59 protein-coding genes and 1 riboswitch (1 of these 60 only partly in view) are annotated in these 55,567 nt (G+C 56.2%); of the genes, 30 read left to right on the forward strand and 29 right to left on the reverse strand.

Annotated features, from left to right (window positions below):
* On the reverse strand, positions 1-580 hold the 5' portion of the coding sequence (locus CBW65_RS13180) for an MFS transporter (protein ID WP_087457243.1). The gene continues 641 nt to the left of window position 1, outside the view; 580 of the gene's 1,221 nt are visible here — the first part of the coding sequence; the start codon lies at positions 578-580; the stop codon falls past the left edge of the window.
* 54 nt (positions 581-634) lie between these two features.
* Positions 635-2,431, reverse strand: a complete 1,797-nt coding sequence (locus CBW65_RS13185) for an AMP-dependent synthetase/ligase (RefSeq protein WP_087457244.1) — start codon at positions 2,429-2,431, stop codon at positions 635-637.
* 104 nt (positions 2,432-2,535) lie between these two features.
* Here CBW65_RS13185 and CBW65_RS13190 point away from each other — a divergent pair, with 104 nt between their 5' ends.
* Complete coding sequence (locus tag CBW65_RS13190) at positions 2,536-2,745, forward strand: hypothetical protein (RefSeq protein WP_087457245.1); 210 nt, start codon at positions 2,536-2,538, stop codon at positions 2,743-2,745.
* Between the two features lie 63 nt (positions 2,746-2,808).
* Here the strand turns inward: CBW65_RS13190 and CBW65_RS13195 are convergent, their stop codons facing one another.
* Both CBW65_RS13195 and CBW65_RS13200 read right to left on the reverse strand, forming a co-directional pair.
* Positions 2,809-2,991, reverse strand: a complete 183-nt coding sequence (locus CBW65_RS13195; RefSeq protein WP_087457246.1) for a hypothetical protein — start codon at positions 2,989-2,991, stop codon at positions 2,809-2,811.
* 74 nt (positions 2,992-3,065) lie between these two features.
* Entirely contained in the window at positions 3,066-3,431 is a 366-nt protein-coding gene (locus tag CBW65_RS13200; RefSeq protein ID WP_087457247.1) for a group I truncated hemoglobin, read from the reverse strand.
* A 136-nt stretch (positions 3,432-3,567) separates the two neighbouring features.
* Between CBW65_RS13200 and CBW65_RS13205 the strand changes: the two genes are divergently transcribed.
* Complete coding sequence (locus CBW65_RS13205) at positions 3,568-4,524, forward strand: MBL fold metallo-hydrolase (RefSeq protein WP_087457248.1); 957 nt, start codon at positions 3,568-3,570, stop codon at positions 4,522-4,524.
* 27 nt (positions 4,525-4,551) lie between these two features.
* Here the strand turns inward: CBW65_RS13205 and CBW65_RS13210 are convergent, their stop codons facing one another.
* Positions 4,552-5,493 (reverse strand): metallophosphoesterase family protein, encoded by a 942-nt coding sequence (locus CBW65_RS13210; RefSeq protein WP_087457249.1) that lies wholly within the window; start codon positions 5,491-5,493, stop codon positions 4,552-4,554.
* Between the two features lie 115 nt (positions 5,494-5,608).
* Between CBW65_RS13210 and CBW65_RS13215 the strand changes: the two genes are divergently transcribed.
* Positions 5,609-6,709, forward strand: coding sequence for a M24 family metallopeptidase (locus CBW65_RS13215; RefSeq protein WP_087457250.1), 1,101 nt, complete (start codon positions 5,609-5,611; stop codon positions 6,707-6,709).
* 34 nt (positions 6,710-6,743) lie between these two features.
* Here the strand turns inward: CBW65_RS13215 and CBW65_RS13220 are convergent, their stop codons facing one another.
* On the reverse strand, positions 6,744-7,538 hold the full coding sequence (locus CBW65_RS13220; protein WP_087457251.1) for an alpha/beta fold hydrolase: 795 nt from the start codon (positions 7,536-7,538) through the stop codon (positions 6,744-6,746).
* A 166-nt stretch (positions 7,539-7,704) separates the two neighbouring features.
* On the opposite strand from CBW65_RS13220, the gene CBW65_RS13225 reads away from it, so the two are divergent.
* Positions 7,705-8,541, forward strand: coding sequence for a GTP pyrophosphokinase (locus CBW65_RS13225; protein ID WP_232463320.1), 837 nt, complete (start codon positions 7,705-7,707; stop codon positions 8,539-8,541).
* 35 nt (positions 8,542-8,576) lie between these two features.
* Here CBW65_RS13225 and CBW65_RS13230 read toward each other — a convergent pair whose 3' ends face one another.
* From CBW65_RS13230 to CBW65_RS13240, 3 genes are all read right to left on the reverse strand, one after another.
* Positions 8,577-9,332: a S1 RNA-binding domain-containing protein gene (locus CBW65_RS13230; protein ID WP_087457252.1), complete on the reverse strand. Its 756-nt coding sequence runs from the start codon at positions 9,330-9,332 to the stop codon at positions 8,577-8,579.
* A gap of 202 nt (positions 9,333-9,534) precedes the next feature.
* Positions 9,535-10,113, reverse strand: coding sequence for a DsbA family oxidoreductase (locus tag CBW65_RS13235; RefSeq protein WP_157721936.1), 579 nt, complete (start codon positions 10,111-10,113; stop codon positions 9,535-9,537).
* On the reverse strand, positions 10,113-10,535 hold the full coding sequence (locus CBW65_RS13240) for a CoA-binding protein (RefSeq protein ID WP_332457817.1): 423 nt from the start codon (positions 10,533-10,535) through the stop codon (positions 10,113-10,115). Before CBW65_RS13240 ends, CBW65_RS13235 begins: the two co-directional genes overlap by 1 nt.
* Before the next feature lie 157 nt (positions 10,536-10,692).
* On the opposite strand from CBW65_RS13240, the gene CBW65_RS13245 reads away from it, so the two are divergent.
* From CBW65_RS13245 to CBW65_RS13260, 4 genes are all read left to right on the forward strand, one after another.
* Positions 10,693-11,052: an arsenate reductase family protein gene (locus tag CBW65_RS13245; RefSeq protein ID WP_087457254.1), complete on the forward strand. Its 360-nt coding sequence runs from the start codon at positions 10,693-10,695 to the stop codon at positions 11,050-11,052.
* A gap of 15 nt (positions 11,053-11,067) precedes the next feature.
* Positions 11,068-12,288, forward strand: coding sequence for a M16 family metallopeptidase (locus CBW65_RS13250; RefSeq protein ID WP_087457255.1), 1,221 nt, complete (start codon positions 11,068-11,070; stop codon positions 12,286-12,288).
* A 151-nt stretch (positions 12,289-12,439) separates the two neighbouring features.
* Positions 12,440-13,378: a DMT family transporter gene (locus tag CBW65_RS13255; RefSeq protein ID WP_087457256.1), complete on the forward strand. Its 939-nt coding sequence runs from the start codon at positions 12,440-12,442 to the stop codon at positions 13,376-13,378.
* 45 nt (positions 13,379-13,423) lie between these two features.
* The gene (locus CBW65_RS13260; protein ID WP_087457257.1) at positions 13,424-15,235 is read left to right on the forward strand and encodes an LTA synthase family protein; all 1,812 of its coding nucleotides are present in this window, start codon (positions 13,424-13,426) and stop codon (positions 15,233-15,235) included.
* Between the two features lie 39 nt (positions 15,236-15,274).
* Here CBW65_RS13260 and CBW65_RS13265 read toward each other — a convergent pair whose 3' ends face one another.
* Together CBW65_RS13265 and CBW65_RS13270 are read right to left on the reverse strand one after the other, a co-directional pair.
* Positions 15,275-15,811, reverse strand: a complete 537-nt coding sequence (locus tag CBW65_RS13265) for a hypothetical protein (protein ID WP_087457258.1) — start codon at positions 15,809-15,811, stop codon at positions 15,275-15,277.
* 1 nt (position 15,812) lies between these two features.
* The gene (locus tag CBW65_RS13270; RefSeq protein ID WP_232463321.1) at positions 15,813-16,949 is read right to left on the reverse strand and encodes a M20 family metallopeptidase; all 1,137 of its coding nucleotides are present in this window, start codon (positions 16,947-16,949) and stop codon (positions 15,813-15,815) included.
* 194 nt (positions 16,950-17,143) lie between these two features.
* Between CBW65_RS13270 and CBW65_RS13275 the strand changes: the two genes are divergently transcribed.
* Genes CBW65_RS13275 through CBW65_RS13290 form a run of 4 tightly spaced genes read left to right on the forward strand, consistent with a single transcriptional unit; the run spans position 17,144 to position 20,108 of the window.
* Positions 17,144-17,920 (forward strand): transporter substrate-binding domain-containing protein, encoded by a 777-nt coding sequence (locus tag CBW65_RS13275; RefSeq protein ID WP_087457259.1) that lies wholly within the window; start codon positions 17,144-17,146, stop codon positions 17,918-17,920.
* Between the two features lie 20 nt (positions 17,921-17,940).
* Positions 17,941-18,600, forward strand: coding sequence for an amino acid ABC transporter permease (locus CBW65_RS13280; protein ID WP_087457260.1), 660 nt, complete (start codon positions 17,941-17,943; stop codon positions 18,598-18,600).
* Complete coding sequence (locus CBW65_RS13285) at positions 18,593-19,318, forward strand: amino acid ABC transporter ATP-binding protein (RefSeq protein WP_087457261.1); 726 nt, start codon at positions 18,593-18,595, stop codon at positions 19,316-19,318. Before CBW65_RS13280 ends, CBW65_RS13285 begins: the two co-directional genes overlap by 8 nt.
* Positions 19,319-19,370: 52 nt before the next feature.
* Positions 19,371-20,108 (forward strand): cyanophycinase, encoded by a 738-nt coding sequence (locus tag CBW65_RS13290; RefSeq protein WP_157721937.1) that lies wholly within the window; start codon positions 19,371-19,373, stop codon positions 20,106-20,108.
* Positions 20,109-20,171: 63 nt separating this feature from the next.
* On the opposite strand, the gene CBW65_RS13295 is transcribed toward CBW65_RS13290, so the two are convergent.
* The 4 genes from CBW65_RS13295 to CBW65_RS13310 form a co-directional block, all read right to left on the reverse strand.
* The gene (locus CBW65_RS13295; RefSeq protein ID WP_087457263.1) at positions 20,172-20,624 is read right to left on the reverse strand and encodes a PPC domain-containing protein; all 453 of its coding nucleotides are present in this window, start codon (positions 20,622-20,624) and stop codon (positions 20,172-20,174) included.
* A 172-nt stretch (positions 20,625-20,796) separates the two neighbouring features.
* Positions 20,797-21,222 carry a hypothetical protein gene (locus tag CBW65_RS13300; RefSeq protein ID WP_087457264.1) on the reverse strand — a complete coding sequence of 142 codons (426 nt, stop codon included), beginning with the start codon at positions 21,220-21,222 and terminating at the stop codon, positions 20,797-20,799.
* 69 nt (positions 21,223-21,291) lie between these two features.
* Positions 21,292-21,813, reverse strand: a complete 522-nt coding sequence (locus CBW65_RS13305) for a hypothetical protein (protein WP_087457265.1) — start codon at positions 21,811-21,813, stop codon at positions 21,292-21,294.
* Positions 21,814-22,045: 232 nt separating this feature from the next.
* A complete protein-coding gene (locus CBW65_RS13310) occupies positions 22,046-23,221 on the reverse strand; it encodes a helix-turn-helix domain-containing protein (RefSeq protein WP_087457266.1) in 1,176 nt (391 codons plus the stop codon).
* A gap of 245 nt (positions 23,222-23,466) precedes the next feature.
* On the opposite strand from CBW65_RS13310, the gene CBW65_RS13315 reads away from it, so the two are divergent.
* The gene (locus CBW65_RS13315) at positions 23,467-24,678 is read left to right on the forward strand and encodes an MFS transporter (RefSeq protein WP_232463322.1); all 1,212 of its coding nucleotides are present in this window, start codon (positions 23,467-23,469) and stop codon (positions 24,676-24,678) included.
* 82 nt (positions 24,679-24,760) lie between these two features.
* Here CBW65_RS13315 and CBW65_RS13320 read toward each other — a convergent pair whose 3' ends face one another.
* Complete coding sequence (locus CBW65_RS13320; RefSeq protein ID WP_087457267.1) at positions 24,761-25,900, reverse strand: hypothetical protein; 1,140 nt, start codon at positions 25,898-25,900, stop codon at positions 24,761-24,763.
* 161 nt (positions 25,901-26,061) lie between these two features.
* Here CBW65_RS13320 and CBW65_RS13325 point away from each other — a divergent pair, with 161 nt between their 5' ends.
* The 7 genes from CBW65_RS13325 to CBW65_RS13355 all read left to right on the forward strand — a co-directional run bounded on the left by CBW65_RS13325 (position 26,062) and on the right by CBW65_RS13355 (position 35,430).
* A complete protein-coding gene (locus CBW65_RS13325) occupies positions 26,062-26,523 on the forward strand; it encodes a YwhD family protein (RefSeq protein WP_087457268.1) in 462 nt (153 codons plus the stop codon).
* Positions 26,524-26,701: 178 nt separating this feature from the next.
* Positions 26,702-28,156 (forward strand): aminotransferase class I/II-fold pyridoxal phosphate-dependent enzyme, encoded by a 1,455-nt coding sequence (locus tag CBW65_RS13330; protein ID WP_087457269.1) that lies wholly within the window; start codon positions 26,702-26,704, stop codon positions 28,154-28,156.
* 192 nt (positions 28,157-28,348) lie between these two features.
* Positions 28,349-28,485, forward strand: a riboswitch (cyclic di-AMP (ydaO/yuaA leader).
* 7 nt (positions 28,486-28,492) lie between these two features.
* Positions 28,493-29,389 carry a LysM peptidoglycan-binding domain-containing protein gene (locus CBW65_RS25105; RefSeq protein WP_087457270.1) on the forward strand — a complete coding sequence of 299 codons (897 nt, stop codon included), beginning with the start codon at positions 28,493-28,495 and terminating at the stop codon, positions 29,387-29,389.
* A gap of 117 nt (positions 29,390-29,506) precedes the next feature.
* Positions 29,507-30,637 carry a glycosyltransferase family 4 protein gene (locus CBW65_RS13340; protein WP_232463537.1) on the forward strand — a complete coding sequence of 377 codons (1,131 nt, stop codon included), beginning with the start codon at positions 29,507-29,509 and terminating at the stop codon, positions 30,635-30,637.
* Entirely contained in the window at positions 30,634-32,826 is a 2,193-nt protein-coding gene (locus tag CBW65_RS13345) for a hypothetical protein (RefSeq protein WP_087457272.1), read from the forward strand. The genes CBW65_RS13340 and CBW65_RS13345 overlap by 4 nt, the downstream gene beginning before the upstream one ends.
* Before the next feature lie 5 nt (positions 32,827-32,831).
* On the forward strand, positions 32,832-34,562 hold the full coding sequence (locus tag CBW65_RS13350; protein WP_087459233.1) for a 2-oxoacid:acceptor oxidoreductase subunit alpha: 1,731 nt from the start codon (positions 32,832-32,834) through the stop codon (positions 34,560-34,562).
* 7 nt (positions 34,563-34,569) lie between these two features.
* Positions 34,570-35,430 carry a 2-oxoacid:ferredoxin oxidoreductase subunit beta gene (locus CBW65_RS13355; RefSeq protein ID WP_087457273.1) on the forward strand — a complete coding sequence of 287 codons (861 nt, stop codon included), beginning with the start codon at positions 34,570-34,572 and terminating at the stop codon, positions 35,428-35,430.
* A gap of 50 nt (positions 35,431-35,480) precedes the next feature.
* Here the strand turns inward: CBW65_RS13355 and CBW65_RS13360 are convergent, their stop codons facing one another.
* The 4 genes from CBW65_RS13360 to CBW65_RS13375 form a co-directional block, all read right to left on the reverse strand.
* Positions 35,481-36,062 carry a C39 family peptidase gene (locus tag CBW65_RS13360; RefSeq protein WP_087457274.1) on the reverse strand — a complete coding sequence of 194 codons (582 nt, stop codon included), beginning with the start codon at positions 36,060-36,062 and terminating at the stop codon, positions 35,481-35,483.
* A gap of 151 nt (positions 36,063-36,213) precedes the next feature.
* Positions 36,214-36,792: a C39 family peptidase gene (locus CBW65_RS13365; protein WP_087457275.1), complete on the reverse strand. Its 579-nt coding sequence runs from the start codon at positions 36,790-36,792 to the stop codon at positions 36,214-36,216.
* A 185-nt stretch (positions 36,793-36,977) separates the two neighbouring features.
* Positions 36,978-37,556 (reverse strand): C39 family peptidase, encoded by a 579-nt coding sequence (locus CBW65_RS13370; RefSeq protein ID WP_157721938.1) that lies wholly within the window; start codon positions 37,554-37,556, stop codon positions 36,978-36,980.
* 211 nt (positions 37,557-37,767) lie between these two features.
* Positions 37,768-38,634, reverse strand: coding sequence for a LysR family transcriptional regulator (locus CBW65_RS13375; RefSeq protein ID WP_087457277.1), 867 nt, complete (start codon positions 38,632-38,634; stop codon positions 37,768-37,770).
* Positions 38,635-38,661: 27 nt separating this feature from the next.
* Between CBW65_RS13375 and CBW65_RS13380 the strand changes: the two genes are divergently transcribed.
* Entirely contained in the window at positions 38,662-39,984 is a 1,323-nt protein-coding gene (locus tag CBW65_RS13380; RefSeq protein WP_332457841.1) for an MDR family MFS transporter, read from the forward strand.
* 23 nt (positions 39,985-40,007) lie between these two features.
* Here the strand turns inward: CBW65_RS13380 and CBW65_RS13385 are convergent, their stop codons facing one another.
* From CBW65_RS13385 to ytvI (CBW65_RS13395), 3 genes are all read right to left on the reverse strand, one after another.
* Positions 40,008-40,550, reverse strand: coding sequence for a hypothetical protein (locus CBW65_RS13385; protein ID WP_087457278.1), 543 nt, complete (start codon positions 40,548-40,550; stop codon positions 40,008-40,010).
* A 79-nt stretch (positions 40,551-40,629) separates the two neighbouring features.
* Positions 40,630-41,664: a sporulation integral membrane protein YtvI gene (gene ytvI / locus CBW65_RS13390; protein WP_087457279.1), complete on the reverse strand. Its 1,035-nt coding sequence runs from the start codon at positions 41,662-41,664 to the stop codon at positions 40,630-40,632.
* Positions 41,665-41,711: 47 nt separating this feature from the next.
* Positions 41,712-42,806 (reverse strand): sporulation integral membrane protein YtvI, encoded by a 1,095-nt coding sequence (gene ytvI, locus CBW65_RS13395; protein WP_087457280.1) that lies wholly within the window; start codon positions 42,804-42,806, stop codon positions 41,712-41,714.
* A gap of 182 nt (positions 42,807-42,988) precedes the next feature.
* On the opposite strand from ytvI (CBW65_RS13395), the gene CBW65_RS24590 reads away from it, so the two are divergent.
* A complete protein-coding gene (locus CBW65_RS24590; RefSeq protein ID WP_198299619.1) occupies positions 42,989-43,102 on the forward strand; it encodes an FDLD family class I lanthipeptide in 114 nt (37 codons plus the stop codon).
* 65 nt (positions 43,103-43,167) lie between these two features.
* Here CBW65_RS24590 and CBW65_RS24260 read toward each other — a convergent pair whose 3' ends face one another.
* From CBW65_RS24260 to CBW65_RS13405, 3 genes are read right to left on the reverse strand one after another with little or no spacing between them, the layout of a single operon-like run.
* Entirely contained in the window at positions 43,168-43,308 is a 141-nt protein-coding gene (locus CBW65_RS24260) for a hypothetical protein (protein ID WP_157721939.1), read from the reverse strand.
* Positions 43,309-43,323: 15 nt separating this feature from the next.
* On the reverse strand, positions 43,324-43,794 hold the full coding sequence (gene bcp / locus CBW65_RS13400) for a thioredoxin-dependent thiol peroxidase (protein ID WP_087457281.1): 471 nt from the start codon (positions 43,792-43,794) through the stop codon (positions 43,324-43,326).
* A gap of 21 nt (positions 43,795-43,815) precedes the next feature.
* Positions 43,816-44,232, reverse strand: a complete 417-nt coding sequence (locus CBW65_RS13405; protein WP_087457282.1) for a hypothetical protein — start codon at positions 44,230-44,232, stop codon at positions 43,816-43,818.
* A 184-nt stretch (positions 44,233-44,416) separates the two neighbouring features.
* On the opposite strand from CBW65_RS13405, the gene CBW65_RS13410 reads away from it, so the two are divergent.
* The 3 genes from CBW65_RS13410 to CBW65_RS13420 all read left to right on the forward strand — a co-directional run bounded on the left by CBW65_RS13410 (position 44,417) and on the right by CBW65_RS13420 (position 48,606).
* Positions 44,417-45,685: an HD domain-containing protein gene (locus CBW65_RS13410; protein ID WP_087457283.1), complete on the forward strand. Its 1,269-nt coding sequence runs from the start codon at positions 44,417-44,419 to the stop codon at positions 45,683-45,685.
* Between the two features lie 20 nt (positions 45,686-45,705).
* Positions 45,706-46,536, forward strand: coding sequence for a Cof-type HAD-IIB family hydrolase (locus tag CBW65_RS13415; protein WP_087457284.1), 831 nt, complete (start codon positions 45,706-45,708; stop codon positions 46,534-46,536).
* Between the two features lie 87 nt (positions 46,537-46,623).
* Positions 46,624-48,606, forward strand: coding sequence for a methyl-accepting chemotaxis protein (locus tag CBW65_RS13420; RefSeq protein ID WP_087457285.1), 1,983 nt, complete (start codon positions 46,624-46,626; stop codon positions 48,604-48,606).
* Positions 48,607-48,708: 102 nt separating this feature from the next.
* Here the strand turns inward: CBW65_RS13420 and CBW65_RS13425 are convergent, their stop codons facing one another.
* The gene (locus tag CBW65_RS13425) at positions 48,709-49,551 is read right to left on the reverse strand and encodes an HAD family hydrolase (RefSeq protein ID WP_087457286.1); all 843 of its coding nucleotides are present in this window, start codon (positions 49,549-49,551) and stop codon (positions 48,709-48,711) included.
* A 228-nt stretch (positions 49,552-49,779) separates the two neighbouring features.
* Here CBW65_RS13425 and phnC point away from each other — a divergent pair, with 228 nt between their 5' ends.
* From phnC to CBW65_RS13450, 5 genes are all read left to right on the forward strand, one after another.
* Positions 49,780-50,559, forward strand: a complete 780-nt coding sequence (gene phnC, locus CBW65_RS13430; protein ID WP_087457287.1) for a phosphonate ABC transporter ATP-binding protein — start codon at positions 49,780-49,782, stop codon at positions 50,557-50,559.
* Positions 50,556-51,338: a phosphonate ABC transporter, permease protein PhnE gene (gene phnE / locus CBW65_RS13435; RefSeq protein WP_087457288.1), complete on the forward strand. Its 783-nt coding sequence runs from the start codon at positions 50,556-50,558 to the stop codon at positions 51,336-51,338. The genes phnC and phnE (CBW65_RS13435) overlap by 4 nt, the downstream gene beginning before the upstream one ends.
* Positions 51,335-52,147 (forward strand): phosphonate ABC transporter, permease protein PhnE, encoded by an 813-nt coding sequence (phnE, locus tag CBW65_RS13440; protein WP_087457289.1) that lies wholly within the window; start codon positions 51,335-51,337, stop codon positions 52,145-52,147. Before phnE (CBW65_RS13435) ends, phnE (CBW65_RS13440) begins: the two co-directional genes overlap by 4 nt.
* A gap of 120 nt (positions 52,148-52,267) precedes the next feature.
* Positions 52,268-52,546: a hypothetical protein gene (locus CBW65_RS13445; protein WP_087457290.1), complete on the forward strand. Its 279-nt coding sequence runs from the start codon at positions 52,268-52,270 to the stop codon at positions 52,544-52,546.
* Between the two features lie 68 nt (positions 52,547-52,614).
* Positions 52,615-53,745 carry an MFS transporter gene (locus tag CBW65_RS13450; RefSeq protein ID WP_087459235.1) on the forward strand — a complete coding sequence of 377 codons (1,131 nt, stop codon included), beginning with the start codon at positions 52,615-52,617 and terminating at the stop codon, positions 53,743-53,745.
* 51 nt (positions 53,746-53,796) lie between these two features.
* Here CBW65_RS13450 and CBW65_RS13455 read toward each other — a convergent pair whose 3' ends face one another.
* Together CBW65_RS13455 and CBW65_RS13460 are read right to left on the reverse strand one after the other, a co-directional pair.
* Positions 53,797-54,417, reverse strand: a complete 621-nt coding sequence (locus CBW65_RS13455) for a DedA family protein (RefSeq protein ID WP_087457291.1) — start codon at positions 54,415-54,417, stop codon at positions 53,797-53,799.
* A 36-nt stretch (positions 54,418-54,453) separates the two neighbouring features.
* Complete coding sequence (locus tag CBW65_RS13460; RefSeq protein ID WP_157721940.1) at positions 54,454-55,452, reverse strand: CotS family spore coat protein; 999 nt, start codon at positions 55,450-55,452, stop codon at positions 54,454-54,456.
* Between the last annotated feature and the right edge of the window lie 115 nt (positions 55,453-55,567).

A 55,567-nucleotide genomic window follows, 5' to 3' on the forward strand; every position in this document is an offset into this window, starting at 1 on the left:
CGGGGAGGAAGCAGCGCATGAGCAGCATGATCGCAAAAGCGACGGCGATCAAAAAGACGGTGCTCTGATACATCGTGTTGCCGGGCGGCAGCAGGGCGGGCAGTTTGGTGCCGAGGATGTTGCCGAGCGCCAGCGCCAAGGTGAAGGCGGAGACAAGCAGGCTGTAGGCGGTCGTCTCGTCTTCCTTTTTCTCGCACAGCGACATGATGTACGGGAATTCACAGGCGATGACAAACGAGAAGCCAAAGCCGGACACGATCTGTGCCAGATACAGCGTGAGCGGCGTCTCGACAAATCCGATCAGCACATAGCCAAGCACAACGAATGCCGAGCCGAACAGCATCGTGAATTTTGAACCAAACCGGTCGGTGATCATGCCGGCCGGATAGGACACGGCAGCGACGGTCAGCGTGTAGCAGGCGAGCGAGATGCCGATCGTCGCCGTGGTGAAGCCGAGTTCCAGATAGTGAAAGTTTAAGATGACCGCCATGCCGATGCCGACGCCAAACAGCATTTCGGACAGCAGATAAAACAGGACGGCAGGCGGCAGGGAAAAGAGCGAGCGCAAATAGCCAAGCATGACCTTTGTACCTCCAAACAACTTACAGGAATTTCAAATGTTCTAGGTAGTGTACTACATGGTGGCGAGGTTGTCAGCTTTTTTTTCGCTTTTTGCGTCCTCTTCGTACATCGAATCGATCTCTTCCTGGTAATTGGTCTGCAGGACGTGGGTGCGGACTTTCAAGGATGGGGTCAATTCGCCGTCTTCGAGGGTCAGGTCGCGGGTGAGCAAGCTGAATTTTTTCGGGATCTCATAGGGCGCAAAGTCTTTCAGCGTGCGTGCGATCTCGCCGTTGAACAGGTCGCTCACCGCCTGCTGCTGGAGGAGCTTGTGCAGGCCGGGCGGGAGATCCTGCTCGTCAGCCCACTGGCGCAAGGCGGGAAAATCGGGCACGATCAGCGCCGTCACGTATTTGCGGCGGTCACCGAACAGGATGGCCTGCGAGATATAGGGGCTGCGGGCCAAGGCCGACTCGATCGGGAATGGCGCGACATTTTTGCCGGTGGTGAGGACGAGGATGTTTTTCTTGCGCTCGACGATGCGCAGGTAGCCGTCGCTGAGCTCGCCGATGTCGCCGGTGCAAAACCAGCCCTCTTCGTCAAACGCTTCGGCGGTGGCTTGCGGATTCTTGTAGTAGCCGCTCATGATGCTGGGGCCTTTGACGAGAATCTCGCCGTCCGCTGCCGTTTTGATCTCCAGACCGGGAATCGGGCGCCCGACCGTGCCGACGCGGATCGCGGTGACCGGGTTGGTGGAGATGACCGGCGAAGTTTCGGTCAGTCCGTAGCCTTCGGAGACGGGCAGGCCGATCGCGTGAAAGAACTCGGCGATGTACGGGGACAGGGCAGCGCCGCCGGAGACGAGCAGGCGCAGGTTGCCGCCCATTTTCTCGCGGACTTTTGAGTAGACGAGCTTGTCGAACAGCGGGCGGAACAGGCGAGTGCCGACAGACGGCTTTTGCGAATGCTTGACGCCCGATCGGATGGCGACGTTAAACAGCCAGCGCCGCAAGCCGGAGGAGTCCTGGAGAGTTTTCATCACGCCTGCATAGACTTTTTCATAAAAGCGCGGGACGGACATGAGCAGCGTGGGTTTGACTTCGACGATGTTTTGGGCGACGAGGGTGATGTCTTCGGCGTAGGCGATGGTGGCGCCGGCGAGCGTGGCGGTAAATTGGCCGCAGGTGCGTTCGAAGATGTGGGACAGAGGCAGGTGGGAGAGCGTGATGTCGCTGGTGTCTAGGGGGATATATTTGCCGGTCTCGACGATGTTGGCGATCAGGTTGCCGTGGGTGAGCATGACGCCTTTCGGATTGCCGGTCGTGCCTGAGGTGTAGCAGATCGTGGCGGTGTCGCCTTCCGCAACGTCTTCCCAAGTCGTGAGCGGACCCTGGCCTTCCAGCATCTCGAAGCCGGTCTCCAGCACATCGCTGTAGGCGAGGATGTTGGTGTTGTTTTCGAGGACGGCCGGTTCGAAGAGGATGATATAGCGCAGTTTGTCGGGGGCGGCGGCGCGGGCTTTTTCGGCGAGCTCGGGGGTTTCGGCGAAGAGGATCTCGACATCGCCGTTGTCTAGGATGTAGCCGATCTGCGCTTCGGTCAGGGTCGGGTAGATCGGAATCGAGATGGCGCCAAGCGACAGGATGGCGTAGTCGGCGATCGTCCAGGCCGGGCGGTTGCCCGAGAGGATGGCGACTTTGCTTTGCGGTTGGATGCCGAGCTTTTGCAAGCCGTATGCTAGCGACTGAATGCGCTGCCAAAACACGCTGTACGTCATGCGGTGCCAGATGCCGTCTTCTTTCCAGAGCAAGGCGTCGCGATTGTAGTACGAGGATACCGTTTCATGGAGCATCGCAGGTAAATTTCGCATGAATTCACGTCCTCCTTTTCCGAGGGGCAGGTGTGGTGATTCATGTTTACGCCGTGAGGGTTTGTACGTATGATAAAAAGAATAGGAAAGGAGGACGGGATAAGATGCGCTTTTCACGAGCGGAATTGCTGGAGATTATCACGCCGCACGTCTTGCGGACGCTGGTGCGGCTGCACGCAGCCAAAGGCAAGGTGGTGACGGCCGACGAGCTGTCACAGGCGGGCTTGTCGGAAGCGGAGCAGCGCGCGCTGATTCAGACGCGGCGTTTAGAGGAGACGGAGCCTGGGGTGTATGGGGTGAACCTGAACGTGTAAACAAAAGATGGGGGAGGAAGACGGCGATGCGTGATCGCCGTCTTTCCTCTTTAAAGGGAAGGGTTACTGCGCGTCCTCAGTGCCGTTGCTTACGACTTGGCGTCTGATGTCGCGAAGCAGTTCGGCTTTGTTTTTGCGTACGCGCAGCCCGCCGACTTTATAGGACGGATGAATTCGCAGCCGTTTGGCGAGCGCCTGGACTTCTTTGACACCCATGCTGTTCAACTCTTCCACGTCGACACTCATTCCTTCCACCTCCCAAAAATAAAACCCAGACCCGCAGACAGGGGTCTAGGTTTTACTTTGTCCAATTTGGCTCTTTATTTCCCAAGAATATCATCTTTCAAAGTGAGCAGGTGGTTGACCACGGTGTCGATGTCCGCTTCGGAGACGTTGAAGTCGCGCAGGGCGTCAGACAGGTGGTGAGCCACCGCCATGAAGTGCGCCATTTGCAGGTTCATGCCTTCGTGCGCTTTCTCCATGCTTTTGCCGGAGTATTGGTTCGGGCCGCCGAGCGCGAAGGAGATGAATTGCGCCTGGTGGCGGCGCTGCTTGTCCATGTCGGTAGTTTTGAAGAAGTGGTTGACGGTGTCATCTTTCATCATGCGGTCGTAGAAGTTATCGACAACGGCAGAGATCGCTTCCTGGCCGCCGAGCTTTTCGTAAAGGGATTGAGTTTCTTGCATCGGAAATCATCCTCTCCAAATATTGTTTACATGAACAGGATACCCGAAAATCAGGAATTATATTGTGATAAATATCACACTGTGATACGATTTTGTCAGAAGAAACTGACTCGTGAGTGCAAAAGGGAGTGGAGAGATGAACGTACATAAGATCGCAGTCCCGACTCCTTTTGAAATTGGGGACGTCAATGTCTACTTGCTGCAGGACGAGGGCTGTTTGACGCTCGTCGATACCGGCACGAACAGCCGGGAAGGGGAGCGGGTGCTGGAGCAGGGCTTGGCGGAAGTGGGCGTGCGCGTGGAAGACTTGTCGCAGATTGTGCTGACCCATTTTCACGCTGACCATGCCGGACTTTTGGAGCGGCTGGTGCAGCGCAGCGGCGCAAAAGTGTATGCGCATCCGCTGACCCACGACCTGATCCTGCCGACTGAGCAAGGGCTGCAGAAGCGGGCGGACTTTTTTGATGAGATCTATCTGCGCATGGGTCTGGTCGATGAAGTTCGGCGCGGGAAGATCGTCGCGGAGATCAAAGGCTATCAGGACGACATGGGCCGCGCGGGCGTCGATGTGGCGCTGCACGAAGGGGACAAGCTGCCCGGGCATGACAAGTGGCGCGTGATCTATACGCCGGGACACTCGCAGGATCACCTGTCCTTGTATCGGGAAGCGGACGGCATGATGGTGCTCGGGGACCATCTGCTGCAGAACATCTCGTCGAACGCTTTTATCGAGCCGCCGGCACGGGATGGGGACGAGCGTCCGAAGACGCTGATGATCTATCGCGAGGCGTTGCGCAAAGTGTACGCGATGGAGTGGAGCGTGGGCCTGCCCGGGCATTTTGAGGAGATCCGCGAGTATCGGGAGCTGATCGACAAGCGTTTTGCCTCGCAGGAGAAGCGGGCGGCAAAAGTGGTCGAGCAGGTGAAAGCGGGCAAGCGCACCGGGTACGAGATCTGTGCGGCGCTGTTCCCAAAAGTGATGAACCACCTGCCCTTGGTGATGTCCGAGACGCTTGGGCAACTCGACTGGATGACGGCGGAAGGCAAGATCACGCGGGAACTGAACGAGCAGGGCGTGTGGGTGTTTCGGTAAAAAGTGCATGAGCAGCAGAAAGCCTCCTCAAGGTTTGAGGAGGCTTTTGTCGCTGATCGGGATCGTGTACGTTTCGCCAAAGCTGTTTTTGTGATGGAAGCGGTCGCGGATGACGATGCGGTCGCGGTAGAGTTCGACGAAGCGGGATTCGCTTTTGAAGTGGTCGGCGATCCGGTCAACGATCGGCTGATAGACGGAGCCGAGACCAACGAAGGTGATGTTGTCGCGCTGGAGAAACTCGGTTGGTGCGGTGATCGAAACATGGGAGTGTCCGGAAAACCAGATCACTTGCGGGTGTTTGCCCGCGATGGCGAGCAACTGGTTGGTCTGCACGGCGGAGACGCCGTTGTCCGTTTTGCCAACCGTCTTGTCGAGCGGCTGGTGGAGGAAGACGAAGGTGGGAGCTTTGGAGCTGAGGAGCGTTTTTTCAAACCAGGAGATCTGCTCGTCAGACAGCCAGGCCGCTTCGCCGATGACCTTTTGTTTATCCATGTATTGTTCGGGCGAGAGGTGAATGAAATGCGCCCCTTGTTCGAAATGGTCGTAGTAGAGCTTCTTGAGGCGGAAGACGTTCCGAAATACGGCTTTGGCTTTGTTGTCGTTCCATTCGGGATTCTCCCATTGGTAGTAGTATTCGTGGTTGCCCATGGTGGGATAGAGCTTGAAGTTGCCGTTGGCTTTGTTGATCGTCTGCACCAGTTCAAGATCTTTCGGGCGGCCGTTGCTGAGATCGCCGTTGATGACGAGAAACTCAGGCTTGAGCGGCGCGATGTCACGCAAGGCGTGCGTAAACTTGTACGTGCTCTTGTAGTGGTCGATGCTCCAGGCGTCCATCACATGAACGTCTGAGAAAACAGCAAACTTCAGCAGGGGCTCCTCCAACTGTTTCGGCCCGGCCAGACCCGTGCCCGGAATCAGCAGGACAGCCATCAGCAGCGTGAAGAGCGCGGCCGCAACATACCGTCTCATCCTCAAGTTCCCTCCTCCTTATCCGGCAAAAAAGTTTCAGGTAGTATGCCACGATTTGACAGGGAGTATGTTACACTCGAAAGAGAAGAGTCTATTGAACTGGGAGGGTTTCGGGATGTCGATTTATGAAGCGCGCTTGGCGCGGATTCGCGAGTGGATGCAGACGGAGAATGTTGGTGTGCTCTTGGTGACTTCGCCGCCGAACGTGTATTATTTGACCGGCTTTGACTGCCATCCGCATGAGCGCTTTATGGCGCTGTGCTTGACCGATAAAGGGGATCAGGCACTGTTTGTGCCAACGCTGGAGAAGGAAGAGGCGCAGAAGACCGGCTTTGCGAACATCGTCACCGTGTCCGATACGGATGACCCGATGCAAAAGCTGCGCGAGACTCTGGGCGACGCGCCGTACGGGACATTGGCTGTGGAGAAGCAGCACATGACGGTGGCGCGCTTCGAACAGCTGCAGACCGTGTTTGGCGAAGGCAAGGCGGTGGCGGCGGAAGATCTGCTGCTCGGCATGCGCCTGCGCAAGGACCGCGACGAAGTTGCGATTATGAAAAAAGCGGCCGAGATCGCCGACCGTGCCGTGGAAGCGGGCGTGGCGGCAATCGCGGTGGGCAAGACCGAGCAGGAGTTGGTCGCTGTCGTCGAATCGACGATGATGGCGCTGGGTGCCTCGGGCACATCGTTCTCGACGATCGTGCTGGCTGGTGAGAAAAGCGCACTGCCGCACGGGTCTCCGGGCAGCCGCACCATTGCACCGGGCGACTTCGTGCTGTTCGATCTCGGGGCGGTCTACGAAGGCTACTGCTCCGACATCACCCGCACGGTCGTCGTGGGTACGGTGAGCGACAAACAGCGTGAAATCTACGAGACGGTGCTCGCCGCCAACCTCGCCGGCATCGCCGCGACCAAAGCGGGCCGTCCGGCGAAAGAGGTCGATCAGGCAGCGCGCGACGTGATTGAACAGGCTGGCTACGGCGAATACTTCACGCACCGCGTCGGGCATGGTCTCGGCATAGAAGTGCACGAGTTCCCGTCGATGCACGGCAACAACGAACAGGAGATGGTGCCCGGCATGGCCTTCACCATCGAGCCTGGCATCTACGTCCCGGAAGTGGGCGGCGTGCGCATCGAGGACGATGTGATCGTCACCGAAGACGGCGTGGAAATCCTCACCTCCTATCCGAAAGATTTGCAGATCATCCCGGTATAACATACAAAAAAGCCATCCAGCAGGATGGCTTTTCTTACGTGCTCAACAACGCTCGTTTCTGATTCTGTTGCTGCTCGAAGCGCTCTAAGATCTCCAGATACAGCGTGTTGAACTCGGCAAAGCGCTCGATCGTCACGACGTGCGCACAGCCTTGCAACAGGTGGATCTTGGCGCCGTGGATCCACTCTTTCATCTTTTTGACCTGGCCGACAAACCAATAGTCGGCATCGCCGGAGATGAGGTGCGTCTGCACGTTCAGCTTGCGGCACAAGCTGCCACCGTCCGCCTGGGTCAGGAAGGAGATGATCTTCTCAAACTCCCGCGGGCACAAGTCCTGTGAGGCTTTGATAAACGCCTGCCGTCCGACCTGCTCGCGGCGACGCGGCATCAGCACTTTCGAACCGATGCGCACGATCATGCTCGGCGGCAGGATGCGCGTCAAGGTCCGGTTGAGCGGCGAGATCACCGCACGGAAATACCACGGCAGCCGGTAGAAGCCCCCGGCCAAAGTCAGCGTCCGCACCATCTCCGGATATTTGCCGGCAAACGCCTGCGCCACCAGCGCGCCCATCGAAAGCGAGCAGATATGCGCCGACGTGATGCCTTTTGACTTCATCATCGCGGCGAGGTCGTCCGCGTACAGCTCTGCGTCGTACGATTCCACCTTGGAACCGCCCGTCTTGCCGTGACCGCGCAAATCGTAGAGCAAGACCCGAAACTTCTTTTGAAACATCCGCACTTGCGGCAGCCACGTCCGTGAGTTGCCCGCAAATCCGTGTATAAAAATGACCGGTACACCCGTTCCGTGTTCGCTTACATAATGCTGCATGCTGGGTTATTACCTCCCTAAAAAGGTAACTAAAGCGTAGCATAGAACCCTGTCTGACAACACCAAACATTTCGTGACAAAAGCTTTCCAAACAGGGAGGAAAACGAAACAGGGGATTGAATTTCTTATAGAGTCACAAGATTTTTCAATATCGGTGGAGGAAACAATGATCAAGAATTACACGCCGAGCAAGGGCGATTTAGAAAAACTGGCGCGGATGAAAGCTCCGTACCAGCAAACGATAGATGAGCTGAAAGTCAAATTAAAAGGCATCAAATACGGCTGCCTGCAAGAAAACGGCTACTCTCCGATCGAATACGTGGTTGGCCGCGTCAAATCGACCGAGTCGATGCTGAAAAAGGCGGAGCTCAAAGGCGTGCAGATCGGCGTCGGCAACTGGATCGAAGACGTCGAGCACCAAGTGAAAGACATCGCCGGCCTGCGCCTCGTCTCCCGCTATATCGAAGATATCCGTGAAGTGCAGGAGATTCTCACCCAACGCGAAGACTTTGTCGTCGAAGAGGTGAAAGACTACATCGCCACACCGAAAGACTCCGGCTACCGTTCGATTCACATGATCGTGCGCTACCCGACCTACCACGGACCGCTGAAAAAGGACGCTTTCTGCGAGATTCAGCTGCGGACCTTGGCGATGAACTTCTGGGCGACCAATGAACACGAACTGCGCTACAAATACGACGAGAAGATTCCGAACGACATGCGGGCCGCTTTGCGCCGCGCCGCCGATACCGCCCATGAGCTCGACATGCAGATGGGCGAGTTCCGCCGTGAGATTCGCGACGCGCATGAACTGAATGTCCAGTACGCCATGTCGAACGAAGTGAAGCTCGAAGAGATCTTCTCGCTCTATGTGAAAAAAGACTACAAGCGCGCCCAAGAGCTCTACCGCCACTATTTTGGCGACGGGCACGATTTTACCCACGATCCCAAGCTGAAAATGATCGACGACCTGCTGGGCTCGCGATTGAAAATGATGAAATAAAAAGAGACCCGAGAGGGTCTCTTTTGTCTTGCCAATTATGCTTTCTCACGCAAGGAGCGCTCGATCGAGGTCATCAGCTGCACGCCAACGTCCGGTTCAAACGCATCGACTGCGGTCTGCATCGCATAGGTGAAGCGGAACGTGGAGGTGTCCTGCAGCAGATCGCGCAGCATTTTGCGGGCGGTCGGCGAAAGCTCTTGCTTCAGCACGCCTTCCAGAAACTTTTGAATGTCGGACGTCTCCTGATCCAGACGCGCGGACAGATCGGATGCGATCGACTTTTGCGGGGCAGGTTCCGGATGCACCGGCTGGTTGATCTTGAACTGGTGCGGCTGCAGTTCGCCTTCCGCTTCCTGCACTTCCGGTTGCTGCACAGCAGGTTCGGCAGCAGCAACGACGATCTCCGGATCTTCGCTTACCGCCGGCGGTTCTTCTTCCACAACGGCCGTTTCGTGTTGCAGAGCAGATTCAATATGTACGGAAGTCTTTTCTTTGTTCTCCAGCGAGAAGGCGATCTCACCGGTACGGCGGTCAAATTTATTGATGCGGACGGTGATCGGCACTTGCTTGTCGATCATCTCCTGCAGGTTGTTTTGCATCACCGACGACATTTCACTGTTATGAATCAAACCGCTCAGCCCGTCTGAAGTGGACGCAAAGCAACCGAAATCCATGATGCGAAACGGATAAACTTCAATAATGGAACCCACATGATACTTGCTCAGCAAGCTGGGTTTCAAGTTGTCTTTCTTCGAACGTCCAAACTGTTGAACATAACGCAAAGTATCCATATAGTTGTGCGATACCTTCCCCTCTAAGAAGCCTATTCAAAAGCCCTGCTCTTCAGCTGGAAAAATTTAGTTTTTCCAATGGCTTTCATAATTCAAGTTTACAACTTGCCAGAATAATGTCAAGCATTCAACAGGATTAAGGAATTACTAACGTTTTACAACAAAGAGACGCTTTTTCACGAAACGTCTCTTTGTGTTCAATTTATTCGGTTTGCGCTAACTGACGAATCTGTTCCAAAGTCGGCATGTCTTCGAAATGATGGATCAACAGGCGCATGCCGTCGTTCAAATAAGACGGGATCGTGTCGATGTTCAGTTCTTGCGCTTTTTGCAGATCTGCTTCAAAAGCCGCACGGCCGCTGCCGTCGTTCAGCGCGCTTTGAAACTTTTCCGCATCGAGGCCGATCTCTTCAGCGATCTTCACGAGCAGCGCTTCGTCGGAGATATCCTGCTTGTTGCCCCAGTGCGCGAGGAACGTAGCTTCGACAAACGCTTCCGCTTTGCCCATTTCGGAGGCAACCTTGGTAGCGATCAGCGCCGGAACCGTCTCTTTTTGGATCGGGGAGGCGAGCTTGACGTTGAGCTGTTCCCGCAATTCGCGGAGCTTGAGGCCGGCCGCTTCCATGTATCCTTCCGGCTTCGGCGGCGGGGTGGCGTCTGCGGGCATCTTCCAGACATGATAGTCGACGGCAACGCCTTCTGCAGCCAGTTCGCGCACGGTGAACGTCGCGAGGTAGCACCACGGGCAGCTATAGTCGAAGTAAAAATCGAGTTGGGCCATTAGAATTTCCCTCCTACCAATTGCGTGTGCGCGACGGCGAGGCATTGGTCCATCACGATCTCCACGCCGTTTTGTTTGGCGAGCTCGGCAGCTTTTTCATCATAGACGCCCGATTGCGCCCAGATGCGTTTGGCGCCTGCTTTGATCGCCGCTTCCACCACGCTGTACAGTTCTTCGCTGCGGCGGAAGACGTTGACGAGGTCGATCCCTTCCGGCACATCATCCAGTGTGGGATAAGACGTCTCGCCTAATACCTCTTCGACCATCGGGTTGACCGGAATGATCCGGTAGCCGCGCTGCTGCATCGTCTCCGAGATCAGATACGAGGTGCGCTCCGGCTTGTCGGACAGGCCGACGACGGCGATGATCTTCGTTTCGGTCAGCCACTTGCGCAGTTCGTCATGGGTCGGTTCTTGGTACATGATTGCATCATCCTTTGCCGTAGATTGGTGTATGCTTCCAGCATACCCTGAAATCCGTGAAAAATCTGTTGCGTGCATTACGTTCATTTAGACAAACCGGGACAAACATGATACATTGGGGGCATTGTCAGTCATATACATAAGGAGGAGACGAAAAATGGCAGAGTCCCTTTTTCTTCAATATCCGAAGTGCAGCACGTGCCGCAACGCGAAAAAATGGTTAGAAGCGCGCGGCGTCTCGTTTGAAGACCGTCACATTGCCGAGCAGCCCCCGACCAAGGAAGAGCTGCGCGATGTGCTCGCCAAGAGCGGTCTTGACATCAAGAAGCTGTTTAACACGAGCGGGCAGAAGTACCGTGAACTCGGCTTGAAGGACAAGCTGAAGGCGATGAGCGAAGAGGAGATGCTCGACCTGCTGTCAACGGATGGCATGCTGGTCAAGCGCCCGATCTTTGTGCACGGCGGGAAAGCGACGGTCGGTTTTAAGGAAGAAGAATTTACAAAAGTGCTCAGTTAGGAGCGTGATCTATCTTTGATTCGCAAGACAGTGTTACCGAACGGGCTGAAAATTGTCACCGAGCGGACTCCGTACCTGCGCGGTGCGGTGGCGCACCTGCGCTTTGGCATCGGCTCCGGCCAGGAGCCGTTGAAGATCCAAGGGGTGGCGCACGTCCTCGAACACATGGTGTTCAAAGGGACGCCTGATCTCGACCAGGTGGCATTCGGCAATGAGATCGCCCGGCTGGGCTGCTCGACCAACGCCTCGACCGGATTCGAGTCGACCACCTACGAGCTGGACGGTCCGGCAGAAACGGTGCTGCAGGGCCTTGATGTCTTTGCCGGCGTCATCGCCAAGTTCCATGTTCCGCCCGAGGAGTTTGACAAAGAAAAAGACGTGATTCAAGAAGAGTACAAAATGATTCAGGACGACCCGTCGGCGTGGGGCGAAGACCTCGCCTACCACGCGCTGCTCGGCGATTTTGCCCATCCGACGATCGGGACGCCCGATTCGATCGACGGGCTGACCAGAAGCATCGTGCTCGACTTCGCCAAGGAGCATTATACGCCCGACAACCTGATCGTTGGCGTGGTCGGCAACGTCGAGCATGAAAAAGTGGTCGAGGTAATCGCGAAGCATTTTGGCGGCGAGACCCACACCCGCACAGCGCCGGAAACTGTGCAGCTGACTCAGATCAAAGTCCGCCATGAAGAAGAGGACTGCGAGCAGGAGCAGGTGTTCCTCGGCTTCCGTGCCCCGGAAGTGACGCGCAAAGACCTGCCCGCTTTTGACGTGGCGATGACGATCCTCGGCGGCGACTCCTGGTCGCGGCTGTTCCAGCGTTTGCGCAACGAGCTGGGGCTGGTCTACCAGGTCGACGGCTCCTACTCCGGCTGGCCGCATGTCGGCAGCTACATGATCTATGCGGGCTGCCAGCCGTCTGAGACGGACCGCGTGCTGGCGGAGATCCAGTCTGAGCTGTTCAAATTAAAATCGGACATCACCGCCGACGAACTGTTCCGCTCCAAAGCGATGCTCAAATCGAGCCTGCTGATGAGCAGCGACCAGCTCGGCAACAAAGTCCACAAGCTGATCGACGATGAACTGCTGTTTGGCACCTATCGCCAGTACGAGCAGGACATCGCGGAGCTTGATGCGGTGACGGTGGAAGAAGCTTTGCGCCTCGCCCATGAAGTGCTTGACCCCGACAAGATGACGCAAGTGACGGTCGGGCCGCATCAACCAACGCTCTAATTCCACATTCGCCAGCCCCCGCTGTCTGTGCAGCGGGGGCTTTTTGAATTCCAGCAAAATGCTGTTGCGTTCGCCTGTTCGAGGTGTATAATATGGTCTATTACAAAATGTTTCGGATTTCGAAGTAACTCCGGGGGAGAGTGTACGTGCTGTGCATGAGGAAAAAAAGGCCAAGTCATTGCTCTTGTTTGTTGTGATCATCTGGGGCCTGAATGTCGTGATGGTGAAATACCTGTCCGGCTTCTTTCCGCCGCTGGAGCTGGCCACCTATCGAATTGGTGCAGCAGCAGTGCTGTTGGGTGTGGTAGTATGGAAGATGTACGGTTTTGTAAAGTTATCGTTAAGAGAATGGCTGTACATCGCGGGCATTGCGGTCAGCGGGATCTTCCTGCATCAGATCGCGCTCAGCGCGGGGATCAAGACGACCGATGCGTCCACCTCGTCGCTGATCCTCGGTCTCAATCCGCTGGCGACGTCACTGCTTGCGTATGCGATTTTTCGTGAACCGCTGACCCTGCGCAAAATCAGCGGGGTCGCGCTGGGCTTTCTCGGGGTGGCTTTGGTCATCTTTGGGGACTCGTGGGAGAAGACAGCATCGCTGGCCTTCGGAAAAGGCGAGCTGCTGGTCTTTGTGTCGATGCTGGTCTACGTGATCTCCGGCATGTTTATCAAAAAAGCGACGCAGACAACTCCCGTGCTGGTCGTGACCGGCTACAGCCACGTGCTGGCGACGGTGCTGCTGCTGCTCGTTACGGGAGGGCAAAGCCTGATCACAGGCGAGATCGCCGCACTGCCGACCGACTGGTTCGTCTGGGGCGTGTTGCTCTTCTCGGGCTGGGTGGCGACGGCGCTGGGCGCGATCTGGTGGAACTCGGGCATTCGATTGATCGGAGCCGGGCGCACGGCGATGTTTTTGAACGGGATGCCGATCATGAGTCTCCTGTTCTCCGTCCTGCTGCTTGGGGAGTCGATCACCTGGGTCCATGGCATTGGTTTTCTGATGGCATTTTTTGCGATCTACCTCGGCACATCACAAGGGAAGATAAACATGAAACGACAAGGGGAGATCGCAAAAGGGCAGCCGGCATAGGTTGCTCTTTTGCCGGTTTAGTTGAGGGGAGGCAGACGGCTGCTGATGATGAATCCTTGTGTGATATTTACCGTTGCATTTTTAGCCAAGATTGCCGTGTTTCAGAATTTGGTGTTTGGCGAAGTGGACGTGAAGATTCTTTTTCTGCGCGAACTGCCGTTTGTGCTGCTCGTTCACTTTTTGATTGAACTGATCGCAGGGAAGCGCAGGCTGCCCTTGTACTTTTTGATGAGCGCGATCTTTTCGACCGCTTTTCTCAGCATCGCGCTGTACCATGATTTCTATGGCACGCTGCTGACCTATCAGGCGCTGGGGCAGGCCGGTCAAGTGGGGGAGATCACGGAGAGCATCGTGGAGATCTTCAACATGTGGTATCTGCTGTTCTTTGCCGACCTGGCTTTCCTGTTCCTGTACAAGAAGTTCCAGCCGAAAAATAGGAAGATCCGCCGCCTGAACTACGCGGCCGTCTCTTTGCTGTCCCTGGTGGCGGTCGTCGCTTCGATCTGGCAGGTCGAGCAGAAAGAGATCGTCAACGAGATGAAAAAAGCCGAGCAGATGGGCGTCTTCAACTACCAGGTGGCGCTCGCTGTCGGCGGTGTGGTGCAGGAGGAAGAGGAGATCGGCGAGGTCACGCAGGAGCGCATCTTTGAGCTGAAGGGGATCGAAGAGGTGGAAGAGCCGCAATACTTCGGTCTCGCCAAGGATAAAGACGTGATCGTCGTGCAGCTCGAATCCTACCAGAACTTCCTGATCGGCCTCGAGATCGATGGGAAAGAAGTCACGCCGAACCTGAACAAGCTGCGCCGGGAAAGCGCCTATTTCCCGAACTTCTATCAGCAGGTCGGAAAAGGCAACACCTCGGACGCCGAGTTCATGCTGAACACGTCGATCTACCCGGTTGGCGACTATGCAATGTCGCAGCGCTTTGGCAACAAGGAAATTCCGAGCATGGCCAAACTGCTCAAGCCGTACAACTACGAAAGCGCGACGTTCCACACCAACGATCTGGAGTTCTGGAACCGCGATCAGATGTACGAAGCGCTGGGCTTTGACAAGACGTTCGACAAGCAATTTTTCGGCGAAGAGGAAAAAGTTGCGTTTGGCGCGTCCGACCGTATTTTGTATGAGAAGACGGTGCCGGAGCTCGTCAAGATCAAACAGAGCGGCAAGCACATCTATGCCAACCTGATCGCCATGTCGAGCCACCATCCGTTCAAACTGCCGCAGGAACTGAACGTGTTCACCATTCCGCAGGAACTGGAAGGCACGGCGCTGGGCGGCTATATCGAATCGGCAGCTTATGTCGATGCACAGATCGGGCACTTTATCAGCCTGCTGAAAGCGAACGGACTGTATAACGACACCGTGCTGATGATGTACGGCGACCATTTCGGGATGGGCGGGTCTGCGCTCAACGAGACGGAAGACAAGTTTATGACCGACTGGCTGAAGACCGATTACACGTCGCTGGAGTCGTTTAACATTCCCCTGTTCATCAAAGCGCCGGGCCTGAAAGCGCAGGAGGTTCCGCACACCGGCGGTCAAGTCGACATGATGCCGACGGTCGCCAACCTGCTGGGCGTGGAGATGGAGGATCAGATCCACTTTGGACAAGACTTGTTCAACTACAGCAAAAACATGCTGCCGGAACGGTTCTATCTGCCGTCCGGGTCGTTTTTGAACAACGAGATTCTGTTTGTGCCGGGCTTGAGCTACTATGACGGGAAGGCCGTCTCGCTGGCCACGCAGGAGGAGGCGGAGAAAGTCTCCGAATACGAGGAGCAGTTCACGCGGGCGCTGGAACTGCTCAAGCTGAGCGACGGCTATATGCGTTCACTGCCGGAACGAAACGAATAAGCATAACAAAAAGAGCAGCCGCTTAGGGGCTGCTCTTTTTTATTTCTCTTCCAACAGCACAGTCAGGTATTCGGTCAGCCGATAGACGCGCTTGCCGCCGCTGAAAAACAAGAGCGGAAGGCCGCGCACCGCCATCTTGCCCAAGATCAGCAGCTCTTCCCACGTCTCGACCACCGCCCCGCGCAAGTCGGGGTCGAGGCTTGGCGAGACGTGAATCACGCCCGCTTCGGCGAGCAGGTGGCGGCAGCGCTCAGCGTCGGGCAGCATCCACTCGCGCAGCATGTTTGGCTCCCACCAGTTGGACAGCTCCGGCGTGACGATCGCCGGGAGCAGCAGGTGTTCGCGGCTCTGCAGCCAGTTGAAAAAGCGCTCCTCATATTCCAGCCACTCTGCCACCGTGAGCGGCCGATCCGCATGCGGATTGTCGACCGCGTCCAAGCCCCAGCCTTTGTAAAAATCGGACTGGCCGATGTTTTGCACAAACCAAAACTGACGCGGCGCCTCCTTCTCCTCCCAGCTGTAAAAATCGTACACGGCCAAGATCGCCAACAGCTCTTGCGTGTAAAGTTTCCGCATCTTACAGCGTCGCGAACAACCGCAGCAGGAGGGCGATGCGGCGCGGGATCTCATTGACAACGATATGCTCATGCGAGGCGTGTGCGCCGTCGCCGACCGGGCCAAGCCCGTCGAGGATCGGGATGCCGGCCAGCGCCGCCACGTTGCCGTCACTGACGCCGCCCACGCCGATCTCTTTCAGCGCAAAGCCTTCCTGCTTCGCCTGCTCCACCGCGTGATGATAGAGCCGCTCTGTGCCTGCTGTGCGCTCCATCGGGAACTTGTCGACTTCGCCGCTGACATGGAGTTCCGCGCCGGGCAGGACTGGTTTTAACTCTGCAAACAGCTTTGTTACGCGCTCCGACTCCGCCGCCGTCTGCACGCGCACATCGACGACCATCTCGGCATGCTCCGGCACCACGTTAAACGTCGTGCCGCCGATGATCTTGCCGACCGACAGCGTCGTGCCCGCTTCGTAGTTGGTCCAGCCTTGGATGGTCACGATCTGATGGGCCAGCTCGGCGATGGCGTTGATGCCAATCTTGTGCTCATTGCCGGCATGTGCGGCCCGCCCTTTGGCGCGGACGGTAAACACGCCGCCGCCTTTGCGTGAAGTCTTCAGATAGCCGTCACCGTAGCAGGGCTCGATGACCAAGGCCAAGGCGCTTTTGTTCGCTTCTGCCACGATCGGCTCCGACCCGGACGGGGAGCCGATCTCTTCGTCGGTGTTCCAGAGGAAGACGAGTTTCTTCTGCGGCTGCACACCCTGCTCGATCATCGCCTTGAGCGCAAAATAGGAAAACACGATGCCCGACTTCATGTCATACGTGCCCGGCCCGTACGCTTTGCCGTCTTCGATGCGCCATGGCTCGACAGCGAGTGTCCCGACGTCTTTGACCGTGTCAAAATGGCCGAGCACCAGAATCTGCTCTTCGCCTTCCCCATATGTAACGCGCAGCTGATCCCCCTGCACCGCCTGCGGGATCTTCTCCACCGTGCAGCCCAGCGCCGCGAACCGCGCTGCGATCACTTCGCCCAGCGCGTCGATCCGCGCCTTGTCCTGCGAAGGCGTCTCCATCTCCACGTACAGTTGCAACTCCGCCAGCACATCGTCCAACTGACCTTCAAAATACTGCGTCCAATTCTGTTCCACTGTCATTTGAGTCACCGACCTTCTTTCCTCGTTCTGGATACCTTTATCATACCCTGATGCAAACTATCAGAAAAGTTTTATATAAATCGAAACTATTGCATGTTTATGCATTTTGGGTGTATGATACAAAACGTTATTCATGAAATGCGCATCCTTATCGCATATTAAAATACAGCACTGATTCCAGGAGGTAACATCTAATGAAAACTTTCAAATCTCTCTGCACGATCGCACTGACCGCAGTGCTTGCACTGGGCACCGTCGCATGCGGCACCGATGACAACGCGAACACCGGCGGTGACACCGGCAAGAAGACCATTGTGATGGGCACGTCGGCCGACTACAAACCGTACGAGTTCCACGATACCGCTAAAGGCGGCGAGGTCGCCGGATTTGACGTCGATATCGCGAAAAGCATCGCCGACCAACTCGGCTACCAGTTGGAGATCAAAGACATGGACTTCAACGGCCTGATCCCGGCTTTGCAGGCCGGCACCGTCGATTTTGTCATGGCGGGCATGACCCCGACCGCAGAGCGCAAGCAAAGCGTCGACTTCTCCGACATCTACTATGAAGCGAAAAACACCATCGTCGCGAAAAAAGGCGCCAACCTGAAAACGGCTGAGACCCTCTCCGGCAAAAAAGTAGCGGTGCAGCTCGGCTCGATCCAGGAAACGGCAGCGAAAGACATGAAAGGCCTGAACATCGTGCCGCTGAACAAGACCGGCGAGATCATCCAGGAGATCAAAGCGGGCCGCGTGGACGCAGCGATCATCGAAGACACGGTGGCAAAAGGCTTCGTGCAAGCCAACCCGGATCTGGAATTCAACACGATCCCGAACACCGAAGAAGCGGGCTCGGCGATCGCCTTCCCGAAAAACTCGAAAATCACCGCCGACTTCAACAAAGCGCTGCAAGGAATGAAAACCAGCGGACAGATCGACTCGTTTGCGAAAAAATGGTTTGATGCAGAATAACTTCGGGGCGGTGACGGGGCATGGACCTCAATTTTGAACGCATCGTGCCCTCTATCCCTTATATGCTCGAAGGGATAAAGGTCACCCTGCAATTCACCCTTCTCTCCGCGTTTTTCGGTTTTCTGTGGGGGACGGTGTTATCTTTATTCAAGATTTCGAATATCAAAGTGCTGCGCTGGTTTGGCATCGCCTACACCTCGATCTTTCGCGGCACGCCGCTGATCCTGCAACTGACCTTGGTCTACTTTGCCACACCGCAGCTGACCGGCTATCAGATCACGGCGCTGGAAGCGGGCGTGCTGGCCTTTTCGCTGAACTCGGCAGCCTACATCTCGGAGACGATCCGCGCCGGCATCCTGGCGGTGGACAAAGGGCAGCGCGAAGCTGCATTGGCGCTGGGTGTACCGTACCGGCGGATGATGTTCGACATCATTTTGCCGCAAGCGTTGAAAAACATCTTACCTGCGCTGGTCAATGAGAGCATCGCTTTGCTCAAAGAGTCGGCGCTGGTCTCGACGATCGGTGCGGCCGACGTGCTGCGCCGGGCGACGATCGTCGGGGCGGAGAAGTATATTTATTTCGAACCGCTGATCGTGGCCGGGATCATCTATTATGTGATGGTGATGGCGCTGACGTTTGGCGCAAGGCTCTTGGAGAGGAGGCTGCGGCGCAGTGATTAAGGCGGACAAGCTCTATAAATCGTTTGGCAAGCTGGACGTGTTGAAAGACATCTCCACCGAGATCAAAAAAGGGGAGGTCGTCGCGATCATCGGCCCGTCCGGGTCGGGGAAGTCGACCTTCCTGCGCTGCCTCAACCTGCTGGAGATGCCGACGTCAGGCAAGATCTACATCGACGGCAAAGACATCACCAACGCCGGCAAAAACGAGATCATGAAAGTCCGGCAAAATGTCGGCATGGTGTTCCAGCATTTTCACCTCTTTCCACACATGACGGTGCTGGGCAACATGACGTATGCGCCGATCAAAGTCAAAGGCCTGTCCAAAGATCAAGCGCGGGAAAAAGCGCGCGAGTTGCTGGGGCGCGTCGGGCTCGCCGACAAAGCGGATGTCTACCCGACCAAGCTGTCCGGCGGGCAAAAGCAGCGCGTGGCGATTGCGCGTTCGCTGGCGATGGAGCCGGAAGCGCTCCTGTTCGACGAGCCGACCTCGGCGCTCGACCCGGAGATGGTCAAAGAGGTGCTTGATGTCATGAAGTCGCTCGCCACCACCGGCATCACGATGGCGATCGTCACGCACGAGATGGGATTTGCCCGCGAAGTGGCCGACCGCATCTTGTTCCTCGATGAAGGGCGGCTGGTGGAAGACCGCACGCCGGATGAGTTTTTCACGAATCCGCAGAGTGACCGGGCGAAACAGTTTTTGCAAAAGATGCTGTAAGTTCTCACCCTCAGCACCCGTTCATAAAAGACGGGTATGGGGGTGTTTTTTTATGCGGGGAAACTTGGTGCTGGCAGGCGGCGCGCTGCGCGAGGACAATGCCGAGGTGTACGGCAAGATCATAGAGCTGGCCGGGGGCGTGGGACGGGCGAAGATCGGCATCATTACGGCTGCGTCCGAGCCGGAGGATGCGGAAGCGAACGGGGCGTACTACCGGGAGCTGTTTGCAGAACGGTACGGTGCGCTGGAGGCGGAGTGGGTTCCGCTGCATGCAGGGCAGATCGGGCGGCGGGACGATCCGGCGCTGCTGGAGTTGTTGCGCACGCGGACGGCGTTCTTTCTGGGCGGGGGCGATCAGTCGAAGATCGTGGAGTGCCTGCTGAATCCCGATCACACGGACAGCTTGGCGATGGCTGTGATCCGCTCCGCTTTTGAAAAAGGCGCTCTGGTCGCCGGCACATCGGCGGGTGCGGTGGTGCAGTCGGCCGGCCCGATGGTGACGAGCGGCGCAGGGCCGGAAGACGTGACCTGGAATCCGCGCGGCGGGCTGGGCTTGTTCCCGTATGGGCTGCTCGATTCGCATTTCAGCGAACGGGAGCGGCTGGCGCGGATGTTGCACATGGCGCAGGAAACAGGGTGGCAGCGGGTGTACGGAATCGATGAGGATACGGCGCTGATCGTCAGCGGAGAGCAAGGGACGGTGCGCGGGCGGAATCAGGTGGTGGTCGCTGAAGCAGGAGATGGAGGAGGCGTGAAGCGATATTCAAGCGGAGACGTCATCGAGCTGTAAGAGATGAAGGTAGTCGTGCAGGTAAAGAAGAGACGACCGCTTGGGGCGGTCGTCTCGTGGAACTTACAAGTAAGCGCGCAGGTGGTACGGCGCTTGCGGGTTGAACGAGCCGTTTTGGCTGCTGACAAACATATAGTAGACTTGTCCGGCTACGAGGTTGAGCGAGACGAATTCCGGGTTGTTGCCCGGTTGCGGAGCGGCCAGCCAAGTGGAGGTTACCGGGTCCCAGACGCGAAGAATATAGTCGGAACCAACCGGGATCTTGTCGAGCACGACGCGAGCCGCGCCTTTTGCCGGTGCAACAAAACGGTAGAAGTCGCGGTCGGACGGGTTCGCGATGAAGCCGAAGATGTCGTCGTTGACGAACACCCCTTCTGCGATCGTTTGTGCATCGTTCATGCCGCTTACTGTGTTCGGTTCAGCCTCCCAGTACGTTGCAGCCAGCGCAGTGCCGCCGCCAACGGTCAAAACAGCTGCTGCCGTGATGCCGACGAGTGCCTTTTTCATCAGTTTCATTTGGATAGACTCCCTTTCTCTAGTAGGATTATTTTTATGTGAAAATCATAGTTGTAATTTAATTTTACAAATTATTGTGTGATGAGTCAAGGTTACATTTTAATGATGTGGTTTACTTTTAATAGGTCGATATAAAAGAAGACGACCGCACAGAGCGGTCGTCGTGTCGCTTTTAGAAATAATGGAAGGAAGAGAGGCGATATTCTTTGCCTTTGTCATTGAGGCCAAATACGCGCACATAATAGGTTTCGCCGTAGGTCAGCGGCATGTCGATCAGCCCGGTGCCGTCATCGGAGTAATGTTCGCCGGTCGCCTTGTTGGTGACGGTGAAGCTGTAGTTGCCGGCCGTTTCGATGTACAGCTCAGCGTACAAGGAATTTTGAGCGGTGAATGTGAAGACGTCAGCATCGGTGTAGGTGCCGATGTAGCCGGTCACGCTGTCGCCAATGCTGTACCCTTCCGCGGTGGCGTAGGTGTCATTGGCGCCCGAACCGTTGCTCGCTTCCAGTTCGGTGCTCGCTGCCAGTGCCGTTTGTGCACCGGTGGCGAGGACTGCGGTCATGGCGATGGTGAGCAGTGTTTTTTTGCGCAGATTCATTTTTATTAGCCTCCCGTTATTGCATTTATTTCATGTTTAAATAATAAATGAATCTAGCAAGTAGGTCAATCATTTTCCGGTCAGTCTCTCGCCGGTTTTAAAACTAAGGATCATCGTCTCATCGTTGGCAAAAGTCACGTGCCAGCCGAAACGTTCTTCGGGAAATTGCGGGAGGTTGATCGGGGCAAGCGAGATCAGCGGCGCGGTGCCAGGTGGCGCAAGCGGAGTGACTTTTTCGCGAATCGCGTATTCGGAGACGCCTTCTTTGAGCAGCACGGAGGCGATAAGTTTTACCTGTTTGGTCGACAGGTCACGGACCAGCCAGACCGCTTTGTCCTCGCCATTGCTGTCTGTCCCTGTCACCAATAGGTAGGCGGGGCCGTAAGGAACAAAGCGAATCGGAACGGCCTTACGATTCCTGACAGTGGCGAGCAGTTGATGATCCTCAATAAATTGCTGCGCCTCCAGATCGGAAGGCACACCGGTATCCCCGGTCACAGGCGGGGTCGCAGGTTTAAGTGTGAAGTTGAGCAGAAGAAAGAGCCCAAACAGGCAGATCAGGAACAGCGAAGGCTTCCAGAGCAGTTTCATGTTCATCCCTCCTGAAAGAAAGACTCCGGATGGGGGAATTTGGTTTCAACACAAAATAGCCCTCGTCACAAGACGAGGGTCGATTCTTACTATTGAGCAACAATACCTAACGGGAATACAGGGAGCGTGTCCGCAACGTGTGATGCGTTTTGAGTGGTTCCAATGGAGAAAGCCAAGCCTAATGTTAGGACTGCAAACAATACAGCAAAACGTCTCTTCATTAACATCCCTCCTAATCGAAAAAGTCTGAATCAATTTCAGAAAACATTCTCCCCATTTTATAATACTTCATCAATGAATCAGCGTCATCAATCGAGCTGTAGTAACGCATGAGATACTTGCAGGCGAGAAAACGAACCTCCAAGCTAAAGGTTGTGTTGTTGGTAACAGAATGAGCATATTTGGGATCGTCTTTAGAAAAGGAATATGCAATCAGGAGTTTCCCATATAAATCTGGATATTCTTTCGACGACTCCAGATGCTCTTCGACCATTTTGTTGGCAGTCTCGTGAGCCCGAAGTTTGATCAAGGTCTTTGCATACTCATTCACTGCAAAAATCCGATAGTACTTGTAGTGTTGTAAAAGTCCGATGGCTTGTGGAAGCAGTTTGGCAGCTTCTTGATACCTTTTCAGGACATATTCGAAGTGAGCGCAATTCACCAATGCGATACCTGTTTGCTCTTGATCGAATGCCAACTGGTAATGTTCCAGTGAGAGATAGGCGTGTTTCTTTGCAAGTTCAAGATTTCCGCGTGCTTCAAACATTTTCATTCTTGTGTAGTGAACCAAACCTATTGCACGAGGCTGCTCTGCGAAAACTGAATCGGCGACTTCAAGCATTCCCTCGATGTTGCTGAAATCTTTTCGGATAATATAGGTCAGCATCAAGTTGGCTGTTACAAGATGGAGCAGGTGGCTGTCGGAGTATTGTTCATATATGTTTTTGGCCAGCTCATGAGCGTGTAGCCAGGTTTGGTGCGCTTCTTCGTATTTTTGCTGCAAATATTGTACTCGGCCAACGTTGTTCAGACCAAACCCGCGTTCAGTCGCTCCAATTGAAAGGTGGAGGAGTTCGTCAGCGATCTCGCTTGCCTGAATCAACATCATTTTCGTTTGTGTTTTCCCCTGCAACAGTGCATGTAGTTGGTGCTCTTTTCTTACCGTATCCGTCTGTTTGATTCTTTCAACTGAAAGGCCAAGACCTTCCGCTATTATCTCAAGATCTGATGGGGCGATTCGTCTCGCCCCGTTCACCATAATGCGTAAGGTTTCGCGATTCATTCCAATACGATCCGCAAAAGCACGAATGCTGAACGCACCGCCTTTTTCGGCCAGTATCTCTGAAATTCGTCTTCCCAGAGGAACTCGGTTTGGTTCTAATGAAACCTTATTATCAAGAGTTGACATAGAATCATTCCTCCATTGGAGAATTCGTAATCATAATTGTAAGCAGAGTGTCAATTGCCTATCTTTTTCAATTATAACGATATATTCAGTTACTGTATATCTTTTTAAGGTGATCTCGGGTTAAGAGATAGTTTGATTTTTATACAAATGAACAAATTGTAAGTTCGAAAGAATATTTGATGAATAACAACAGTCAAACTTTTTGATAGAATGACGACATGATAGTAGAGGGGAAGTGAAGCGTCATGGAGCAGGAAGGGTCGTCTTGGAAGCGCACCTTATGGGTGATGGCGGCGGTGCAGTGCATCATGATGATGGCGTTCACGTCGAGCGGACCTTTTTTGGCTTTATACATAAATGAGCTGGGCGTGGAAGATTGGGGCAAGGTGGCGATCTGGGCGGGGATCATCTCGTCGTGCAACTTTTTGCTGGCGGCGATCGTGTCACCGATGTGGGGCTCGATCGGCGACCGCAAAGGGCGGAAGCTGATGGTGATGCGGACGACGTTTGCGATTTCAATTTTCATGTTCCTGATGGGTTTGGCGCAGAATGTCTGGCATCTGCTGATCACCCGCACGATCCAAGGGATCTTCAGCGGCTTTACCGCTTCGGCCAACGCCTTGGTGGCGACGGTGATCCCGGAGGATCGTCTTGGCTATGCTCTGGGTTGGCTAGCATCGGCGGGGATGTTCGGCACTCTGATCGGGCCGCTGGTGGGCGGGGTGATGGTCGATCTGATGCACAGCTACCGAATTGCCTTTTTCCTGACTGGCGGATTTGCGCTGATCGCCTTTTTTGTAACGTTGATCTTTGTGAAAGAGCGTTTTGAGCCGCCTGCGAAGGATGCGAAGAAAAAGGGCAGCATCCTTGAGCAGTTCCGCGCCGTGAAAGAGATGAAAGGCGTGCGCACGATGTTTGTCGTGCTGTTCCTGGCGCAGTTTTCGGTGATGAGCGTGCTGCCGGTACTGCCTGTCTATATGAAGGAACTCACCGGACTGGAGTATCTCGGCATCATCGCCGGTTTCGCAACGGCAGCGACCGGGCTGGCCGATCTGATCGCATCGCCGTTCCTCGGGAAGCGAAGTGATAAGATCGGGTATCGCAAAGTGCTGACGATCTGCATGACAGGCGCTGCTCTGATGTACCTCCCGCAAGCGCTTGCTCCCAATGTCTGGGTGTTTATCGCCGCGCGTTTTGGCCTAGGACTCTTCATCGGCGGCATCATGCCGACTGCAAACGCCCTCGTCGGCCGCCTCGCGCCAAAGGAGCACCGTGGCAAGGTCTATGGCTTCTCCGCGTCGGCGATGCTCTTAGGCTCTTTCGCAGGTCCGCTCTTGGGCGGCTTGGGTTCCGCTTACTTCGGCATCCGTGTGATGCTCGGGCTGACCTGCGTGCTGTACCTGCTGAACATGATCTGGGTGCGGATGAAAGTAGTGGAGTCAATCGATCGCTGCTGACTGGTATTAGATCGGAATTATCGTAAAGAAGGAAAGAAAATGATAGGAAAAAGTCATTCAGCCAACTGAATGACTCAACGTTTTAATCTGCGTTGTAATCCTGTCTTTCAATCGAGAAAGCAATTTGATATGCAATCGCATTTAACCCTAGTCTTGCCCTTGAGTAATAATCTTCATTGATAAGAATTTGCATCCCTCTTCTTGGAACATCTGGAAAGTCAGTGAAGAACTTTTCATCAGGTGTACCACCGTCATGCATCAACGCATTTCGAACTTCTTTTAATTCAATAAGGAAATTGAAATGGGTATTGTGGCGCTCCCCCTTGAATTGATACCAAGCAACGTAGGGGTCCTTGTTAAATTTGAATTCGCTTTTTAGGAAGTTTATTAAACCATGAACCGATGCGCCACCAGATTGTAGACGTTCAATTTCACGTTGAATAAGTTTTTCCTTGACAGCATCAATCGATGTCAAATTATCGCTCATGTCTAATAAATCCTGATAGCTCAAATTGCTCTTTCCTTTGTTGCTGGAAGCTATCTTGGTTGGATGGAGTTTGATTAGTTCTTGAATTGTACTCCTAAGGTAAACTTCAAAAATGGTCCACTGTAATAAAAAGCTACCCTGGTATAGGATTTCTTTTGCTCGATTTTTTACTTCATCGGGTTTACCGAGCGAGTGGGCGAGTGTTAAGTATGTTTTTTGAACTTGCTCGAAATTGTCCATGTCTAATGGATCCAAATCAAGAGTAGTGTAGGCATCTGCAGTCACTTCAACAGAAAAGCTAGATCTTCCATAACCTGGGAGGTCGGATAGGGGGAGTTCTTGTTTTTCAGGAGGCCAAATGATTATCTCCTCATCTGTTTTAGGATGCTTACCAACATGACCTAGTTTACCTGCTGCTGCTGATTGCTGTATCTCTTCTAAAGGAATTTGACATTTATCAGCGTATTTTTCAAAAGTTAACCAACAGCAATTAGGCTCTTTAGACATTGAAAGTTGAGTAATATCAGATAAACTAAAGGAGAGGTTTTCTCTCTTTGGTATTACAGGTGCCAGCTTTAGTTGTTCTAATTCTTCTTTGGGGTACTTAAATAAAAGTTGTTGAGAAATATCATAAGAAAGCTCAGATAACTCGGTAAACTCAAAAATACTTTTGTCACTAGACCTGTATATTTGGTAAGGTTTAAATTCGGGTTGGACTTTGATAATTTCCTTCATTTCTTCTCCTCCTCGAGATACTCTAAACTTATAATAGACAAAATCTCGATTAGGTAACACAATACACTAATTATTTTATGTATGAAAGAATGACCCGATGGTTTTTTCGAGTGATAAAAGATACAATTAACAGAGAGATTTCAAAGGAAGGATGATCACCAATGGAACTGAACCTGACCGGACGCGATAAACACAGCACGCCAGATGAGTTGGCGAACTTGTCGGCTGTTATGATCCACGGCGACGAGATTTTTGTAGACCAAGGGGCGATTCACGGGAAGAGCCGCCTGGAGCGGGGCATCGACTTCCGCGCAGCACGCTCGGCGGAGGATGTGCCGCACGGGGAGAAGGTTGCTGTCGTGTGGGTGACCTTGAAAACCTACGAAAGCGGACGCGGCTTTAGCGGCATCGCTTCGGCGGAACTGCTGATCGACTTCGAACATGGCATCGGCTACAAGGCGATGGGGCCGCTGGTCAATCAGATGGACCGCGCGGTCAAAGGCCGTGTCGACGTGTCTAACCTGTCCTCGGAACAGCGCGTGAAACTCGCCGGTTTCCTCCAGCAATTACGTGCCGATCTCTGGGAGAACACCCCGGAGGAAGTCAAGGCGGAACTGGTGTAAACGACCTTTGCAAAACCCACCTTTTTGGTGGGTTTTTTGCTTGGGAAAACGACCACAATAAGATGTGAAACCCAACAGCATACTTATCCAAAAAATTTGTTTCTCATACAGAATGAAGAGTGCTATAATTGCATTCGTTATGTTTTCGTTATGCTCTCCATGAAAGGAATTGAACGCGATGCAAAACCAAACTCCTCTGTTCACGAAGCTCGTCGAGCACGCGAGCCGGAACCCGATTCAGTTCCACATACCTGCACACAAAAAAGGCTTTGGCATGCCGAGTGAATTCAGCGATTTCATCGGCCCGAACGCTTTGTCCATAGATTTGATCAACATCGCACCCTTGGACGACCTGCATTCACCGAAAGGCATCATCAAAGAAGCCCAGGAACTGGCTGCCCGCGCTTTTGGCGCGGACCACACGTTCTTCTCCGTCCAAGGCACCTCCGGCGCGATCATGACGATGATCATGTCGGTTGTCGGTCCCGGCGAGAAGATCCTCGTGCCGCGCAACGCGCACAAGTCGATCATGGCGGCGATCATCCTCTCCGGCGCACATCCGGTGTTTATGCATCCGGAAGTGGACGCGGAGATCGGCATCATGCACGGCATCTCTGTTGACACCGTCCGCGTCACGCTCGACGCGCATCCGGACGCGAAAGGCGTCCTGCTGATCAACCCGACTTACTTCGGCGTCTCTTGTGACCTGAAGACGATCGTCGAACTCTGCCATGAGCGCGGCGTTCCGGTTGTCGTCGACGAAGCGCACGGCGTGCTGTTCAAATTCCACGATGACCTGCCGCTCTCGGCGATGCAGGCCGGCGCGGACATGGCGGCGACTTCGGTGCACAAGCTCGGCGGCTCGATGACGCAAAGCTCGGTGCTGAACGTCCGCGAAGGATTTGTCTCCCCGGCGCACGTGCAGGCGGTGCTGTCGATGCTGCACACCACGTCGACCTCCTACCTGCTGCTCGCGTCGCTCGACGTCGCCCGCAAGAATCTTGCGGTATACGGGCAGGAACTGATCGAAAAGGTGCTCCGCCTCGCCCGCAACGCCCGCAAGATCATTAATGAAGAGATTCCGGGCATGTTCTGCTTCGGCGACGAGATTTTGAAAACGTCGGCGACTTTCGCTCACGACCCGCTGAAGCTGAACATCTCCGTCAAGGAGCTTGGCGTCACCGGCTGGGAAGTGGAGAAGATTCTCCGCACCGATTTCAACATCGAAGTCGAAATGTCCGACCTGTACAACATCCTCTGCATCGTCACCTTTGGCGACACGGAGGACACGCTGGGCTCGCTGATCCACGCCCTGCGCGAGATCTCGAAGCGTTTTGGCGTGCAAGAGAAGAAAGACCTGCCGCAAGTGCGCATCCCGTCGATGCCGTTGCTTGCCGTCTCGCCGCGCGACGCTTTCTACAATAAACAGACGGAAGTGGTGCCGCTCAAAGAGGCGGCCGGACGGATCATGGCAGAATCGGTCATGGTCTACCCGCCGGGCATCCCGATCATCATGCCGGGCGAAGTGATCACGCAGGACAACATCGAGTACATCGATGAAAACGTCAAAGCAGGACTCCCGGTGCAAGGCCCGGATGACCCGAACATCGAATTCATCAAAGTGTTGAAATAGATCATAAATAGACCTTGCAGTCAAGAAAAAAGTTCCCTTCTTCGGAAGGGAACTTTTTCTAGTTGTGCACAACGACCTGCTGTGATCCCTGTCCCCGTGCAGGATGAGCACAGGTCGCGGAGATTCTTCCAGTTGGTTTCCAGCTATCGACTAGTGAAACTCATGCATGATCTGCGTTATTCTAGCACTCGACCACATGACAAGCCTAATCCTCAAATCTGATGAGGAACGGAGGAACCACACCTGGGGTGAACTCGCGAACTCGTGCGAGCGGGCATCCTTCAGCCCGAACCCGTCAGCTAACTCCGGCGGCTTTTAGAAGGAGAGTGCTAAACAATGAAGAAATTCAACCTGAAAAAATGGGCTTGTGCAGCACTCGTTGCAGCAAGCGTCCTGACCGTTTCGCAAGTAAATGTCGAGGCAGCAGGCCTCACCGATCCGATCGTCGTGCAGCCGGGCCAAACGCTGTCCAAGCTGGCAGCCAGCTACGGCACGTCCGCAGCGGCGTGGAAGACGGCCAACCATCTGGCGTCCGATACGATCTATGCCGGCCAAAAGCTGCATATCGTCTTCCCGTACAAAGTGATGAAAGGTGACCAACTGGCGTACCTCGCCAACAAATACGGCACCACCGCAACGGAGATCAAAAACCTCAACGGCATGGAAAATGATCAGCTGATCGCAGGCAAGACCATGCTCATTCCGTCCGGCACCAACGGCTTCTACAAAGCGGCAACTCCGGTCGCAGCAACTCCGGCTCCGCAGACCGAAGAAAAAGCGGCCAACCGCCAGGCGCTGCAACCGATGAAACAGCCGGTTGTTCCGACCCGTGTGGCTCCGACTCCGGCACCAGCTCCGGTTGCCAAACCGGCACCGGCGCCGAAGCCGGCTGTGCCGACCGTGGCAGGCATGGCGTACACCAAGACCCTGAACATGGACGCGACCGCTTACGGCCCGGGCAACATCATGTGGCAATGGGGCGGCCACACCTTCACCGGCACCAAAGTGCGTGAAGGCGTGATCGCAGTGGACCCGAAAGTGGTTCCGCTCGGCTCCAAAGTTTTCGTGACCGGCTACAACTCCCCGCTGCTTCCGGCGGGCGGCTTCGTAGCGACCGCTGAAGACACCGGCGGCGCGATCAAGGGCAACCGCATCGACATTTACATCGACGGCACCCAAGCGCAGCTCCGCCAGTTCGGCCTGCAAGACGTGAAGCTTTATATCCTGAAATAACAGGCAACCACACATGCCAGCACACAAAAGAACCACTTGCCAATCCGGCAGGTGGTTTTTTTGTTTTTCAAAATGGCAACGATGGATAGATGAGGAAAGAGGTGACCGTGTGTGGAGATGTTTCGCGTGCTGCAGGTGGTGCGCCCGATGCAGGGCGGCATGCGCCGGCATGTGCTGGATTTGATACATGGGTTGCGGGAAGTCGGGCTTACCGTGACGGTCGCTTGCCCGCAGGAGATGCGCGGGGAACGGGAGCTGCAAGGGGTGAGCAGCGTGCCGCTGGAGATCATCGACAGCGTCAGTCCGATGAAAGACATGCTCGCGGTGCGCCAACTGGTCAAGCTGCTGCGCGATCAGCCTTTCGATCTCGTGCATCTGCACGGGGCCAAAGCCGGTCTTGTCGGCCGCATCGCCTTGCGCAGCCTGCCAACTCCGCCGCCCTGCGTGTATACCGTACATAATCAAGTGTTGCCGCGCGGCGGGCTGGTCAAGCGCGTGCTGAACACGCTGGAGCGCAGGCTGGCTCCTGAGACCGACCGCGTGATCGCCGTGTCGCGCCGCCTCGAACAGGACGTGGTGGCGCGCCACGGCATCCCGCCATGGCGGGCGGTGACGATTCACAACGGCGTCGATCATGCCGCCCTGCTCCCCCGCGAGCATGCCCGGCAGATCCTCGGCTGCGAGGACAGCGACCGCCTGATCATCGGCGCGATCGGTCGGATGGTCGCGGAAAAAGGGTTCTCGACGCTGCTCGAAGCGTTCACGATCCTGCTTGCCCGCGGCGTGGACGCGGAACTGGTGCTGATCGGCGACGGCCCGCTCCTGTCCGACTATCAGCGGCAGGCAGGGAAGATCGGCCCGGCGCGGGTGCGCTTTTTGGGCGAAGTTCCGCAGGCGCGGCGTCTGCTCTCGGGGCTTGATATCGTCGTCCAGCCTTCACATGCCGAGGGCTTGGGCCTCGTGCCGATCGAAGCGATGCTCGCCGGGTGTCCGGTGATCGCCAGCGACGTCGGCGGGCTCCCGGAAGTGGTCGTGCACGGCCGGACCGGGCTGCTCGTGCCGCCGCAGGAAGCGGTGGCGCTGGCCGACGCGCTGCAACTGCTCTTGCAAAAAGCGGACTGGCGCATCCGGCTCGGTCAGGCCGGGCAGCGCCGGGCGGAAGAGCATTTCACCAGAACGGCGATGATCGAGGCAACCCTGCGCGAATACCGCTCGGTGATCGCCAAACGCCAAGGGGTCTTTTTATGAAACGAAACGTGATCTTGATGCTACTGCTGTTGTGTTCGCTGCTGCTGCCGGGCACGGTCAGCGCCGCCCCTGACCAACCCCGCAAGCCCGACAAAAAAGTGGTGATCGTCGTCATCGACGGGCTTTGGCAAGGCGCGATGTCCGCGTCGGCGACCCCCAACCTGACCCGCCTGCAGCAGATCGGGGCGGTTGGCGTGATGAATCACAACACGCTGGGCAGGAAAAACGATGTGAACACCTACCTGACGATCGGGGCCGGATCGAAAGCGAGTGCGCCGCTCGAGTTCGTCCGCGCCTACGGTCTTCAGGAGCAGGTGCGGGAAGAGCAGCGCCCCGTGACGGGCCGTGAGCTGTACCTCCGCCATTTCGGCTACGAGCCGCAGGGGGAACTGGTCGTGCCGCAGATTCCGCAGATCAGAGCGGCCGCGCAAAACGCGAACTACACGCTTTTGCCGGGACAGCTCGGCGATGCGGTGCATGATCTCGGCGGCAAGACGGCGGTGCTTGGCAACACCGACCACGGCACACAGGCGCATCGCCCGGCCGCCTTGATCGCGATGGACAGCACAGGCAGCGTGGACAAAGGGTCGCTGCACAACGTCTTGATCGCCGACGGGACGCGTCCGTTTGGGGTGCGGACCGATTACAAAGCCCTGCACGAACAGTTTTTGAAAGTCCAAAGTGACGCCGACCTGATCGTGCTGGAGACGGGCGATGCCGGACGGGTGCATGCGATGCGCGACCTGATGACCCATGAGCAGGCGGAACGCGCATACCGGCAGGCGATCGAGGAAGCGGACGGGCTGATCGGCGATCTCTTGCCGCAGGTCGGCCCCGATCTGCTGCTCGCCGTAGTCTCGCCCGACAACAACCCGCTGCCCGTCGCGCCTACACTGTCCCCGGTGATCCTCGCGGGCGGGGGGATTCCGCCCGGCAGCCTGCTCACGTCGGGGACGACCAAGCGGGAGGGACTGATCGCCAACTATGACCTGGCGCCGACTTTTGTGCAGGCGCTGGGCGGCGACCCGAAGGACTATTCGTTCCTCGGACAGCCGGTCACCGCGCAACCGGTGCAGGAGTCGGTCGATGCCCAAACACAGCTCGACAGCATCGTGGACAATATGCTTCTGCCCAGCGGCATGCGCCGCCTGCTCGTCCGCCCGTGGCTGAACATCTGGATCGGGGCGGCGGCCTTGATCTTGTTCGGCACGATCTTTCGCCAAGCCTGGCTGCGCTATGTCACCCCGCTGGCGGAGCTCTTGCTGATCTTCCCTTTGGTCTGGCTGTACGTGCCGCTCCTGAATCCGCAGACCGGGCAGGAGATCACGATGTACACGGCACTGCTCGCGATCGGAGCGTGGGGCGGACTGCAACTGATCCGCCAGCCTTTGCAGCGCTTTGGCGTGCTGGCCGGGCTGACCGTCGCCACGCTGCTTGGGGACATGCTGCTCGGTGCGCCGCTGATGAAAGAATCGGTGTTCTCCTACGACCCGGTGGTCGGCGCGCGCTACTACGGCATCGGCAATGAGTACATGGGCCTGCTGCTCGGTGCCGCGCTGCTCCTGCTCAACGCCTTGCTTGCGCTCTATCCGGGCAAAGGGAAGTGGGGCACCTTGCTGCTCTTTTTCGCGATCGTCTGCCTGTTCGCTGCACCGTCGTTTGGCACCAATGCGGGTGGCGCGATGGCGGCGGCGATCGGCGGGTCGTATGCGTTTTTGCAGGTCTGCAACGTGCGGATGACTTTGAAGAACTGGCTGTGGATCGGCGGCGGGGCGGTGTTTGGACTGGCGCTGTTGTTCGCTTTGAACTTTGGCGGCGAACAGACGCACATCGGGCGGGCGACGGCGCTCGTCATCGGCGGCAACTTCGGCGAAGTCTGGCAAATCCTCGAGCGCAAGGTCGAGCTCAACCTGCACCTGCTGCGCGTCTCGGCATGGGGCAAGCTGTTGCTGCTGTTCATTGCCACCTTGCTCGTGTGGCGCATTCGCGGCAGACGGACGCCCTTTTTGCTGCACAACTTCAAGACGCAGCTCGTCACGGCCGGGGCGGCTTTTCTGGTTAATGACTCCGGCGTGGTGGCGGCGGCGATCATCCTGCTTTTTGCAGTGGTGCCGCTGCTGAGCATTAGGGAACAGAATTTGGACATACTACCGACTGAACAGGCTCCACAAGAATGGACTACGAGGTGACATACATGACGAACGAATTCACCTGGAAAGTGGGCGGAGCTCAAGGCGAAGGGATCGACTCGACAGGCGAGATTTTGTCGACCGTTCTCACCCGGATGGGGTATTACATATTCGCATACCGCCACTTCATGTCGCTGGTCAAAGGCGGCCACACCAACTACAAAATCAGAGCGAACAACGTGGAGCAAGTCGACTATCATGGCGACACGCTCGATATTTTGATCGCGTTTGACCAAACGACGATCGACGAAAACGAATACGAGCTGATCGAGGGCGGCATCATCCTGCATGACGCGAAATTCGAAGGCCAAGCGAAGCGCACCGACTTGAAAGTCTGCTCGGTGCCGATGTCGCAGATGGCGAAAGACCTCGGCAACGTGATCATCAAAAACATGGTCGCAGCCGGCGCTTCCTGCTATGTGCTCGATATCGACCCGGAGAATTTCTACGAGCAGATCGAATCGCAGTTTGGCAAAAAAGGCGCGGAGCTGGTCGAGCTGAACAAGACCGCGTTTAACAAAGGCTACGACTATGTCAAAGAAAACTATCCCGATGTGCGCCGTCCCGTGCCGCCGGCGACCAAACCGGCCTCCCCGCGCCTGTTGATGACCGGCAACGAGACGACCGGCGTTGGCGCTTTGGCTGCCGGCTGCCGCATCCTCGCCGCTTATCCGATCACCCCGGCGACGGAGATCATGTATTGGCTGCTCGGCAACATGAAAGATTTTGGCGGTAAAGTGCTGCAGGCGGAAGATGAGATCGCAGCCTGCATCATGGCGATCGGCGCGAACTATGCGGGCGTGCGCTCGATGACCTCGACCTCCGGCCCCGGCCTCTCGCTGATGATGGAAGCGATCGGCATGGCGGGGATCTCCGAGACGCCGCTCGTCATCGTCGACGTGCAGCGCGGCGGTCCGTCGACCGGCCTGCCGACCAAGCCGGAGCAGTCCGACTTGAACGGCGCGCTCTGGGGCTCGCACGGCGAGATTCCGCGCGTCGTGCTGGCGCCGACGTCGATCGAAGACTGCTACTACCAGACGTTTAACGCGTTCAACATCGCGGAGAAATACCAGTGCGTGGTCATCGTGCTGAGCGACCTGTTCATCGGCATGAACAAGATGACTTTGTCGGACATCGACGTGACCCGCTTTGCGGTCGACCGCGGCGAAATTGTGTCGCAAGAGACGCTTGATCAGTTGGAAAAAGGCGCTTTTAAACGCTATGCGATCACCGATTCCGGCATCTCGCCGCGCTCGTTCCCGGGCATGAAAAACGGCCGTTACTGCGCTTTGACCAACGAGCATGAAGAGACCGGCCTGGAGATCGAAGATGTGCCGATGCGCGAGGCGCAGATGAACAAGCGCTTTGGCAAGATGGCGCCGCTGGAGCGTGAAGTGAACGAGTGGGGTGTGGAATACACCGGCCCGGATGCGCCGGATGTGCTGATCATCGGCTTTGGCTCGACCAAAGCGCAGATCTCCGAAGCGGTGAAAACGATGGAAGGCCAGTCGGTCGGCCATCTGCAGTTGCGCTGCATGATGCCGTTCCCGAAAGATGCGGTCAGATCGCGCATCGAGTCGGCGAAGCGCGTCGTGATCATCGACCACAACTATACCGGCCAGTTGACCGGGCTGATCCAGCGCGAGATCGGCTTCCATGACAAGACGGAAACCTTGAAGAAATACAACGGCAATCCGTTTACCGTAGGCGAAATTGTTTCCTATGTGAAGGGGTGAGCGAACAATGGCGACTTTAGCAGATTTCAGGTATGAGAAAGCGACCTGGTGCCCGGGCTGCGGCGACTTCACCGTGCTGGCATCCCTGCAGCAGGCATGTGTCAAAATGGGTCTGGAGCCGGAAGACGTCTGCTGCGTATCGGGCATCGGCTGCTCGGGCAAGATCTCGCAGCACTTTGGCTCTTACGGGTTCCACACGCTGCACGGGCGTTCGCTCCCGACGGCGCAAGGCATCAAGATGGCCAACCAGGAGCTGACCGTCATCGCAGCGGGCGGCGACGGTGACGGCTACGGGATCGGCATGGGGCATTTCATCCACGCCTGCCGCCGCAATGTCGACATCACCTATGTGGTCATGGACAACCACATCTACGGCTTGACCACCGGCCAGTCTTCGCCGACATCGAAAAAAGGCTTCAAGACGAAAACCACTCCGGCCGGCGTGGCCGAAGAGCCGGTCAAGCCGCTGGAACTGGCGATGACCGCAGGCGCTTCGTTTGTGGCGCAGGCGTTCTCCGGCGACTTGAAGCAGATGACCAACATTTTGGTCGAAGCGATGCAGCACAAAGGCTTCTCGCTGGTCAACATCTTCTCGCCGTGCGTGACGTTCAACCGCGTCAACACGTATGAGTGGTTCAAAGAGCACATCGTCAATTTTGACGAGATGGACTATGACCGCTCCGACAAATACGAAGCGATGCGCCGCGTGCACGAAGCGGAAGGCGTCTGCACCGGGATCATCTACAAAGAAGACCGCCCGGCGTTCCACGAAGTGGTGCTCGGCGCGACTGAGCATGGCACCGTCCGTGAAAAACTGGAGCTGTCGCATGAGCAGATGTCTTCGCTGCTCAACCAGTTCCGCCGTTAAGTCGTTACGCAGAAAAAGACCACCCGTGAGGGTGGTCTTTTTGCTGTGTATTAGTTGGTGATGGTGTAAACGCCGTAGCCGGTGAAGGAAGAGTAGGAGTAGGAACCGGTCGAGTAGTTCGGATCGTTCACGTAGAACGTGGTGCCGCCGTTGTGGCCGGTCAAGAGCACCCAGTGCGAGCCGCCGCGAACTTGGCCGATGATCGCCTTGTTGCCGTTGTTCAGGTAGGTGCGCAGGGTAGAAGCTGCGATCGAATCATAGCCGTAGTAGCGGCCTTGGAAAGAGATGCGGTTGTTCAGGTTCTCCAGTGCGCCCCACACCAGCAGGTTGCCGGAGTAGCCGCCGTGGTTTTTCAGCCAGGTGTTCAGACGGCCCGGTTGTGCCGGATCGCCTGCGATCTGGATGCCTTTGTGACGCAGCGCCATCGCGACGGAAGTCACGGTGCAGCCTGCTTGAGCCAGCGTTGCGCCTCCGCCCATCAGGTTGTCGCCCCACGGGGATTCATATTGCTTAAACATCGGTGCGTTAAAGGCAGCTTCTGCTGTCTGCGGAGCTACGAGGCCCGGCGTGACAACCGTTGCGGTCAGAACCGCTGCCGACAATGCCAGGGAAGTGATCAACTTTTTAAACATAGGTAGTTACCTCCTAATTGGAATTATATTTTTAATGGTTTCTGTTGATAGACTATCACGAATTAATAATGCGAGTCAATAAATAATATGTAAAAAAATAAAAGAGAGCGTACTTCCACAGAAGCCCGCTCTCTTCGGCCAATGGCGACACTTAGTTGATGGTGTAGATGCCGTAGCCGGTGATCGAGGAGTAGGAGTACGACGTGGTGCTGTAGCCCGGGTCGTTCACGTAGAACGTGGTGCCGCCGTTGTGGCCGGTCAGGAGCACCCAGTGCGAGCCGGAGCGGACTTGCGCGATGACCGCTTTGTTGCCTGCGTCGAGGTAGGAGCGCAGGGTGGAAGCAGCTACCGACGTGCCGCCGTAGTAACGGCCTTGGAAGGAGATGCGGGAGGACAGTTTCGGAACTGCGCCCCACACGAGCAGGTTGCCGGAGTAGCCGCCGTTCGATTTCAGCCAGGAGTTCAGGTTGCCCGGGTCGGCAGATGCGCCGCTAACGAGGATGCCTTTGTGGCGAAGCGCCATCGCCACAGAGGTGACGGTGCAGCCGGATTCGGACATCGTGTCACCGCCGCCCATCAGGTCATCGCCCCACGGGGAGGAGTATTGCTTGAACAGCGGCGCGGAGAAGGAAGCTTCCGCCGTTTGCGGAGCTACCAGCGCCGGAGTGACAACAGCAGCAGTCATAACAGCGGCAGACAATGCGATAGATGTGATCAATTTTTTAAACATAATTATGAACCTCCTAAAGAAAAATATGATTTTGGAACGTTCCGCTGATAGACTATCATGAATGAATAATCCTAGTCAATAAGAGAAAAATAAAATATGTAAACATAATATTGTTATATTATGTGACAAATATAAAATAAGGCGAGCTTCCGAAGAAGCCCGCCTTATACTGGTTGAAGCTGGAATTAGTTGATGGTGTAAACGCCGTAGCCGACGATGTCGGAGTAGTTGTAAGTGGTTTGGGAGTAGCCCGGATCGTTGACGTTAAATACGGTGCCGCCGTTGTGGCCGGTCAGCAGTACCCAGTGGCCGCCGGAGCGAACGTTTGCGATGATCGCCTTGTTGCCTGCATCGAGGTAGGTGCGCAGGGTGGAAGCTGCGATCGAAGTGCCGGACGTGTAACGGCCTTGGAAGGTGATGCGGGAGGACAGCTTCGGAACCGCGCCCCAAACGAGCAAGTTGCCGGAGTAGCCGCCGTTCGATTTCAGCCAGGAGTTCAGGTTGCCCGGATCAGCAGCGAGGCCGGATACGGTGATGCCTTTGTGACGCAGCGCCATCGCGACAGAAGTGACGGTGCAGCCGGACTCGGACATGGTATTGCCGCCGCCCATCAGGTCATCGCCCCACGGGGAGGAGTATTGCTTGAACAGCGGTGCGGAGAAAGCAGCTTCCGCCGTTTGCGGAGCCACCAGCGCCGGGGTAACAACAGTTGCGGTCATAACAGCAGCAGACAACGCGATCGAAGTAATCATTTTCTTGAACATTTTCATTTAACCTCCAAAAAAATAGTTATATAGTGAGTTCATCTCTTAATTGGAGAGTATCATGAATGCTAGATTGCTGTCAATAAATACGATTATATTTTACTAGATTTTCATAATAGAAAAAGTTACACTGGATACAATTTGATAATTTTATATAAATATTTAGTTTTATTATATAAAATACAAAAACCGCCCAAGTGAGCGGTTTCATCTAATAATGTTCGACGATCCAGGTCAAAAATTGTTGGAAGTCCTCATCTTTTGCTTTGTGTTTCGGATAGGCGATCAGCGTCGGACGGGCCAAAGCCCCTTCGGCGATATCGTGAGCCGTAAGCAATCCGGCTGCTGTTTCTTCGCGGATCACCCGTTCCGGGAGCATCGCAACGCCGAGATTTTGGATCACCATCTGTTTGACGGCGCTGAAGGAGTCCAGTTCCATGATCACATTCGGGAACACGCCGCGTTCCAGCAAAAAGCGGTCGACACGCTGGCGAAACGGTGCGGAGGAATCGCCAAACATGATCATCTCCTGCGCGCCCCAGTCGGCAAATCCGCTGAATGTGCGGCCCCAGCGATGCTCGGACGAGACGATCAGCACGATCCGGTCGCTGGGCAGGTCGAGCTGCAACAGCTGCGGATGATAGACTTCGCTGCCGAGCACCGCCAGGTCGGCCATCCCGGTCAACAGCGCGGTGATCGATTCTTCATACAGCGTCGATTTGACATAGCAGCGCAGGTCGGGGTGGTTTTTGCGGTATTCGCCGAGCAGCCGGGGCAACTCGTAGGAAGCAAACGCTTTGCCGGCGGCGATGGTCAGCGGTTTGCGCGCCGAGGTGTCCTGGGTAAAAGAGCGGATCTGCTCGACGATGCCGGTGGCGACCGGGACGAAGCTCCGGCCTTCGGGTGTCAGCGTGACGCCGTTGGCGGTGCGGACAAACAAGCTGACATTGAGCTGCTTTTCTAACTGTTTCAAACGGTGCGTGACGGTCGACTGCGCTAAAAACAGCGTTTCGGCCGCCTTGTTGATCGAGCCAAAGCGGGCGATCATCAGAAACATTTCAAGATTCTCAAGATTCACGGGACAGGATCACCTTTACTTATCGAAATTTTGAATCACTCCTTATCAGTATTCTATAACACAGCACCTAAAAAGTGGAGTACGATACAAAACAAGAGGGAAAGTCAACGGGAGGGAATCATCATGCATCGTATTACAGCTTATTTTCGCGCTTATCATCCGATCGTGCATTCGATATTGCTCGGCACCTGTATGGCGCGGTTTGCTTCCGGCATGAGCATGCCGTTTCTGTCGCTGTATCTGGCGCGAGAATTGTCGCTCAGCCCGGTCTTGATCGGGGCGACGATCGGACTTGGCATGTTTTGCGAGATGATCGGAGGTTTTATTGGCGGCACGCTGTCCGACCGTTTCGGGCGCAAGCGGATCATGATGACGGCGCTGTACTTGTGGGCGCTGGTCTTCAGCTGTTATGCATTTGCCACCGAGTTCTGGATGTTCCTGCTGCTCACCGCCTTGCAAGGCTTAAGCCGCGCGTTTTATGAACCGGTCGGACAGGCGCTGCTCAGCGACCTGACCCGGCCGGAGCAGCGATACCGAGTGTTTACGCTGCGCTATACGTATAACAACCTCGGCTGGGCGATCGGACCGATCATCGGCGCGCTGCTTGGCATGTCGGCCGGCGCGGCCGCATTTCTGATCACCGGCGGCGTTTACCTCATCTATGCGTTCATCATGCAAGGGATGTTCGCCCGCTTTGACATCTCCCAACTGCAGGGTGCGGGCAAGGAAGAAGTCACGTTCCGCAAGGCGGCACGGACGGTCTGGGGAGATAAAGCCCTGCTGATGTTTATCCTGGGCAGCATCATGGGCACGCTCTGCTATTCGCAGATCACAACCAACCTTTCGCAGCACGTCGGCGGGCTGCAAGGAGGCATCACGCTGTTTGGGGTGCTGCTGACGGTCAATGCGGCGGTCGTCGTGTTGCTGCAGTTGCCCTTGTCCTCGTGGGCGGAAAAACGGACGCCGCTGCAGACGATCTGGATCGGCAACCTGTTTTACGCCGCCGGTTTTGTTGGATTTGCCATCGCCGACAGCTGGGCCGGCATGATTGCGGCGATGGCGGTGTTTACGATCGGGGAAGTGCTGTGTTTCCCGGCGGGGAGCATCCTGCTCGACCGCCTGGCGCCGGAGGGGATGCGCGGAACGTATTTTGGCACGCAGAGCTTCAAATACTTCGGCACGTCGATTGGCCCATGGCTTGGCGGCACCGTGCTGGTCGGGGCGGGAGCAGAAGCGTTGTTCCTCGGGGCGGCGCTGGTGGCGCAGGTCGGCACGCTGTTTTACTGGCTCGGCCAGCGCCGGGCGGGCAATTTGTTTGGACAGCAGCAGCAAAAAACACCCTCTCTGTAGAGAGGGTGTTTTTGTTTGTGTTTTTACTTGCCTTGTTTCGTTTCCGAGCCCGTCTTTTTCCACTGTTCGCCTTCCAGCTTGTAGCGGTCGAGGACGAGGTCGCCGTTTTTGCGCTTGGCGCCGATGGCGAATTCGGAAGCGTCGCCGCTCAGGAAAATGCCCGGTGGGAGGTCGTCCTGCTGCCAATTGATGTCGGCCATCGCTGCCGAGATCGCCGTCGCCAGCGCCATGCGGTGCGGCTCGTCGATGCCCAGTTCGAACTTGCCAAGCGCGATGGCGCTCAAGTGCAGCGGAGAGATCATCTTGAAGGAAGTCAGGCCAAACGCTTCCTTGATCTCCTTGTGCGACGCTTCGGTCGACTCGGGCACTCCTTCGCCGGTCGCGCCGGTGTTGGTGTCGCCGCTTTGCGGGCTGCCCTGATTGCCTTGGCTGCCGTTGAGGTCGGGCGTGGTCGCTTGCGGTTTATCGTTCGTTGCCTTGTTTTCTTCGGTTTGTTTGTCGCCGCAGCCGGTCAGTGCCGAGACGCACAGCGCGGTGATCAGAAGTGTAGACAGTGCTTTTTTCATAGGTTATCTGCTCCTTCCCTTTGTCCAAGTTATCATATCAGACGGGGGAAGAGCAAGCGAACGCCCGCTTAGAGATTGCTTAAAGCCCGATGCGGATCTTAAAGAATCCGGCATCGCGAAACGCCTGGTACAAGATGACCAGAGCCGGGCCCACGACCAGCCCGACAAAACCAAGCACCATAAAGCCGAGGTACATCGAGATCAGCGTGGCGAGCGCCGAGATGCCCAGCGAATTGCCGAGGATCTTCGGCTCGATGATGCGGCGGAAGACGATGATCACGACATAGAGGATGAAGAGCCCGATGCCAAGCGTGTTGTTCCCGGTGACAAACGCGTAGCCGGCCCACGGCACGATCACCGCTCCGGTGCCCAGCACTGGCAGCACGTCGACGATGACGATGATCAAGGCGACGGCAAGCGCGTATTTGACCCCGAGGATCCACAGCCCGATCAGCACAAGGTCGTAGGTCAGAAAAGAGATCAAGATCTGCGCCTGCAAAAAGCCGATGATCGCCCGGTTGAGATTCTCCAGCACGAGGCGGACTTTCGGCTGGGTGTCTTCGGTGAACAGTTCGAGGAACTTTTTCGCCAGCGCCGGCAAGTCGAGCGAAAACAGGAACAAGGCGACGATGTACACGACGGTGACGACCATCAGGTTCGGCAGCGAGGAGATCAGCCCGACCAGCCCGTTGAGCAGGTTGATCGTCAGGTCGTTTAAGGAAGCGAACGTCTTGTTCAGCGTGGTCTGCAGGTTCTGCGCGGAAGAAGGCGGCAGCGTGGCGAAATACGCCTGCATCTCAGCCGCCCATTCGCGCACCGGGTCGGCCATGTCAATCACCACGCGGGGCAGCCACTGCGACAGTTCGACCACTTCGATGACGATGCGTGTTGTGATGAAAAACAACAGTCCGCCAAAGACCAGCAGGAAGCTGGTAAACGCCAAGATCACCGCGTAGATGCGCTTCAGCCGCAGCCCGCGCTGGATGATCTTCACGACCGGTTCCAAGATGATGGCGGTGACCAAAGCGAGCACGATCGGCACGCTGTGCGGCAGGATGAAATACCCTGCGACGACCAAAAGCAGGATCCAGAGAGCTTTCAGGTAAGGATTCATCGCGGTCTCCCTTTCTCAGGTGCGTGTCTCTCTCTATCACTATATGGCTATTCTTTTTTGTTCTTGTCCGAAAAATCATCATCGACAAGGAAGTCGAACGCCCGCACTTTGAGCAGCGACGTAAAGGCGATGATCAAAAACGGCGCAAGCAGCACACCGACGAATCCGATCGCCTGATACCCGGCATACATGACGACCAGCGTGACCAGCGGGTCGAGGCCGATCGACGAGGCGAGAATCTTCGGTTCGAGCAGTTGGCGGACGGCGACGATCAGCCCGTAGACGATGAGCAGCCCGATGCCAAGCTTGACGTTGCCGGTGATGAACATATAGATCGCCCACGGCACGAACAGCGACCCTGTGCCAAGCAGGGGCAGGATGTCGAGAAACGCGGCCAGCAGCGAAAGGGAGAAGGCGTAGTCGACGCCCAGGATCAACAGCCCGATCAGCACCTGGCAGAACGTGATGAAGATGAGGATCGCCTGGGCGCGGACATAGCCGAACGTGGCTTTGCCGAGGTCGTCGAGGACGACGTCGCCTTTTTCGCGGACGCTCGGATTGACGAGACGGAAAAAGCGGCGCTGCCAGAGCGGGAAGTCTTTGGAGAGAAAATAAGCGATCAGCAGCGACAAGAGGAAGATCGTCACGGCGCTGGGGACTTGTCCGATCCAGTGCAGGACGTTTTCCGAGATGCCTTTGCCGATGTTGCCAAGCACGGTGCCGAGCTTGGCGAGGTTGTCGCGCACCTTTTCGCTCATCTCGGGGGACAGCGTGGTGTAGAAGGCGACCGCCTGATGGAGCAGTTCCTCGCCTTTGCCGACCAGCCCGCGCGCCATGCCGGGCACGCGTTCCGAGAACTGGGCCAGCTCGATCATCAGCTTGGCGGCGAGCAGCAGCAACAGCGCCGCACCGCCGCCGAAAAATAAGATCAGCGTGGTAAACGCGGCGACCCAGCGCGGGAACTTCAACTTGATCAACAGCTTCACCGCCGGTTCGATCAGCACGGCGATCAGCAGACCAAACACCAGCGGCAGGAAAAACGGCAATGCAAACCGCAGCCCCGCCCAGACCAGCCAGCCAAACACGAACCACAGCGCCAGATTGATCAGGGCGAAGCGGTGTTTCATCACAAATGAAAGCATAGATCCGCTCCTCTTCTTTAGAAAATCTCTTTAGGTAAAGGATACCAAAAATCGAAGTCCCATGCCATGACAAGGCCGGGAACGATTTCTGAACATTCAATAAATCAGTTGATTTTCAAATCTATTTATGGCATATTAGTGCCATAAGAAGATTTAATTACTTTTATAGGGAGGAATTGACAATGGAAAAAAACATGTTCGACCTCGACCTGCAAGTGACATCCGCAGAAGTGGTGACGCCCGATGGAACTGGCATCCCGATTTCCACCGGGTATGAGTGCCTGACCATCCAATAAGCATAAAAAAGACCCCGTTTACGCAACGGGGTCTTTTTTTATGCCAAGTATTTGGCGCGTCTCGCTTACTTATACGCGATGTTTTGCGAAATGTTCGCGAGTGCCTCGATCAGGTTGTCCATGTAGCCTGCAATGCTCCACAGTGAGGCTGCAATCACCACTAAGCTCGCGACTTTGATGTAGGCGAGGATCTTGTCGGCTTTCAACGAGATTCCTCCTTTTTATGCCAGTGCTTTGGCGTCGGCCAGCACGGATTCGATGTGGCCTTTGACTTTTACTTTCGGGTAGACCTTGGCGATGTTACCTTCCTTGTCGATCAAGAAGGTGGTGCGCTCGATGCCCCAGAACTTTTTGCCGTACATGCTTTTTTCTTTCCAGACGCCGTACAGCTCGCTCACTTCGTGGTTCTCGTCGGCGAGCAGCAGGAAGGGCAGGCTTTCTTTTTCAATAAACTTCAGGTGGCGCTTGACCGGGTCGGGCGAAACGCCGACGATCACCGTGTCGGACGCTTCAAATAACTCGTGCGCATCGCGGAAATCGCAAGCCTGGGTCGTACACCCTGGCGTCATATCCTTTGGATAGAAGTACAGCACGACATTTTTGCCGCGCAGGTCGCTCAGTTTTACAGGTTCGCCGTTGCTCGCCGGGAGCGTGAAGTCGGGTGCAAGGGCGCCGGTTGTGATCTCTGCCATGATAACTCCTCCAGTCCTAAATTACCGCTCTTGATGAAGCAGCCCGTGCAGCATATCGGCCACGTCGCCTTGGAGCAGGTCGGAGTCGGGCTCCGCTTCCATAATGCGCTTCAGCTCATACGCCGCTTCCAGCGTGTACATCTTCTCCGCCGCCTGACGCGTCTTGGCGTTGGAGACCGAATCAAGGTACGGGTGGAACGCGACATAGCCGAGCTCCACGCGCGGCAGGAAGTGGGTCGCCACCACTTTCTTCAAAGCGTTCAGGCACATCCACTCGCGGCCCAGCGTCTCTTCGAGCGCCGGATTGAGCGTGGTCTCCCCGGTGCCTTCCGCCGGACGGGGCATGCCGTTCCAAGTTTCCATCAGGTTGAGCAGGTCTTGCTGCTGTTCTTGGTTCAGTCGGTCAAACAGGTAGATCAGTCGGTCATGTTTATTCATCGTTCTTAGGACCCCTTTGAACGGAAGTAGTTTGGGTAAGTCAAATTTCATTATAGAAAAGTTTGGTGAAAAAAACCATGCCTCTCGGAAAAGACTATCGGAAAAGACTACCTTTAGATTATGTGATTTCCAAAGACTTATGATATTCTTTCCACATACGGCACAAGAGCTACGGGAGGATTTTATGATCGAATGGGTCGATAAAGAAAAAGTGTTCAAAGATCCGGTGCATGACTACATCTATGTGCAAGACCGCCTGATTTGGGATCTGATCAACACGCGCGCCTTTCAGCGCCTGCGCCGCGTCAAGCAGCTCGGCACCTCGTTTTTGACTTATCACGGAGCCGAACACAGCCGTTTTACGCATTCGCTGGGCACCTATGAGACGATGCGCAAGGTGCTGTCCCATTTTGACCGCAACTTCGGCTGGCCAAGCGATGACCGCATGCGGCTGCTGGCGCTGTGCGCTGCCCTCCTGCACGACATCGGGCACGGCCCGTTTTCGCATACGGTGGAAAGCGTGTTTCAGTTCCACCACGAGACATGGACGCAGCGCATCCTGATCGAAGACCCGGAAGTCAGCCGGATTTTAATGCGGGTCGATGAAGACTTCCCGCAGGACGTGGCTGATGTGATCGCCAAAAAGGACAAGTTCCCGCTGGTCGTCAAACTGATCTCGTCCCAGCTCGACGTCGACCGCATGGACTATCTGCTCCGCGACGCGCTGAACACCGGCGTCACGTACGGAACGTTTGAACTGGAGCGGCTGATCCGCGTCATGCGCCCGGAAGGCAACGACGTGGTAGTGAAAAAGTCGGGCATGAAGACGGTTGAGCAGTACATCCTCGCCCGCTACTTTATGTATTCGCAAGTCTACCTGCACCCGGTCACCGTCGGCAGCGACGTGCTGCTGCGCCATGTGGTGTCCCGCGTGAAAAAGCTGTGGGATCGCGGCGATGCCGTCTATTTGGTCGATGAATTAAAGCCGTTTCTGTCCCGCAAGGCCGACGAGATCTCGGTGGCCGAATATCTGGAGCTCGACGAAGGCGTGATGAACTACACCTTGCAGCGCTGGACCCGCGCCGAAGACCCGATCCTGCGCGATCTGTCCGACCGCTTTGTCAACCGCCGCCTGTTTGGCTCGGTCGATACGCGGGAGCTGAAAGAGGTCGAACGGCAGACGATCCGTGAGATGTTCCGCGCCAACGGCTTGAATCCGGACTATTACCTGTCGTTCCAGACGGCGACGACGGGCGGCTACCACATGTACAAACAAGGCATCAAACTGGTCGAGGAGAGCGGCCGCCTGCTGGATGACATCTCCAAATACTCCGGCCTGGTGCGCTCCTTGCAGCCGGAATCGAAATTCCGCATCTTCTGCCCGAAAGAAGTGCTGCGCGGCGAAGGAAAATACAAGCCGATCCGCGGCTGGCTGGATGCGCTGAGGGATTAGAGAGAGGGGAACTTTACACCATGAACTACAAAATGCTGGTATCGGATATCGACGGGACATTGCTCAACTCGGAAGGCCGCCTGACCGACGGGGTAAAACAGGCGGTGCGCGACCTGCATGAGCAAGGCGTGATCGTCACGCTGGCCACCGGGCGCAACTTGCGCGGCGTGCTGCCTTTGATCGAGGAATTGGGCGTCAGCGTCCCGGTCATCCTCGGCAACGGCACGGTGATCGCCGATCCGCTGAAGCGGGAGACCCTGTTGCACCGCCCGCTGCCCCATGCGACGGCACATAAACTGATCGACGTGATCCGCGGGCATGGCCTGTGGTCGAGCGTGTTTGTGCACACGTTTGAAGGAATCGATACCTATTATGACCGCGATCCCGGCTTTGACGCAGCCTACCTGTTCGTCAACCGCGACCCGAACATCTCGAAGCAGGTCGACGACTTCCGCACTGTGACCGGCGTTGATCCACTGAAAGTGCTGTTGATCGACACGCCGGACAAAGTGTATCCGCTGATCGAAGACTTGAAGAAGATCGACGACCATAAGTTCAACATGTTTGTCTCGACCTATGATTTTCCGGGCTACGTCTTCCTGGAGATGTTCGATCACGCGTCGAGCAAAGCGTCGGGCATCGACCACCTGGCTCAGGAATTTGGCATCACGCCGGCCGAAGTGGTCGCCGTGGGGGACAATGCCAACGACTTGGAGATGATTCGCTATGCCGGGCTTGGCGTGGCGATGGGACAAGGCGTGGACGAGCTGAAACAGGCGGCCGACTGGACGACGAAAAGCAACGATGAAGACGGCGTCGCTTATTTGATCCGCGAACGGATGTTAAAGTAAATTCTTTAGTTTGAAAGAAGGGTAAATTTCGCACGTGTAGAATACTCTGATGGGACTAAAGTCGTGGGGCAAAAGGGGCGTTCCATCATGAGACAATCAATCACTGCCAAAATTTTAGTTACAATCTTATCTACGCTAATCGTCCCGCTGTCGATCGCGGGGTTCTGGTTTTATTTTGATCTGCAAAACAGCTTGAAAACAATCGAGTCGGAGCGCGGGGTCAGCAACTTGACGGCCGCGCACCAGATGTTCGATTTCATCGGTTCGCAGATGTCTTCCAATGCGAAGACAAATGCGTACTGGGAAGAGCATCACACCGCGATCGCCGAAGGAGACACCGCCTTCCTGGAAGACAGCGTGCTGTCGGTGATCGACGTGGTGGTTTCCTTGTCTTCGGTCTATGTGGCCGATCTGGACGGCGAAGTGCTGGCCAAACAGGAGCATCAGCCGCTCAATCTGGACAGCCAGTTGCCGAAGATGATCGAACAAATGGGCAAAGAGATGAGCCTGACCGGGCTGGTGCGCTCGGAGCGCGGCCTGCAGATGGTCACCTTGTCGAAAGTCACCAACGAAGAGGGGACGGCACAGCCCAATGGCGTGCTGATGTTCACCCGCGATGTGAACGAGAAGTTCCTTGAGACGGTGCAGGAGGTCAACAAGACGGACATCACCGTGTTTGACGGGGAGAAGGTCGTCTCGACCAATTCGGCTTTCGACCAGAGCACAGCAGCCGCCTTGGCGCAGCAGGTCAAGGGATCGGCTGAGCCGCAGGTGTTGTCGACCGCTTCCAAGCAGGGGCAGCATACGGAGAGCGCGGATCAACTGCTCGACATCTATGGGCAGCCAATCGGATTTTTGGCGACGGAGACGATCTCGCAGACCGGCGCACAGCTGCGCGAGAAGCTGCTGTTCACCGCTGCGGTGGCCGGCGTGCTGCTCTTGGGGATCGGCGGTCTGCTCGCGGTGCTGTTCTATAACTCGCTGTCCCGTCCGCTGCGCCGCATCGGCGGCGAGATGGCGCGGGTGGCATCGGGCGACCTGACGAACAGCAAGGAAGCGGTTCTGCTGACCGGCAGCAAGCGTCAAGATGAGATCGGCGAGATCACGCAGGCGTTTCTGGCGATGCGTGACGGGCTGCGCACGCTGGTCCAAGGCGTGCATGAAGGCTCGTACCATCTGTCGGAGAACTCGCGGGAATTTGCCGCTTCCACCGAAGAGGCGCGGGGTTCGCTGCAGATGATCGCGGCATCGGCGGAAGATATCCGCTCGCTGGTCGACCGCACGTTTGAGCGGGTCGGCGAGGCGGCCGGACATCTCGACACGCTGTCCGATCAGGCGCAGATGATCTCCGGCCATGCTGAGACGGCTGTAAATGCGGCCGGACAGATGAAGGCGGCGGCGGGAGACGGGCAGCAGCTCGTCGACCGTTCGATCGGGACGATGGGGGAGATCTCCCAGTCTTCGCAGGAGAGCGAACAGAAAGTGCTGGCGCTGCAGTCGGTCGCCGAGGAGATCATCCTGATGGTCGACCGGATCAAAGCGGTCTCCAAGCAGACCGGGATGCTGGCGCTGAACGCTTCGATCGAAGCGGCGCGGGCGGGAGAGCACGGGCGAGGATTTGCCATCGTGGCGAGCGAAGTGGGCAAGCTGTCCGACCAGACCCGTGTGACGACCGAGGAGATCGAAGTGCTCGTCGAGCGGATCAAGCACAGCGTGCTCGACGTGGGCGAGACGACGGGGCTCTTGCGCCACCGTCTGGCGGACGGAGTGGACGCGGTGCAGGCCACCGGTTCGGCGTTTGCGGAGATCTTGCGCCACATCGGCGCGGTCGAGGGCCAGATCGCCCAGATCCGCCGGGAAGCGGGCAAGCAGGAAACGATCACCGAGACGGGGGCGGAAGCGGTGTTTGGCGTCAAAGAGATGGCGTCCGAAATGGTCGCCAGCGTCGAAGAGACCACCGCCGCCACCGAAGAGATGGTCGCGATGGTTCACACCATCGCCGAAAACTCGAACAGCCTCGCCGATCTCGCGGAAGAACTCCAAGAGAACGCCGGGAAATTCAAAATGTAGCGCACAAAAGGCACGGGAGACTCCCGTGCCTTTTGCTGTGCAGAATTGCCTGCGAAAAAGGCACACCGGCAGTTTCGCCTGTGTGCCTTTGTGCGTGTGAACTTACTTGCCTGCGTTGGTGATGAACGGGAGCGCCTGCTCCATCGAGGTGACGCGCTCGTCGCATTCCCAGCCTTTGCCGATGCCGTGCGGGTCGATGTAGACGGTCTGGCAGCCGAGCTCAAACGCCGGGAGGATCTCGTTGACCCAGTTGTCGCCAACGGAGAGGAACCCTTCGTACGGCAGGTCAAACTGCTCTTTGATCCGCGCAAAAACGCCTTTGGTGCCGGACGGCTTGCGGGCGGTGAACACTTTCAGATCAAACGAATCGAGCAGGCCGAGCTTCTCGAGAATCTTGGTCGAATCCACTTCCGGCGAGTTGGTGACCAGCACCTGCTTCACGCCGCCCGCGCGGGACGCCGAGATCGCTTCGATCAGCCCCGGGATGCGGTTCATGTGGAAATCCGGCCCCATCATAAACTCGCGGGTCGCGAGGAACGCTTCGCTCGTGCCGGCATCGGTCAGCCCGTAGTGGCGCGCCATGCAGCCCGGCACCCACCACATGTCGCCGATCGAAAACATGTCTTCGAGGTTGACGGTGACCTTCTCCGGGTACAGCCGCTCCACTTCCTCCTTGGGAAGCGGCGTGCCGTCCCAGTGGAACGCCTCCGATACATCGCCTTTTAACTGCACCAGAATCAAATCGCGGTTGGCATCATATGTACGTCCAATGCGCAGCGGGTGCTTGTCCTCCAGCGCCGCATCATATTCGGCCTGGAACTTCGCCTGCACATCTTCCGGCAAACGCTTCTTCAGCTCGTTTGCGTAGTAGTCAAAGTGGTGAGTGTCTTCATAAAGCGTGCCGTCCAAATCATAGACGATCAGGTTGACGCGTGAAAGATCCATTTGCACAATCCCTTCCTTTCCTGTTCCCTTATTATAACGCAAATGTCGAATCTGAATCAGTCAACCGAGAAAAACGTCGAAAAACTACAAAGTTTGTCTTTCTTTTGAAAGCGCTTTTAGATACAATGGTACTTGCCTTTCCATGGATACAATCCCCTTTTGCAAGCTCATACTACGTGGTATCCATCACTACTGAAACCTTAGACCGAAATGAAAGTTGGGAAGAGAATGATCGAATTTAAGAACGTGAAAAAAGTATATCCCAATGGGACTGTCGGCCTGGATAATATCAATCTGACCATTCATCCGGGTGAATTCGTGATCATCGTCGGGCTCTCCGGCGCGGGTAAGTCGACGCTGCTGCGCTCGATCAACCGTCTGCATGAGATCAGCGAAGGCGAGATCTTGATCGACGGCGAGTCGATCACCAGAGCAAAAGGTGCTGAACTGCGCCGCTTCCGCCGTGACATCGGCATGATCTTCCAGAGCTTCAACCTCGTCAAGCGCGTGTCAGTGATCCGCAACGTCCTCTCCGGACGCGTCGGCTACCACGGCACCATGCGCACCCTGCTCGGTCTCTGGCCGAAGCGCGATGTGGAACTGGCACTCGATGCACTCGATCGCGTCAACATCAAAGAAAAAGCGTATGCGCGCGCCGACGAACTGTCCGGCGGCCAGCAGCAGCGCGTCTCCATCGCTCGTGCCTTGGCACAGGAAGCGAAGATCATTCTCGCGGACGAGCCGGTCGCATCCCTTGACCCGCTGACCACCCGTCAGGTTATGGACGACCTGAAGCGCATCAACCGCGAGCTCGGCATCACCACCGTCGTCAACTTGCACTTCCTCGACCTGGCACGCGAATACGGCACCCGTATCATCGGCCTGCGCGCCGGCAAAGTCGTGTTTGACGGCCCGGTGGAACAGGCGACCGACGAGGTGTTCTCCGACATCTACGGTCGTCAGATCAAGAAAGACGAGCTTCTCGGCGCTGTGGAGGAAGGCGTATGAGCAAGCAGCAAAAAAACATCAAAGCTCCATCAAAACTGAAATATACGATCATCTTTCTGATCCTCGCTGTGCTGTACGTGTTCTCCTGGCGCGGCGTGGATGCAGACATCGGTGAGCTGATCGAAGGCCTGCCGAACATCGGGAACATGATGGCGCAGCTGTGGCCGCCCGATTTCGAGTATTTCATACAAATCCTCGATCCGATGCTCGAGACGTTGCAGATGGCGATTCTCGGGACGACGTTTGGCGCGATCCTGTCGATTCCGATCATCTTGCTCTCCTCGAACAACATCTTTGGCAAACGCGTAACGACGATCACCCGTTCCTTTCTGAACGTAGTTCGTACGATTCCGGAGCTGTTGTTTGCCGGTATCTTCGTTGCAGTCGTCGGCCTTGGCCCGTTCGCGGGCGTGCTCGCTTTGACCTTGTTCTCCTTCGGTATCATCGCCAAGCTGTGCTATGAGTCGGTGGAGACGATCGATCCGGGCCCGCTGGAAGCGATGACCGCCGTCGGCGCAAACAAAATGCAATTTATCAGCTTTGCCGTCGTGCCGCAGGCACTGCCGGCGTTTATGGCCTATCTGTTCTATACGTTCGAAGTCTGTGTGCGCGCATCTGCGATCCTGGGTCTCGTCGGCGCTGGCGGGATCGGTCACGTGCTGAACACGGCGCTGGCGATGTACCAGTACACACACGTTGCTTCGATCATCTTGTTCACGCTTGTCATCGTTATCGTCATCGATACGGTCAGTACTAGAATCCGGGAGAAACTGCTATGAGCCAACAACAAAAAGCATTGGCAGCGCCGCCGAAGACGCTCGGTCAGAAAATCAAACTCGTTTTGTACATCATCTTCTTCATCGTCCTCTACACCTGGTGTTTCTCGGGGATGGAAGTCGATGTCACCAAAGTTCGCGAATCCCTGCCGGTAGCAGGCAACATCATCTCCGGCATCTTCCATGTCGAATGGCCGTTTGTCACTGAAGATGAAGGCGTTATCGACAACATGTTCATGACCTTGGCGATCGCCCTGCTTGGCACGACGATCGCAGCGACGCTGGCCATTCCGTTTGGCTTCCTCGCCGCCACGAACATGAGCAAGAAAAACCGCTGGGTCTCCTCAGTCGGCAAGCGCATCCTGAACGTCATCCGCACCTTGCCGGAACTGATCGTCGCGATCATCTTCATCGTTGCGGTCGGCCCGGGCCCGTTTGCCGGGGTCTTGGCGATCGGTTTCCACTCGATCGGGATGATCGGGAAGCTGTACTCCGAAGCGATCGAAAACATGGACGAAGGTGCGATCGAAGCGATGACCGCGTCGGGCGCCAACCGCATCCAAATCATGTGGTTTGCCGTCCTGCCGCAGGTGCTGCCGGAGTTCATGTCCTACGCGCTCTACAAGTTCGAGATCAACGTTCGTGCCGCATCCGTACTTGGTATGGTTGGCGCAGGCGGTATCGGTACGCCGCTCCTGTTCGCGTTGATCGGCCATGACTGGGACCGCGTCGGTGCGATCCTCGTCGGGATCATCGTCGTCGTTATGCTCATCGACTACCTGTCCGGCTCGATCCGCAAACGTCTTGTCTAAATTGTGAACTGAAAAGCCTGGTCCTTAGCGGGCCGGGCTTTTCTCATCCGGGAAGAGTGGCGGATGCAGGACAAGTAGTCTACAATAAGATGGTACATATCTAAAAGGGGGCTTTTCGCTGTGTCCGGTACGTTTATGCTGTTTACTTGGGGCGTTGCGATCATCTCGGCGCTGATTGCCACGTTTTCACTTAAAGCACCGCGTGTGCTTTCGATTATCTTAGGCGTCATCCTGGCGCAAGGTTTGATGTTTGCAGGCGGCCATATGCTGCACCTGGACTTTGGGCCGATCATCGACATCGGCGGCACATCGACACCTGTTGTGACCGACATCGTCCTCGCGCTGGTCGGCGCATTCCTGGGCGCATTTCTCACAAAGGCGTTCCGTCGCGGACGCTAACCTGCAAGCAGGCTAGAAAGGGTGTTTAGAGGGTGAACAAAAAAGCATTGGGCATTTTGTTTGCGGTCATGTTCCTGGTCATGCTGGGATTTGGCATCATCATCCCGGTCATGCCGTTCTTCGCGGAAGAACTGGGAGCTTCGCCGTTTGAGATGGGGCTGTTGATGGCTTCCTACTCGGTGATGCAGTTTCTGTTTGCACCGTTTTGGGGCGGCGTATCCGACCGGATCGGCCGCAAGCCGGTCATCCTGATCGGCATCTCCGGTCTGTCGTTGTCGTTCTTCCTCTTTGCGATGTCCGACCAGCTCTGGATGCTGTTCGCATCGCGGATTATCGCCGGGTTCCTGTCGTCGGCAAACATGCCGACCGTCATGGCCTATGTGGCGGACATCACGTCGCCGGAGAATCGGGGCAAAGGCATGGGCATGATCGGCGCATCGGTTGGACTTGGCTTTATCTTTGGTCCGGCGATCGGCGGGATCTTCTCCGCTGAAAGCTATGCGACGCCATTCTTCATCGCCGGTGTTGTCTCGGCCATCACGTTCCTGTTTGTCCTGTTTGTGCTCAAAGAGTCGCTGCCGCCTGAAAAGCGCCTGCAAAAAGGGCAAGGCGGATCGCGCTGGGCGGCATTCTCCGGCTCGCTGTCGATGCTCTACGTGCTGATGTTCTTCGTCTCCTTCTCGCTGGCGGCGCTCGAAGGCACGTTCGCCTACTTCGCAGCGGAGAAGGCGGGACTGGACACGGTGCATCTCGGCTACATCTTCATGATCATGGGGCTGGCCGGCGCGTTTGTGCAAGGCGGTCTGGTCGGACGCCTGATCAAGCAGCGCGGCGAGGGCATGGTGATCCAGCTTGGGCTGTTGATCTCGGCGATCGGCTTTGGCCTGATCCTGCTCACCAACTCGTTTTGGACGGCCGCATTGTTCCTTTCCATCTTCGGCATCGGCAACGGGCTGATCCGTCCGGCGGTGTCCGCGCTGATCACCAAGCGCACGACGGTTGGACAAGGGCAGGCAACCGGGCTGCTCTCGTCGTTCGAATCCTTGGGCCGCATCGGCGGACCGCCGCTGGGCGGCGCGGTGTACGCCTTGTCGATTGGCTATCCGTACATCGCAGGGATCATCTTGTCTGTGCTGGCGTTTGTGATCTATCGCATCTATGTGGCACGCGCAGGCGAAGCAATACCTGCCAACTCCTAATAAAAACCCGCGCTCTGCAGTTTGCAGGCGCGGGTTTTCTTATCTTGTCTTTTAATGTGCGAATCGGGTGCGCAGGTTCTTGAAGATAAACCAGAGCACAGCGAGGATGATCAGTCCCAAAATGCCATAGGAGAACGGCTTGATGTAAGGTTCAACAGCGTGCCAGTTGGCGCCAAGCTTAAAGCCAGCCCAGGTCAAGGCAACGTTCCACGGAATGCAGCCGATGAACGTAAAGATGGTGAATTTCCAGAAGTTCATTTTCGCGATGCCGGCCGGCAGCGAGATGAACGTGCGGATCACGGGCAGGTTGCGTCCGAAAAACGCGGCCCAGTCGCCATATTTCGCAAACCAGCGGTCGGCGGTGTGGATATGCTTTTCGTTGATCAGGATGTATCTCCCGTATTTCATCAGGAAGGCGCGCCCGCCGCTTGCTCCGATCCAGTAGGTGAGCACGGACCCAACCAAGTTGCCGAAAACACCGGCCCAGACAACCGGCCAGAACGACAGCAGGCCTTTTTCTGCCATAAAGCCGCCGTACAGCATGATGACTTCACTCGGGAGCGGGATACAAGCGCTTTCAATCAGCATCCCCCAGAAGATCCCCCAGTGTCCGAAGGCTTCAATCAGCCCTGTCGCAATGGCGGCGAGCCATTCGATCAATGCATGCAGCATGTGTACAATACCTCGCTTGTCTTGTCAGTCTCCTTCCTATTGTACACACTTTTTAAGCGGATTTGCCCATTTTTGCAAAAATTCACGAGTCTGATACATTTCTTGCAAAGCGGGCTGCCACTTGCGCAGACACTTTTGCAGGGGACGGTCCGGCTGGGTGATGTACTTGCGGATTTCTTTGTAGGCACTGTGCGGGAAAGACAAGAGCGCCAGCAGCACGTCGATCTCTTCCGGATCGACCGGGCGCTGCTCCTGATAGGCACGGAACACCTCGAGCGCGGCGTCCGGCGACCAACTGCAGGCGGGCAACACGTCTTGGAACAGGTTGGCGAGATCCTGCACGGGCACATCGAGCCGGAAGCCGTCGAAGTCTATGAGAGCGACGGCGCCGCTCTGGTCGACCGAGAAGTTTTCCGCTTTGATGTTGCCGTGCACCAGCGTCGGCACCACGTCCACGTCGCGCGCCAGCCGCTCATAGGCGGATGCTTGCAGCCGTTGCGCAGCTTCTGCTGCCTGGGCGAGAATCTGTGCACTGTCCTTGTTGATCATTTCTTCAAATTCATTCCGGGAGGTTGAGAGCGAAGCAAAGAACTCTTGCAGTTCTTCCGTCCGTTCGGCAAAGCGCCGGGCCCACTTGCCGGAGAAGTTCTGGGGCTTGGCGACAGGAGGGAAGGAGAGGCCTTTTGACGCGTGATGGAACCCGCCGAGCGTGGCGGCTGCGGTCAGCCACTCCGCATGCGATGAAGCATCCAGCGGACGGCCGACCCATGCGGTCAGGAAAAAGTGGCCGTGTTCGGTCTCGACGACCGGGTTGCCGTATAAGGTGGGGATTAGGCGCGGCGTGCCGGTGAAACCTTGCTTCCAGAGATATTCGATCGCGTAGTAGTCGAAGAACAGCCGGCCCAGCCCATGTTTGCCGCGCTTCAGGCAAAAATCGCCTTGCACCGTCTCGGCGCGCCAGACGGGACCTACCGCTGTCACCTTTTCCACGGCGAGCTGCCAATGCGTTTCGAGCAACCGTTTGACAGGAACCAAGTGACGCTCACCTCCGAATTCTATTTTGCAGGAATTTTTACATTTTATTGCGAACTCAACAGGAAAATTATTATGATCTGCGTATACTTGTCCTGCTCTGGCATATCTGTTATAG

It is taken from the genome of Tumebacillus avium (genome assembly GCF_002162355.1).
Classification (GTDB): Bacteria; Bacillota; Bacilli; order Tumebacillales; family Tumebacillaceae; genus Tumebacillus_A; species Tumebacillus_A avium.

Bases quoted from the DNA above. Each gene is read 5' to 3' on its own strand.
- CBW65_RS13185 (WP_087457244.1), bottom strand. From the start codon at position 2,431: ATGCGAAATTTACCTGCGATGCTCCATGAAACGGTATCCTCGTACTAC.
- CBW65_RS13190 (WP_087457245.1), top strand. From the start codon at position 2,536: ATGCGCTTTTCACGAGCGGAATTGCTGGAGATTATCACGCCGCACGTC.
- CBW65_RS13195 (WP_087457246.1), bottom strand. From the start codon at position 2,991: ATGAGTGTCGACGTGGAAGAGTTGAACAGCATGGGTGTCAAAGAAGTC.
- CBW65_RS13200 (WP_087457247.1), bottom strand. From the start codon at position 3,431: ATGCAAGAAACTCAATCCCTTTACGAAAAGCTCGGCGGCCAGGAAGCG.
- CBW65_RS13205 (WP_087457248.1), top strand. From the start codon at position 3,568: ATGAACGTACATAAGATCGCAGTCCCGACTCCTTTTGAAATTGGGGAC.
- CBW65_RS13210 (WP_087457249.1), bottom strand. From the start codon at position 5,493: ATGAGACGGTATGTTGCGGCCGCGCTCTTCACGCTGCTGATGGCTGTC.
- CBW65_RS13215 (WP_087457250.1), top strand. From the start codon at position 5,609: ATGTCGATTTATGAAGCGCGCTTGGCGCGGATTCGCGAGTGGATGCAG.
- CBW65_RS13220 (WP_087457251.1), bottom strand. From the start codon at position 7,538: ATGCAGCATTATGTAAGCGAACACGGAACGGGTGTACCGGTCATTTTT.
- CBW65_RS13225 (WP_232463320.1), top strand. From the start codon at position 7,705: ATGATCAAGAATTACACGCCGAGCAAGGGCGATTTAGAAAAACTGGCG.
- CBW65_RS13230 (WP_087457252.1), bottom strand. From the start codon at position 9,332: ATGGATACTTTGCGTTATGTTCAACAGTTTGGACGTTCGAAGAAAGAC.
- CBW65_RS13235 (WP_157721936.1), bottom strand. From the start codon at position 10,113: ATGGCCCAACTCGATTTTTACTTCGACTATAGCTGCCCGTGGTGCTAC.
- CBW65_RS13240 (WP_332457817.1), bottom strand. From the start codon at position 10,535: ATGTACCAAGAACCGACCCATGACGAACTGCGCAAGTGGCTGACCGAA.
- CBW65_RS13245 (WP_087457254.1), top strand. From the start codon at position 10,693: ATGGCAGAGTCCCTTTTTCTTCAATATCCGAAGTGCAGCACGTGCCGC.
- CBW65_RS13260 (WP_087457257.1), top strand. From the start codon at position 13,424: ATGATGAATCCTTGTGTGATATTTACCGTTGCATTTTTAGCCAAGATT.
- CBW65_RS13265 (WP_087457258.1), bottom strand. From the start codon at position 15,811: ATGCGGAAACTTTACACGCAAGAGCTGTTGGCGATCTTGGCCGTGTAC.
- CBW65_RS13270 (WP_232463321.1), bottom strand. From the start codon at position 16,949: ATGACAGTGGAACAGAATTGGACGCAGTATTTTGAAGGTCAGTTGGAC.
- CBW65_RS13275 (WP_087457259.1), top strand. From the start codon at position 17,144: ATGAAAACTTTCAAATCTCTCTGCACGATCGCACTGACCGCAGTGCTT.
- CBW65_RS13280 (WP_087457260.1), top strand. From the start codon at position 17,941: ATGGACCTCAATTTTGAACGCATCGTGCCCTCTATCCCTTATATGCTC.
- CBW65_RS13290 (WP_157721937.1), top strand. From the start codon at position 19,371: ATGCGGGGAAACTTGGTGCTGGCAGGCGGCGCGCTGCGCGAGGACAAT.
- CBW65_RS13295 (WP_087457263.1), bottom strand. From the start codon at position 20,624: ATGAAACTGATGAAAAAGGCACTCGTCGGCATCACGGCAGCAGCTGTT.
- CBW65_RS13300 (WP_087457264.1), bottom strand. From the start codon at position 21,222: ATGAATCTGCGCAAAAAAACACTGCTCACCATCGCCATGACCGCAGTC.
- CBW65_RS13305 (WP_087457265.1), bottom strand. From the start codon at position 21,813: ATGAAACTGCTCTGGAAGCCTTCGCTGTTCCTGATCTGCCTGTTTGGG.
- CBW65_RS13310 (WP_087457266.1), bottom strand. From the start codon at position 23,221: ATGTCAACTCTTGATAATAAGGTTTCATTAGAACCAAACCGAGTTCCT.
- CBW65_RS13315 (WP_232463322.1), top strand. From the start codon at position 23,467: ATGGAGCAGGAAGGGTCGTCTTGGAAGCGCACCTTATGGGTGATGGCG.
- CBW65_RS13320 (WP_087457267.1), bottom strand. From the start codon at position 25,900: ATGAAGGAAATTATCAAAGTCCAACCCGAATTTAAACCTTACCAAATA.
- CBW65_RS13325 (WP_087457268.1), top strand. From the start codon at position 26,062: ATGGAACTGAACCTGACCGGACGCGATAAACACAGCACGCCAGATGAG.
- CBW65_RS13330 (WP_087457269.1), top strand. From the start codon at position 26,702: ATGCAAAACCAAACTCCTCTGTTCACGAAGCTCGTCGAGCACGCGAGC.
- CBW65_RS25105 (WP_087457270.1), top strand. From the start codon at position 28,493: ATGAAGAAATTCAACCTGAAAAAATGGGCTTGTGCAGCACTCGTTGCA.
- CBW65_RS13340 (WP_232463537.1), top strand. From the start codon at position 29,507: ATGTTTCGCGTGCTGCAGGTGGTGCGCCCGATGCAGGGCGGCATGCGC.
- CBW65_RS13345 (WP_087457272.1), top strand. From the start codon at position 30,634: ATGAAACGAAACGTGATCTTGATGCTACTGCTGTTGTGTTCGCTGCTG.
- CBW65_RS13350 (WP_087459233.1), top strand. From the start codon at position 32,832: ATGACGAACGAATTCACCTGGAAAGTGGGCGGAGCTCAAGGCGAAGGG.
- CBW65_RS13355 (WP_087457273.1), top strand. From the start codon at position 34,570: ATGGCGACTTTAGCAGATTTCAGGTATGAGAAAGCGACCTGGTGCCCG.
- CBW65_RS13360 (WP_087457274.1), bottom strand. From the start codon at position 36,062: ATGTTTAAAAAGTTGATCACTTCCCTGGCATTGTCGGCAGCGGTTCTG.
- CBW65_RS13365 (WP_087457275.1), bottom strand. From the start codon at position 36,792: ATGTTTAAAAAATTGATCACATCTATCGCATTGTCTGCCGCTGTTATG.
- CBW65_RS13370 (WP_157721938.1), bottom strand. From the start codon at position 37,556: ATGTTCAAGAAAATGATTACTTCGATCGCGTTGTCTGCTGCTGTTATG.
- CBW65_RS13385 (WP_087457278.1), bottom strand. From the start codon at position 40,550: ATGAAAAAAGCACTGTCTACACTTCTGATCACCGCGCTGTGCGTCTCG.
- ytvI (WP_087457279.1), bottom strand. From the start codon at position 41,664: ATGAATCCTTACCTGAAAGCTCTCTGGATCCTGCTTTTGGTCGTCGCA.
- ytvI (WP_087457280.1), bottom strand. From the start codon at position 42,806: ATGCTTTCATTTGTGATGAAACACCGCTTCGCCCTGATCAATCTGGCG.
- CBW65_RS24590 (WP_198299619.1), top strand. From the start codon at position 42,989: ATGGAAAAAAACATGTTCGACCTCGACCTGCAAGTGACATCCGCAGAA.
- bcp (WP_087457281.1), bottom strand. From the start codon at position 43,794: ATGGCAGAGATCACAACCGGCGCCCTTGCACCCGACTTCACGCTCCCG.
- CBW65_RS13405 (WP_087457282.1), bottom strand. From the start codon at position 44,232: ATGAATAAACATGACCGACTGATCTACCTGTTTGACCGACTGAACCAA.
- CBW65_RS13410 (WP_087457283.1), top strand. From the start codon at position 44,417: ATGATCGAATGGGTCGATAAAGAAAAAGTGTTCAAAGATCCGGTGCAT.
- CBW65_RS13415 (WP_087457284.1), top strand. From the start codon at position 45,706: ATGAACTACAAAATGCTGGTATCGGATATCGACGGGACATTGCTCAAC.
- CBW65_RS13420 (WP_087457285.1), top strand. From the start codon at position 46,624: ATGAGACAATCAATCACTGCCAAAATTTTAGTTACAATCTTATCTACG.
- CBW65_RS13425 (WP_087457286.1), bottom strand. From the start codon at position 49,551: ATGGATCTTTCACGCGTCAACCTGATCGTCTATGATTTGGACGGCACG.
- phnC (WP_087457287.1), top strand. From the start codon at position 49,780: ATGATCGAATTTAAGAACGTGAAAAAAGTATATCCCAATGGGACTGTC.
- phnE (WP_087457288.1), top strand. From the start codon at position 50,556: ATGAGCAAGCAGCAAAAAAACATCAAAGCTCCATCAAAACTGAAATAT.
- phnE (WP_087457289.1), top strand. From the start codon at position 51,335: ATGAGCCAACAACAAAAAGCATTGGCAGCGCCGCCGAAGACGCTCGGT.
- CBW65_RS13450 (WP_087459235.1), top strand. From the start codon at position 52,615: ATGTTCCTGGTCATGCTGGGATTTGGCATCATCATCCCGGTCATGCCG.
- CBW65_RS13455 (WP_087457291.1), bottom strand. From the start codon at position 54,417: ATGCTGCATGCATTGATCGAATGGCTCGCCGCCATTGCGACAGGGCTG.